This window comes from Halalkalibacter hemicellulosilyticusJCM 9152, assembly GCF_000513115.1.
Taxonomy (GTDB): domain Bacteria; phylum Bacillota; class Bacilli; order Bacillales; family Bacillaceae_D; genus Halalkalibacter; species Halalkalibacter hemicellulosilyticus.
The window spans coordinates 56136-97606 of record NZ_BAUU01000020.1; the positions used below are offsets into that span (position 1 = coordinate 56136).

Here is a 41471-nt window from a genome sequence, read left to right on the forward strand (position 1 = left end):
TACGTACCGAGATGGTGCTGTGATCGTAGGGGATGGAATTTATACGATTACGGAGGAAGGACTTACTCAAGGTGCAATGATTGCGATAAGGCTGCTCGCCCTCATATTAGTGACGTCCTTGCTTACATTAACGACAAAGCCGATTGTGTTAACAGATGGATTAGAGTACTTGTTACGCCCGTTCGAACGGGTGAAGCTACCATCTCATGAGTTAGCCCTTATGATTACGATTGCAATTCGTTTTGTTCCGACATTACTCCAAGAAACAGAGAGACTATTGAAGGCGCAATTCGCCAGAGGAGTGAGCTATCGTTATGGCCCTTGGAAAAAAAGAATGACAGCCCTTGTTGCTTTGCTTGTCCCCTTGTTCGTGCACTCCTTTAAGCGTGCTGAGGATTTAGCGACAGCGATGGAAGCACGAGCATACCGTGGTGGAGAAGGGCGAACGAAATACCGTGCGTTACAATGGTGTGTACGAGATACGGTCGCGTTAGTCGTTGTGATAATTATTTCTGGCGTTATTGTCTATTTACGATATGAATAAAGGGTGTGAAAGGATGCAGCGTGTAGCATGTCTTGTTTCATATGATGGTACGAACTTCTCTGGTTATCAAGTCCAACCTCGTAAGCGAACGGTGCAACTTGAACTTGAACGTGCTCTGACGAAGCTACATAAAGGTCAAGAAATAAAGGTGACCTCCTCTGGGCGAACAGATGCAGGTGTACATGCGATTGGACAAGTGATTCATTTTGATACATCCTTACAGATTCCTCTGGAGCGTTGGCCAAACGCCTTCAATGCTTGTTTGCCTAATGATATTCACATTCATGAGGTAAGGTCAGTTGAACCGCAATTTCATGCGCGGTTTGATACAGTGGGAAAGGAATATCGCTATCGCATGCTGCTTAAGAAGCAAGGTGATGTATTTCGTCGTCATTATACACATACGATCGAGCGTGATATTAATATGGAGAGGATGAAGTGTGCGGCTCAATATTTAGTGGGAACGCATGATTTCTCTTCCTTTTGTGCAGCCAATACAGATGTCACAGATAAAGTGCGCGAAGTAACGGCAATCGAGCTTTGGAAGGACAGGGACGAGGTTATTTTCAGCTTCAAGGGCAGTGGCTTCTTGTATAATATGGTGCGAATTATGGTCGGAACACTACTAGAGGTTGGCTATGGAAATTTGTCGTCTGAGGGTGTCGCTCAAATATTGGCAGCACAAGATCGAACGAAAGCAAGCAAAACCGCGCCAGCTCAAGGTTTATATCTTTGGAAGGTAGATTATCCGAATCTCGTCTTTCATCATAATAAAAACAACGAATCCTAGTGTAACATTGTATTGACATTGGATATTGAATATTATATGATGGTAGATGGTAATTCCAAAAACCCACTAGCCCCGGGTTCCGGAACGATACTATAGACATGGATATGTAAAGCTTTTTTTAGTTTGTACAGGTAAATTGAAAGTGATTGTTTATTAGGAGGGTAAATTATGCGTACAACATATATGGCAAAGCCAAACGAAGTTGAGCGTAAATGGTATGTCGTCGACGCAGAAGGTCAAACACTTGGTCGTCTTGCTTCTGAAGTAGCATCCATTCTTCGCGGTAAGCACAAGCCAACATTCACACCACACGTTGATACAGGTGATCACGTGATCGTGATAAATGCTGAGAAGATTGAATTAACAGGAAATAAATTAAATGACAAGATTTATTACCGTCATTCACTTCACCCAGGTGGTTTGAAGAAGACGACAGCTGGAGATATGCGCGCGAACAAGCCTGTGCGTATGCTTGAGCTAGCAATCAAAGGCATGCTTCCAAAGAATACACTTGGACGCGCTCAAGGAATGAAGCTACACGTATATGCAGGTAGCGAACACAAACATCAAGCTCAAAAACCAGAAGCATATGAACTTCGTGGTTAATCGATAGGAGGGTATTATTTTGGCACAAGTACAATATTATGGTACAGGTCGTCGTAAGCATTCAGTTGCTCGTGTACGCTTACTGCCAGGCGATGGACGTATCGTGATTAACGGTCGTGAACTAGATGAATACTTTGGTCTTGAAACACTTAAGCTTATTGTTAAGCAACCACTAGTAGAACTTGGCGTAGAAGGTCAATATGACGTTCTTGTTAATGTTGATGGTGGAGGTTACACAGGTCAAGCTGGCGCAATCCGTCACGGTGTAGCACGTGCGCTACTTCAAGTAGACCCTGATAACCGTCCAGCTCTTAAATCAGCTGGATTCTTAACTCGTGATGCACGTATGAAAGAGCGTAAGAAATACGGTCTTAAAGCAGCACGTCGTGCACCTCAGTTCTCAAAACGTTAATATCCTTGTTATATCAACGTTCAGCCCTCTTTGCTCGTATGGAGCAGGGAGGGCTTTTTCATGACCCGATGTGGAATTGAATACCCTTTGAATACCTCGAGTTAAAATGTCATGTACTTATGGAACATCTCAGCCGTTTTCTCCTTCGCTTCATCGGTCACATGAGTGTAAATATCCATCGTGGTTTGAATATCCTTATGACCTAGTCGTGCTTGTACATCTTTGATAGAAGCTCCAGCTGCAAACAACAAACTGGCATGTGTATGCCTAAAAGCGTGAACATTTACTTGTGGTAGCTTTGGGTTCTTTTGAAAGATCCGCTCCAACTTTTCATTCAAGTAAGCAAGTCGACAATAATCCATTTCATGTTTTAACTGATTATAGACTGTAAAGATGGGTTGCTGATCATCAGATTGAAATGAAGAGGAAAGCTCTAACGTCAGATAGCGCTGTATTTGCTTGCTACGCCATTTCTTTAAGATCGCCAGAGTTTCATCGTCTACGCTAACCTTACGCCGGGAGGACTTTGTTTTTGATGTCTGGAGTTGCTTTTTGCCACTAGTGTGAATCAACGTCTTTTTCAAGCTGATCGTCTTATGATGGAAGTCCACGTCCGACCAATGCAGGGCGTATAGTTCCCCCTTACGTGCTCCTGTGAAGGCAAGTAGACGAAACATGGTATAAGACATGTCTTCCCCTTGAATCGTCTCCAGGAAGTTCCTAAGCTCGTCTCGCGTGTAGTAATACTTTTTCTCTTCCAGTTCTGCAGGATATTCCATCTCATGTTTAAGTTTCGGGAGCGTAACATAATCCATCGGATTACGCTTAATAATGTACATTTTCATGGCATATCGGAAGACCGGTTTGCTTGTACCTTATAATCCTTGAAGGTTTTAAGCTCTTGGGCCCAAACGTTGATAGCTTTTTGACAATGAGAACGGGTTATGCTTTTCATTTTGTAAGGACCGAAGAATGGGAGAATCCTATGGAATTTACTCTCCAGCGCATAAACCGTAGTTGGTTTTAATTCTCTACGATGCTGTTTAAACCATTCCTCAAAAACTTACTGGAAGGTCATCTGTTCATTTTGGCGGAGACCGAGTTCGTCGACTTCCACTAATAGTTTAGATAGAGCAACCTTTGCTTCCTTTTTTGTTTTGAATCCTTGACGTGTGGTCCGCTTTTTCTTTCCGGTGAGAGGATCTTTACTGAGATACGCAATAAAAGACGTTACCTTGGATAGGTTATCCGTTCTTTTATAGAAAAGGCGTAACGATTGAATATTACTACTTGTTACGCCTTTTTCACTTAGTCTTGGTATTAAACAAATACAACCACAACCACTTAATTAGTAGTTACATTATTTTAAAAAATTATATCTGTATCTAAACGAGCTTTTACGCGTTCTCTTTTTTAATACATGATTTTCTTTCAATGAGCTCCGTATCGATAAAAATCTTCATTTTATCATCTTCTTTATTATCGATTTCTCTAATAAGCTTTTCGACAGCAAGTGCTGCGATTTTGTCTTTTTTTACATGAATTGTAGTCAATTCAGGACTTACAATTTGAGACTCAACGATATTATCGAAACCAATTACAGATAGATCAACTGGAACGTTTATGTTTAATTCGTTAAGAGATTTTATAACACTAATAGCCATATAGTCAGACTCACAAAATATTGCAGTAGGTAAGTTACCTTTTAATTCTAAAATAGATTCTTTAAACTCTTCGTGTACAGAGATATCGGTAGGTGACATTTGGAATGTATGTTCAGGTTTGATAGTTAGGTTATTTTCTAGTATCGCTTTTTGAAAGCCTTTTTTCCTCATATCGAAATTGTACATACTGTAACTAGATTCAACGTAGCCAATTTCTTTATGTCCTAATTTTATTAGGTATTCTCCTGCCTGGTATGCCCCAAAGACATTATTCATAAGGATAAAGTTAATATCTAAAGTTTCGTAGCAAGTATCTAGAACAATTAGATTAGGTTGTGTATCTGCAACTGTCTTGATTTGTTCTTCCGTTAAGTTAGTTCCAAGAAGTATAATACCAGAAGAACGTTGCTGCTTCTCCAGATTTACGATTTCCTGTTCCAGTGAATTAACATTAATGGAGGAAATGATTAACGAATATCCTTTCGATTTCATTGACTGATCTATATTGTTAATTAATTCCATGAAAAAGGACTGGGAATGATATTGTTCTGTAATAATTCCAGTATGAGTGCATGCAACAAAACGGAAAATCTTTGACTTGTTATTGTTCTGTCCCTTTGAAAATGGCTTTAGAGTATACCCGTTCTCCTCTGCAATTCTTAAAATTCTTTCCCTTGTTTCTTGACTAACCCCGGGCTTTCCATTTAATGCCAATGAAACTGCAGATTTGGAAACAGAGGCAATCTTCGCAATATCATCTATTTTCATTTATACCAACCGCCTTCATAAATGTTTATTTTAAAAAAAGGATCTATGTAATATTAGTTTAGTTATTAAGTTTAGTTGTGTCAATCTAATCGAAAATTAAGATTCACAAAGAGTTTATTTAGAAGTTTATATGAATTAAATAATTTAGTTTAGTAAAATTCAATAAACAAAAACTAAAAGAAAGCACTTACATTTATATTTTTCGATGTTTTTTTATATAAAAATGTTGACTTCTTTTTATTTAAGGTGTTAAAGTCTTCTTAAGAGGTACTTGACTTTTAAAAAAAAAGAAAATCAATTTCTGTTTGTTTAGTTTTAGTTTATGATATTGTTTAGTATAGGTTAGTAGGGGGAGTGAAATGAATAGGTTAAAATTAGGCTTTGCACCAACGAGGAGATTTGTATTTAGTAAAGAGGACGCGTATAAGCATAAAGAGTTAATCATAGAGAAAATAAAAAGCTTTGGGTTAAATATAGAAATTGTTGATTTAGAAGGAATTAATGAGGAAGGGCTCCTATATGACCGTTCTGATGAGGTGGCGATAGTAAATCGGTTTAGAGAGGGAGGGGTAGACGCTGTTTTTTTTCCGCATTGTAATTTTGGTACAGAAGATCTAGTTGCTAAGATAGCAAAAGCGATTGATAAACCTGTATTGATTTGGGGACCGAGAGATGAAGCTCCTCTTGAAAATGGAATGCGACTAAGGGACACACAGTGTGGAATATTTGCTACTGGAAAGGTACTTCGTAGGTTTAATGTACCGTTTACTTACATCACGAACAGTGCAGTAGATTCTGAAGTTTTCCAAAGAGGATTTAAAAACTTTATTGGAGCAGCAAATGTTGTAAAGCAATTTAAGCAACTGAGAATTCTCCAAATTTCAACTAGGCCATCTGATTTCTGGTCTGTTATTTGTAACGAAGGGGAGTTGTTAGAGAAGTTTGGAATTCAAATTTATCCGATAACTCTAGACCAAATAAAACAGAAAACGTTGGAAGTTGAAAATGAGAGAAGTGCAGAATTTGAGAAAGCGGTGAATCATATTAAAGAAACACTAGACTGGAGCTCTGTTGATGAAGAGCATGTTTATCGTATTGCAGCACTAAAAGTGGCGATGAAGCAATATGCGAAAGAAACGGGCTGTTCGGCTATTGCGATCCAGTGCTGGTCAACATTACAAGATATTATTGGAATTATGCCGTGTCTGGCCAATGCGATCTTAACTGATGAACAAATCCCAGTAACCTGCGAAACGGATATCCATGGTGCGATAACATCGATTATGGTGCAAGCAGCGACCTTAAATACTGTACCGACATTCTTCGCAGATATTACCATTCGACATCCGGAAAATCCGAATGGAGAGTTATTATTCCACTGTGGGAATTTTCCTGTTTCGTTGAGTGTAGAAGAAAAACCAAGACTAGAAAAGCATTTCTTGTTTGAAGATCACTCTCCAGGTACACATGAAGGGGAAGTGAAAGGTGGAGAAATGACCATTGCTCGCTTCGATGGGGATCATGGAGAGTACTCTATTTTTCTAGGAAAAGCTAAGGGAATTGAAGGTCCGTATTCTAGGGGATCTTATGTATGGGTTGAAGTAAATGATTGGCCGTTATGGGAAGAGAAATTGGTTAAAGGACCATATATTCATCATTCTACTGGAATTCATGCCAATGTCATTCCTGTGATATATGAGGCATGTCAATATATTCCTGGGTTAACTCCAGATCCTGTGGATCCTGCAGAAGAAGAAATTCGTGCATGGTTACGTGGTAGTGACATTAATTATTAATTCTATGGAGGGACTTATATGACAGAGTTAAACCGTTTAAACCGTAAAGCAGTTGAAATAAGAAAATCTTTGCTTGAAATGATTTATGAAGCAGGCACTGGTCACACGGGATCGTCATTATCGAATACTGATATTTTAGTAGCTTTATATTATGGGGTGATGAAAATAGACCCGAACAACCCGAATTGGGAAGAGCGCGACCGTTATATTCAAAGTAAAGGTCACGCAGTTGAATCCTATTGGGCAGTATTAGCAGATAAAGGGTTCTTTCCTAAGGAGGAGTTGAAAACGTTCTCCAAATATAATTCTAGATTAATAGGGCATCCAAATAATAAGGTTCCAGGTGTCGAAATGAACACAGGGGCATTAGGACATGGTTTATCTGTATCTGTAGGTATGGCATTATCTGCCAAGATGGATAAAAAAACTATTAGAGTTTTCACTTTAATGGGGGATGGAGAATTAGCTGAAGGTTCAGTATGGGAAGCAGCGATGTCAGCGGCGCAGTATAAGCTTGATAACCTAATTGGAATCATCGATAGAAATCGATTACAGATTTCAGGTACTACAGATGATGTAATGAGCAATGAACCACTTGATAAAAAATGGGAAAGTTTTGGATGGCATGTTATTCAGGTAGACGGTAATGATGTAGGAGAATTAGTGAGAGTCTTTAATGAAGCACTACAAATCACTGGCAAGCTACAATCATTCTGGCTAATACGGTTAAAGGAAAGGGAATTTCAATAGCAGAAAATGTTGAAAGTTGGCACCATCATGTTCCAACGAAGGAAGAGTATAAAATAGCTATGCAAGAACTTTCTGAGCGATTGGAGGAATTAGCGTGAATAACGTAGCACTAAAGAAAAATGCTGAAAAGAATCAAATTGCAAATCGGAAAGTAATCAGTGATACATTATTAGATTTGGCGATGGAAAAGAAGGAAATACTTGTGTTAACTAGTGATTCCAGAGGGTCTGCTTCTATGGTTCCTTTCGGAGAAACACTACCTGAACAGTTAGTAGAAGTAGGGATTGCAGAACAAAACTTAGTCGGGGTATCTGCTGGGTTAGCTGCTTCTGGTAAGAAACCTTTTGTGGCTTCACCCGCTTGCTTTCTAAGCATGCGTAGTATTGAACAAATTAAAGTTGATATTGCTTATTCTGGAACGAATGTGAAATTGATTGGAATTAGTGGTGGTGTTAGTTACGGGGCGCTGGGTATGTCCCATCATTCCCTACAAGATTTAGCTGTTACGAGAGCGATACCTGGTTTACATGTAATGATGCCGGCTGATCGTCATGAAGCAAAGAAAATGATTGAAGCTTTAGTGGATTATCCTACTCCTGTTTATTTGAGGATTGGAAGAAACCCTGTGGAAGACTGTTATGTAAATGAGGATTATCGTTTTGTGATTGGGAAGGCGGTTACGATGCATGAGGGGGACGATCTAACCATTATTGCTATTGGTGAGACGGTGAGAGTTGCTCTTGATACGGCTTGTGTACTTAAAGCAGAGGGCTTTGAATGTAGAGTCCTTAATATGCATACGATTAAACCTTTAGATGAGGAAGCTATTATTAAAGCAGCTAGAGAAACGGATCGTATCATCACGATTGAAGAACATAGTATTTATGGTGGGCTTGGTTCAGCTGTGGCAGAGGTCGTCTCACAAAACCATCCTGTTCCAGTCCAGGTTATAGGTATTCCTGATGAACCAGCAGTAACGGGGAATACAAAAGAAGTGTTTGAACATTATGGTCTGAGTGCAGAGAATGTTTCAAGCATTGCAAAAAAGATGATAAGTAACTAGGAGGTTGCTGTTATGAATGATAGTTATATTCTAGCTATAGACCAAAGCACCTCTGGGACAAAGGCTCTTCTTGTAAATCGACAGGGTTCAATAATTGCAAAAGAGACAGCAATGCACAAACAAATATATCCTCAATCGGGTTGGGTAGAACATGACCCGATTGAGATATATGAAAATGTAAAGAAAGTAATCAATAAAATAGCTCGGTCCAATCATGAAATTATAGACAAAATGAAGACCCTTACAATAACGAATCAACGGGAGACAGTAGTTGTTTGGGATAAACAAACCGGCAAACCAGTTTACAATGCTATCGTCTGGCAATGTCGTAGAACGACCGCGGTATGTGAACGCTTAAAACAAGAGGGACATGAAGAGACGGTTCGTACGAAAACAGGATTAACAATCAATCCTTATTTCTCTGCATCAAAAGTAAAGTGGATTTTAGATAATGTTTCAGGAATAAGATCGCGTGCACAGAAAGGTGAACTTTTTCTTGGGACAATTGATAGTTGGTTAATTTGGAAACTTACACAAGGTAAGGTTCATGCCACAGATGTTACAAATGCGAGTAGAACACTGTTATTTAATATTAGGTCAATGAATTGGGATGAACAGTTACTTGAAATCTTTCAAATTCCGCAGTCAATGCTACCTGAAGTACAATCATCTGATACTTATTTTGGGTTAGTAGAAGATAGTGTTTTAAAAGTACCTCCAGTTTCCATATCAGGAGTAATAGGAGACTCGCAAGCGGCTTTATTTGCTCAGCGCTGTTTTGAAAAAGGGATGGCGAAAGCAACTTTTGGTACTGGAACTTCCGTAATGGTTTTTACAGATCAATTGGAAGATGTGAATGAAGGTTTAGTTACTTCTGTAGCTTGGGGATATTCCGGAAAGATTCATTATGCGTTAGAAGGAATCATCAATACAACAGGTGACATTATCCGTTGGATGAAAGATGATCTTACCTTATTTCATAGTTTTGAAGAAGCGGAGCGATTAGTGGGAAAGCTTGAGAATAATGGAGGAGTTTATTTAGTTCCTGCCTTTGTTGGATTAGGAGCACCTTACTGGAGTCCGAGTACACGAGCTGGAATTATAGGGATGAGTAGAAATACTAGTAAAGCTCACATTGTAAGAGCGGGACTTGAGAGCATTGTTTATCAGGTAAAAGATATTTTACAACTAATATATGAAGAAACAAATGTTGAGGTCAAAGAATTAAGAGTAGATGGTGGTGCAACAACAAATGTGTTTTTAATGCAATATCTTGCTGATGTACTTGGAATTAAAGTGATTGTTTCATCTGTTTCGGAGTTATCTGCTTTAGGGTCAGTCTATCTTGGGGGGTTAGGTACGGGTATATGGAATTCCGGGGGGGAAATCAGCAAACTCAATAGAGAAAAGCGGGTCTTTAAGCCGAAAATGAGTCAAAAAACTAGAGAAAAATACTATTCGGAATGGAAAAATGCTATTCAATCGTTATTAATATGAATCATTATTTTCTTGATTAAAATCTTATATTTAGATAATCTATCGGCTATAAATGATTTCGTATTAATTTTGTAAGCGCATTATTTCGATCTAGGTTTAAGTAAAAACCTACGTGTAATGATAGGGAATTTTCTATTTGGCTAATAATGATTCTTTAAAATCTAATCCATTATCAAAAATTGTTTCATTTATTTAAGGAATAATTGTTTGATATAAATTTAGAATATTCACAGAGATTATTCCGTTTTAGAACGAAGTATCACATTACTCTAGTATAAAAATAAGATTGGAGGACTGAAACATGAGTTACGAAAAACTTGCCAAGCAAATTGTTCAAGAGGTTGGAGGGAAAGAAAATATTCATAGTGTAATTCACTGTGTTACACGGTTAAGGTTCAAGCTTAAAGATGAATCTCTTGCGAATACAGAGGTTATAAAGGGCTTAGATGGGATCATGACTGTTATACAAAAAGGTGGGCAATACCAGGTAGTTATTGGTGATCATGTTCCGATTGTTTTTGCGGAAGTAACAAAATTAATTGGAAAAGATGTTTCTGAGGAAAGTGAATCTACTGATACATCTTCTGAAGAGAGAGGTAGTTTATTTAGTAAGTTTGTCTCACTCTTGTCAGGTATATTTATGCCTATAATGGGAGTATTGGCTGCCGCAGGTATCTTAAAAGGGTTTTTAGTTGCTTTAACCGTCCTTGGGTGGATGTCTGAAGATATGGGTGTCTATACAATCCTATTTACTGCTTCAGATGCTCTCTTTTACTTTTTACCGATTTTACTAGGTTTTACGGTAGGTAAGACATTTAACACAAATCCATTTATCACAGCTACTGTTGGGGCTTCCCTTGTTTATCCTACGATGATAGATATATATAATGCAGGTGAATCTTTAACTTTTCTTCAAATACCGGTTGTACTAATGAATTATACGCAGTCTGTTATTCCAATTATTCTTGCTGGATTTTTAGTAGCAAAATTTGAGAAAGTACTTCTTAAGGTTATTCCAAAAGCGTTGCAATTAATTTTTGTACCTTTATTTATTATAGTGACGATTGTTCCTATATCATTTATTGTAATTGGACCACTGTCTGTAAATGCAAGTCAATTATTAGCTGATGGGGCTATGGCTTTGTATAGTTTAAGTCCGGTAATTACAGGTCTGTTGCTTGCTGGAATTTGGCAAGTTGCAGTTATGTTTGGTCTTCACTGGGCGTTTATTCCGATTATGATCAATAATGTCTTTACTATCGGTTTCGACCCAATTAATGGCTTATTATACTGTACAGTTTTTGCCCAAACAGGCGCAGCTTTAGCCATTGTTTTCAGAGCAAAAGAAGCCAAACTAAAGTCCTTGTCAACAACAGCGACAATTTCAGGATTTCTAGGGATTACTGAGCCGGCTATCTATGGTGTAAACTTGCCACTTAAACGTCCATTTCTTTTCGGGTGTATAGGTGGAGGATTGGGTGGCGCAACGGCAGGTTTTTTCAGTGCAAGTATGTTTGGAGGCTTTGCATCTGGCGGTATCTTTGGTATACCGATGTTTATTAACCCTGAAGGTCTTTCATTACAATTTTATGGATTTACCTTATCGTTACTTGTGGCTTTAGTTACTGCATTTGTTTTAACTTACTTTTTTGGTTATAGTAGAGAGCTTGCGGTAAAGCAAATCGAAAAAAAGAGCGCATAAAATCCTTTTTAATAAGCAGAATTTCATAGTACTTTAACTATAAAGTGTAAATAGAAAGAGGGGATAGTTTAAAAAACTATCTTCTCTTGCTATTAAATAGGAGGGTGATTTCATTTTGATAAAATTAAGAATTTCAGATAATAAAAAGCATTTCGAAACAGACAAAGGGAAAAAATTCTTTTATTTAGCTGATACAGTATGGAGTACTTTTACCAACGCTACGTTAGAAGAATGGAATGATTATCTTGACTATAGAAAAGAGCAAGGCTTTAATGTTTTACAAATAAATATACTTCAACAATGGGACGCTAGTGAGACGGATTTGAATTTCAAGCCGTTTGAATATAAGGAAGATGGTAGTTTCAACTTCTATAATCGAAATAATGCTTACTTTGAACGAGCGGAAGAAATGGTTTCAATGGCAGTTGAAAAGGGGTTCGTACCTGCGCTAGTCCTATTATGGTGTAATTATGTCCCAGATACTTGGGGCTCAGAAATTAATAATATAAATAATATGCCAATAGAGTTAGTGGAGAATTACGTAAAATATGTGGACGATAAATTTTCTAAATATAATCCGATTTATTTAGTTAGTGGGGATACGGATTTCCCGACACAAAGAGCAATAAAGTATTACTCCTTAGCTATGCGGACGATCAAACAATTAAGTCCCCACTGCTTAACTACCTTACATATTAGAGGTAGACTAATGGAATTACCCGATGAGTTAATGAATAGCAATGATTTGGATTTTTATATGTTTCAATCAGGGCATAATATACAATTTCAGAGTATGTCGTATGAGCTTGCAGAAGAATTTAGTAATAAACCAATAAGAAGACCTGCGCTGAATTCAGAGCCGTGTTACGAACAAATGGGTTATAGTAGGAATCAATACGGTCGCTTTAGTCGATTTGATGTTAGAAAATCAGCTTGGCAAAGTTTATTATCAGGTGCTGAAGCAGGCATTACCTATGGAGCACACGGTATATGGAGTTGGCATAAGAAGGGAAAAGGGTTTGGATTAGTAGGAGAGGCATTTGATAGACCTTATGAATGGAGAGATGCAGTTAAGTTTGAAGGTGCTTGGGATTATGCATTTATGAAAAAAGTATTTCAATTATTTAAGATCAAGAACTTGCAGCCTTTAGATATCTTGTTAAAAAATACGGAAGAAATTAGAGTTGCTAGTAGCGATGATGAAATGAAAATCTTGATATATGTGCCAGTTAACACAACTGTTAAACTAAATATGCTTCTTGAAGACTATGATTTTACAATTATAGATTTAGAACAAAGACGCTTTGGTGAAACGAGCGTAACCTTTGAAGATAATAAAACGGTGTTTGATATGCACAGTTTTAAATCTGACGTTTTAATTATTGGTGAAAAAGCGCTCTAGGATACTTGGAGTTGCCTAATTGAGAGAGTAATGATTGTTTCTTGATTATAAAGCTATTGTTCATTAAAGGACAAAAGGGTGGTACGAAAAATGCTAGATAAATTATTTAAAAAGAAACAAAAAATAGAGCAGGAAGAATTTTTTTCTCCTCTTGCTGGAGAATTAATATCACTCGATCAGGTTTCAGATACTGTATTCTCAGAAAAAATGATGGGGGATGGTGTTGCTATTATACCTGCAGAAGGTGTGCTTGTATCTCCTGTTGAAGGAGAAGTGATTCAAGTTTTTCATACAAAGCACGCTATTGGAATTAGATCTCTTACCGGTTTAGAAATCCTTTTCCACGTCGGGTTAGAAACAGTAGAACTCAATGGGGAGGGGTTTAATATTTTAGTTGAAGAAGGACAAATTGTTAATGTTGGAGATTCTTTATTACATTTTGATATTCCGTTTTTAAAAAGTAAAAACAAGGAAATTGTTACACCAATAATCATTACTAATTCTTCTCAAAAGGTAGAGGAGATTGTACAGGTTGAAAAGCAAAGAGTTTCAAGATGCGATAGACTATTTGTTTGTAAGTTGAAATAATTCAGGAGGTAATATTAAATGAATCAAACAAATAATAGATTTCCAGAAATGTTTATGTGGGGCGGTGCCACTGCTGCTAATCAATTAGAAGGTGCTTATCTAGAAGGTGGAAAAGGTCTCAATTTAGCAGATGTTCTACCTGGTGGAAGTAGCCGTATAAAATTGTTAAATAAACCAGGGTTTAACTTTGAAATTGACCAATCAAAATATGTCTATCCTAACCATGATGGCATTGATTTTTATCATAGATATAAAGAAGATATTGCCTTATTATCAGAAATGGGATTTAAAGTCTTCCGTTTAAGCATAGCATGGTCACGAATTTTTCCGAATGGAGATGAGTTGAAACCCAACGAAGAAGGATTAGCATTTTATGAACGAGTTTTTGATGAACTTTTAAAATATGATATTGAACCAATAGTAACAATTGCTCACTATGAAACACCACTTCATCTTATCAAAGAGTATGGTGGATGGAGAAATAGAAAATTGGTTGATTTTTTTGAAAGGTATGCAACTGTACTTTTCAATCGTTACAAAGATAAAGTAAAATATTGGTTAACATTTAATGAAATCAATAGTGCAACTCACATGCCTCTTTTAGGACTGGGATTTTCACCGGATAGTGAAGAAACTCGGTTACAAGATAGCTTCCAAGGACTCCACCATCAATTTGTAGCTAGTGCTAAAGCAGTAAAATTAGGGCATGAAATTATCCCAAATGCTCAAATTGGTTGTATGCTTCTTTATGCAACTACTTATTCGTATGATTCAAATCCGGAAAATGTAATGCACGCACTAGAAGAAGCTCGTATTTTTAATAATTTCTGTGGCGATGTTCAAGTTAGAGGTAAATATCCTTCATTTATTAAACGCTACTTTAATGAAAATAATATTAGCATCGAAATGGAAGATGGGGATTTAGAGTTAATAAAGGAAGGAACAGTAGACTTTATTTCATTAAGCTATTACATGTCTAGAACGGAAAAAAAATCTAAGACACTTGAAGAAGGTGGGGAAGGTAATCTCATTGGAGGAGTTAAAAACCCGTTTTTAAAATCAAGTGACTGGGGTTGGGAGATCGACCCGATTGGACTTAGGATTGCTCTAAATGAACTTTATGATCGCTATCAAGTACCACTATTCGTTGTTGAAAATGGTTTAGGTGCATATGACAAGGTAGAAGATGACGGGACCATTAATGATGATTATCGCATTGATTATTTACGCGAGCATATTAAAGCGATGGGGGAAGCTATTAAAGATGGGGTAGATCTTATAGGATATACTTCTTGGGGGTGTATTGATTTAGTAAGTGCATCAACCGGTCAAATGTCTAAGCGTTATGGATTTATTTATGTCGACAAGAATGATGACGGTAGTGGAACGTTGGAGCGTAGTAAGAAAAAATCATTCAATTGGTACAAAGATGTTATTGAAAGTAATGGAACGGTAATTTAAATATATTTGAGAGTTGATAAATTATTGCTCCATCGAGTATCAGTTTAGGCTGGGGCATACGGGAATGGGCGATACCCTTGATTTTTACAAAGAAATTAAGATTACGCCAATGCCGTACGGTCAATCATTATTGGTGCGTACACTTACGGAGTATTTGAGAGAGTTTATATAGGACGAAACACCATCCATTTCATTACTAATGTAGCTTTGATTGGATGGTGTTTTGTTTTAAACATTTATTTATCAATTAAATGGTGATTTTCACGATAAAACTTTGGAGTAACTCCGATAAACTTCTTAAAAACTTTTGTGAAATAACTTTGATCTGTATAATTTAGTAAAGAGCATATGTCTGAAATAGGGGTATTGCTATAAGCGAGTAGTTTTTTAGCTTCTTCTATTTTTATTTGCTGTATATACTCACTAATAGTGATGCCCACTTCCTTTTTAAATAAAACAGATAAGTATTTAGGGCTTAATTCAACTCTCTTAGCGATTTGCTCATGTGTCAAGTCTTCATAAATATATTTAAAAATATAATCTTTACAGATCGTTATTGTTCTCGAATGACGGTCATTCTTTACTTGTTTCACTTTCCTTGCAAACGTATAAAGTACATCTCTCGCAAGCATTCTGATATCATCTAAACGATTTAATTCCTCTAACTGTTGGATGAAGCTATCGTGTAACGAAAAAGCAACCTCTTCATGTAAACCTCCATCAATTGACGCTCTAGAAACTAACGTAATCATTGTAATAATATGATTTTTGTTAGAACGGAGATAGCTTGATTTAGAAAGAACACTAGCTTCTTCTTCCTCTTTTGTATATGGGAACTCTTTTAAGTCTTCCACTCTTCCTTCTCTAATAATGGATAGAATATTTTTCTCGAATAGTCGATCATGATGAAAATTGTTTGCTTGTAGATTATGTGAAACAGTTAAATTGACGCTTTGGATAGATTTACTGTCTTGTGGGAGGCTAGAGTCTTCAAACGAAACCGATGGAGAAGAAACGAGTATATTATTAAACAATTTAAAGGCTATTATGCTTATATTGACGAGCTTATCTGGTTTAATAATCGGTAATGATTGATAATACTGCAAAACACTTCCTCGATAGAAGAACGCTCGAAAGTCATTAATTATACCAGATATTCGGTCTTCTGAGAATGGATAGGATAAGCTTGGACCAATAATGACGGTTCCATAAAATGTTGTCTTTTTTACAATACTTAGTAATATAAATTTTTCTGAAAACGCAGATTTTCTAATAACAGGAGTTTTGAATTGAACTTCAGGTTTGAAGTTTAATGGATTAAATAGTTTTTCTTTTTGATTTTCATATAAAGGATTTAAAATTTGACCGCTATAGTTTTCATAAGTAACTTCGCCATTTGTATTTATGAAAAGAACTGGCATTTCAAATGCCTCTGCTATGATCGTACATTTCTCTTTAATTTTATCGGTGGAATTCTTCATTTTAGGTACTCCCTTGTAAAAGTAATAATGGAATTTTTAATCGTAGATGTTTATTTTATTTACTATTAATATTCAGAAAATGATAAAAAGTCGACTTACTTCAGTATAATAATCTTTAAAATTTAACCTTATAGTACCAGAAAAAGAACTCAATTACCATAAGAGAAAAAAGGATGGTGTTACTTTAAAATTAATGGACATGTGCGCTAGCTTTTTTGCTGGTTCTTATTTTTTGAAGATAATTTACGTGGAGGTGTTGATTACAAATGATATATAAAAATCCAGTTATTAGTGGGTTTCATCCAGATCCTAGTGTATGCAAAGTTGGAGAAGAGTATTATTTGGTGACTAGTTCTTTTGAGTATTTTCCAGGTGTACCAATCTATCATAGCGTCAACTTAGTGAATTGGAAGCAAATAGGTTATGTATTAACACAGGAAAGTCAATTACCTCTAACTAGAATACATTCATACACAACTTCACAAGGCATTTATGCACCTACCATTCGTTATCATAATGCTAGATTTTATGTAATTACAACGAACGTAACTGTAGGCAAAACATTTTATGTATGGGCTGAGGATCCTAAAGGGCCTTGGTCGGAGCCAGTAGTTATTGAGAATTTGAGAGGGTTTGATCCATCTTTATTTTTTGATGATGATGGGAAGGTGTATTTAACGTATGCTCATTTTCCTGGCTTCGGTAATGATGGAATCTTCCAAGCAGAATTGGACATAGATACAGGGAGGTTATTAAATGAGCCAGTTTTGATTTGGCATGGTACTGGAGGTCATTCTCCTGAAGGTCCTCATTTATATAAAATAAATGGCTGGTATTACTTACTCATTGCAGAAGGAGGTACAGAATATGGTCATATGGTTACGGTTGCTAGAAGTAGAAAACCTTTCGGAGAATATGAGAGTTGCCCTAATAATCCAATAGTTTCTAATAGAAGTAGCGATAAACCGATACAAGGCACTGGTCATGCTGATTTAGTACAAGATCATAATGGGGAATGGTGGTCGGTTATGCTGGGATTTAGACCTGTAAAGACTTCCAAACTTCATCATCTAGGCCGTGAGACGAACCTTGCACCGGTTGCATGGGATGAGGATGGTTGGCCTAGTATAGGTTTAAATGGGCAAGTAGACGTTGAATATGATGCAAAGTCTCTTAAAGTAGTAAACAAAGAGAAAGGTGAGGACAGAGAAGACTTTAGTAATCATAACCTTTCTCTAGAATGGAATTTTTATCGAAATCCACTAGCTGAGTCATGGTCGTTAACAGAGAAGCCAGACCATTTAACACTGTATGGTCAAGCGGCGGCTTTAAATGATCCGTTAGCGCGATCGTTTATAGGAAGAAGGTTGCAACATTTCAATTGTGAAATTTCTACATTCATGGAGTTTCAGCCTATTGAGGATGGGGAAGAAGCTGGTTTAACAGTATTTATGAATGACCAGTTTCATTACGAAATAGCTAAAAAGAGAAAAAATAGGAAATGCTATCTTATTTTTAGGCGTTGTGTAGGAAGCATAAATAAAATAGAAGAAGTGGAATTTAATGAACCTAGTGTAAATTTACGTGTAGAAGCAAATGATACGATGTTTACCTTCTCTTTTTTAACTGTTAATGGGAATGAAACAGTTATAGGGAGTGGTGAAACGGCATTTCTTTCTACCCAAATAGCTGGTGGTTTTACAGGAGTTTATGTAGGAATGTATGCAACTGGGAATGGAAGGGTCTCCAATTCGCCTGCTTGTTTTGATTATTTTATCTATAAACCAAGTAATGAAAAATAGAAGGACAAGACGGTAAAAACAGTTCAGATAAAAGGAGGAGCTTGTATGACGGATTTTAGTAGTGTGAAAGGTAAGGTTGCTGTTGTTACGGGAGCAGCTGAAGGATTAGGAAAGGCTATTTCGAAATGCTATGCAGAAAATGGGATGAAGGTCGTTGTGGCAGATATCAATACAACAAAAGGATTGGAGCTTGTAAAGGAAATAAAATCTCAAGGAGGAGAAGCTTCGTTTATTAAAGCGGATATGAGCAAAGAAGAAGATGTAAAGGAAATGGTTGATTTTGCAATAAAAGCCTATGGGAAATTAGATGGTATTGTTAATAATGCAGGGTTAGGAGCACCTAATAGACCAATACATGAGTATTCAACAGATGAATTTGATTATTTAACATCCATTAATTTAAAAGGTGTATTCATGGGGGTGAAATATGGTGTTGAAGCAATTCTCAAATCTAAGTCATCGGGTGGTTTTGTCATTAATAATGCCTCTTTAGCAGGTATAATGGGGAATAGCTCTATGTCTTTGTATACGGCCACAAAACATGGTGTTATTGGCATAACAAAAAGTGCCTCTTTAGATTATGCACAACATAATATTACAATTAACTCCATTTGTCCTGGGACATTTCGAACAGCTATATGGGGCGATGCACCTGAAGAGTTAATTCAACAGTATGCAAAAAATTTATCACCGAATGGTAGATTAGGTGATCCGAAGGAAGTTGCTCATTTAGCATTATTTTTAGCATCTGATTTAGCAAGATATATTAGTGGAGCGGCTATATCTATTGATGCTGCTAGTTCAGCAGGTAAGATAACACCTGCCGAATGGTCGAATCCAGAAATTTTAAACTAACTAGATAAGACGGATAACCTACTTATTCATTTCAGGTTATCGTCTTATATTCCAAAGATCAAGTTATAATTAGTCTTATAGAGAAGCATACAAAAAAATGGTTAAGGTATCGTTTTAAATCGATCAATTGAAAACGGTTACATGACAAGTGCCAATTTTATTTTCTATATACGATTACTAGGACAGAAACAGGTGTCTATTTAAAGTATTAATTATAATCTTTGTTTTAATCAGGGGGAAACTATGTTAAATAATGAGGCAAGAAAATTATCAAAAAAGAAAAAGTCACTTAGAAAAGCTGCAAGAGAAGAAAAATATCGTCGTGCTAAAGTGTGGCAAATGGCACTGTATCCGATAGGGGGATTTGCTCATAATGGCTTTATGGCCTTAATGGCCATAGTGGCTTATTATGCCACAGGATTTGTAGGTCTAAGTACGGTTGTTGCTTCATTTATTATTACAGGGTCTAGGGTTTTGGATGGGTTTACAGATCCGATTATAGGATTAATTATTGATAAAACCAAAGGAAGGTATGGGAAAGTCCGACCGACTTTGCTCGTTGCATTTGCACTCATGACATTTTCTACATTATTAATGTTTTTCACTAATCATCTTGTCCCAGACGGCTTTAAAGTGGTTTACTTTATTATATTGTATGCTATTTTTATCTTTGGATATACATGTTCTCAAGTGGGGTTAAGTATTGGGAATAATATTATTACTAATGATCCTGAACAAAGACCAGTTTTTGGTGGATTGACAATGATTTATACAATGGTTTTCTATACAATCTCTGCAGTATATTTGTCGATGTATTTAACACCTAAATACGGAGGCTTTAATCATGTAGGGCTATTTCAAGAGATGGTCATTTTCACCATTGTATTAGCTGTTGTTGCATATCTTGTTGCTATTATTTCGATTGCCTCAAAAGATCGAATTGAAAATTTTGGTGCAGGAAAAAATACAGTACCGATTAGATTGAAAGATCTATGGCCGTTATTGAAAGGAAATCGACCCTTACAAATGTATATAGTAGCTGCGACTACAGATAAATTGAGTCTTCAAATCTCTGGGAATGCCATTGTAAATGTCATGCTTTTCGGCATTGTAATCGGGAACTTTGCAATGTCAGGAATTACACAAGCAGTTGCAATGATCCCAAATATTTTAATTCTTATTTTTGGTATGCGTTATGCGATGAAATTTGGATCAAAAAAAGGGTATGTCATTTCAACATGGGCTTGCCTCGTAAGCTATGGATTATTGTTTTTACTGTTATGGTTAGGAGATCCCACTCAAATAGGATTTGATAATGTCGGATTTATGACGATTTCATTTCTGTTTTTATGGTTAATTGGTGGTGCTGTTCGCTATGTTGCTTCAGGATTATCGATGCCGATGTTAATGGATGTTATTGACTATAATACGTACAAAACAGAACGCTATGCACCTGGTGTGATCACGGCTGTATATTCGTTTATTGATAAAGCGGTTTCATCATTGCAGCAAACGTTTATTGGTTTATTGCTTGCATCTATTGGATTTAGAGCTGTGTTTCCAGACATAGATACGCCATATACTGAGAGTATATTTTGGATGACTATGTTTTTATCAATAGGTGTTATGATGTTCGCATGGACAGCATCTTTAATTGCAATGAAATTCTACCCATTAACGAAAGAAAGAATGGAACAGGTTCAAGTAGAGATTGAGGCAAAGCGACAAGCAGATACGAAAGTGGTATAACGTTGTCTATTAAATGATATGTGAAAACGTGTAAATAATAGGTTGCAACAAAACTCTTACAATTTAAGTGAGAGTTTTTTGCAGTGTAAAATAAGCTACATTAAAATCATTATTTATTACCAAAAAAAAGCCTATTTTACCTTATATGATTCAGCTTAAGTTTTATTATAAGGTTAAGTTCATGATTTCAATCAGATGGATCCATGAAAAGTGATGAATTGAATGGAGGAGGGAAAGTAAGTGATTCAAAGAAATGACAATATAGGCCCGCCATATGGCACAATGGCGATTTTATTAGTTGGGGCATTTATCGCTTTATTGAATAACACATTATTAGGAATTGCACTTCCAGCAATTATGCTTGATCTAGAGGTTCAAGCAGCAACGGCCCAGTGGCTTTCCAATGGTTATATGTTAATAATGGGTGTTCTAATACCAACAACTGCTTTTTTAATGAGAAAGTTTTCAGTTAGACATTTATTTTTGGCTGGGATGGGGTTATTTACAATCGGTTCGACATTAGCAGGGGTGGCACCTAATTTTTCAATTTTGCTAGTAGGGAGAATGACTCAAGCGGCAGGTGCGGCTGTCATGTCACCGTTGCTTATGAATATGATACTTGTTAGTTTTCCAGTTAATAAACGGGGTACCGCAATGGGGATTATGGGTATGGTTATGATGGGTGCCTGCACTAGGTCCATTATTATCTGGTTTTATCTTGCAATATTTTGAATGGAGAGTGCTGTTCTATATTGTTGCTCCGATTGCATGTCTAACTATGGTAATAGCATCTTTCGTTATAAGGGATAAAAAAGAACAGACCAATATTAAATTAGATATTACATCGGTCATATTTTCCAGTTTAGGATTTGGTGGAATATTGTATGGTTTTAGCACGGCAGGAGATGATGGTTGGAATCACTCAGAGGTATATATCACCATTTTGGTAGGGCTTATTGCATTGATTATATTTATTATGAGACAAACGAAACAAGAAAATCCAATGTTGAATTTTAACGTTTTCAAGTTTCCGATGTATTCGTTATCTATTATCATTTCGATGATTATATCAATGACTCTGTTTTCTTCGATGATTCTTATTCCAATTTATTTTATAACACTCCGTGGAATATCAACTATGGATGCGGGGTTAATGATGTTACCTGGTGTATTAATTCTATCCATTATGTCTCCGATTGTTGGGAAGCTATTTGATAAAATGGGAGCAAGGATTTTAGCAGTAACGGGCTTATTTATAATAACTGTCACAAGCTACTACTTTAGTCAACTCACGTTGGAAACGACTTATTTTCAGTTGATTTTCTTAAATACGGTGCGGTCTTTGGGGATAGCATTAGTTATGATGCCGGTGGCAACAAATGGTTTAAATCAATTGCCAGAACGGTTTTATCCACATGGAACTGCAATGAACAACACGATGCAGCAAATATCTGGGGCTATAGGTACTGCTTTATTAATAACGATTATGTCTATTCGAACCGAAGTACACGCTAGTGCATTTGAGGAAAGTTTGTTACCGGTCGTGGATGATCAAATTATAATTTTGTCTATGTTAGAAGGAATAAATGATGCTTTCTTTGTTACGATTTTCTTTTCGGTGATAGCATTAATATTGGCAGCTTTTTTTAAACGATCAAAACCAGAAGAAGAAATAAAGAAAATAAACAAAGTTGAAAATCGTGGAGAATCAGGCTTAGTAAGTAGCAAATAAATTAAAGTAGTAGTAAGCGTTTTCGAAATAGGTGGATATATGACTAAAAAGAGAACTTAAATACCATAATGGTTTATTTGGAAGTGATAGTATTAATTCTAATAGAGAAACGTTCTTTAACTACAACAAAAAAAGGAAAGGAAGGTTTTAAAAAATGAAACCATTTTCAAATGAATTTATGATGGGCGCAGCTACTGCGGCTCATCAAGTAGAGGGTAACAATGTTAATAGTGATTTTTGGGCAATGGAGAATGTTCCGAATTCAATGTATAAGGAACCATCATTGGATGCAGTGGATCATTACAATAGATTTAAAGAAGACATTCAATTATTAGTAGATGCTGGCTTAAACACATATAGGTTTTCAATTGAATGGGCACGAATTGAACCTACCAAGGGGAGTTTTGACCACAATGAGATTGATCATTACAGAGCTGTTTTAGAATATTGTCATGAGAAAAGTGTAACCCCTATAGTTACATTACATCATTTTTCATCTCCTAAATGGGTCATTACGGAGGGAGGCTGGGAAAGTGAGTCCACAATTGGTTACTTTGAAAAATATAGTCGCTATGTAGTTACGGAATTAGGTGATTTAATCCCTTATATTTGTACGATTAATGAAGCAAATATGGGGAAGCAGATAGCGAAGATAATGAAAAGAATGAGTGGCTCACATACTAACAGTTCCGAAAAGAAAGAGAGCAATGGAGACATTCAAGTGGGCCTTAATGTTGAAGTGAAAGAGAAAATGGAAAAGTATTATCGTGCTTTAGGTGCTGAGTTCGGTATGGATCCTAGAAACATTCAAACATTTCATAATCCTCGAACTGAAAATGGGGAGCGAATTATCATGAATTGCCATGAAGCAGCGAGGAAAGCCATTAAAGAAGTCAATCCAACTATTAAAGTAGGTATTACATTTTCTCTTTACGATCATCAAGCATTACCAGGTGGAGAGAAATTTGTATTACAAGAGCAGCACGAGGATTTCCTTGATTATCTTCCATACATTCAAGATGATGATTTTCTAGGAGTGCAAAATTATTCTCGAAAAATTCATGGAGCCAATGGTTATATAAAACCAGATGAAAATACTCGACTTACTAAAATGGGGTATGAGTACTATCCAGAAGCTTTGGGGAATGTAATAAGGTTTGTTTCAAAACATTGGAATAAGCCAATCATTGTTACAGAAAATGGATTGTCAACAGATAACGATGAGGAAAGAGTAGAATTTATTGAACGAGCATTAGCTGGAGTTCAGGATTGTATGGACGAAGGTATTCAAATACTTGGCTATACGTATTGGTCATTATTAGATAATTTTGAATGGCAATTGGGTTATGATCAAACGTTTGGATTAATTGCAGTTGATCGCACGACACAAACAAGATATCCAAAAGAAAGCCTATCTTTCCTAGGGGAAATAAAAAAAACTGGCATCATAAAATAATTTGAAATTTGTTTAAATGAGATGATACGGAAGTGGGGGTGAGCAATCGATGAAGGTTCGAGATAAAGTCATTGTTGTGACTGGAGCTGGGGGAGGAATTGGGCGAGAACTGGTTTTTAACCTTCTTTACAAAGGTGCGAAAGTAGCTGCGATTGATATTAATAGTGATGCATTAGAGGAAACATTGAAGCAAGCAGGTGGGGATGGTGATAAAGTATCTACTCATATAGTAAATTTAACAGATAGAGAAGCTGTAGAGAAACTGCCTGAACAGGTCATTTCTTGTCATGGAACAGTAGATGGGATCGTTAATAATGCAGGTATTATTCATTCCTTTGTAAATATCAATGACCTTGATTACGATAAAATTAAACTCGTTATGGATATTAATTTTTACGGTACATTGTATATGGTAAAATCATTCATTCCATATTTACTTGACAGACCAGTTGGACACGTCACAAATGTTTCAAGCATGGGGGGATTCTTACCTGTTCCGGGTCAATCTATTTATGGAGCATCAAAAGCAGCTGTAAAACTGATGACTGAAGGTCTGTATGCTGAGCTAAAGGATACAAGCGTTAATGTTACGGTTGTATTCCCAGGTGGGGTGAGAACTGATATTATGAAAAATTCTAAAGTGGAGGGAGTGCCATCCACGAATGATACTGATAAAGCACATGACCATTTATTAACTCCTAAAGAAGCGGCTGAAATCATTATAAATGGGATGGAAAAGGATCAGTATAGAGTTCTTGCTGGAAAAGACGCAAAAATGATGGATAAACTATATCGCTTAAGTCCTCAAAGAGCTGTCAGTATTATTACAAAACAAATGAAAAAAATCATAAATAAATAAAAAAATTTTCGAAATTAACAATGTGTATATCTAAAAATGAGGTGGGGAAATGTCAAATAGATTATTAGATGTGTTGAGAGGAGAAGAAGAAAATTATATTCTCCCTTTCTTCTGGCAACATGGGGAAGAAGAAGAGGTTCTTCGAGAAGAAATGGCGCGTATACATGAATCGAAAATAAGAGCAGTTTGTGTTGAAGCACGTCCTCATCCAGATTTCCTTGGACCAAAATGGTGGAGAGATATGGATATAATTATGGAGGAAGCAAGAAAACGTGATATGCGTGTATGGATTTTAGATGATGATCATTTCCCAACGGGTCATGCAGCGGGTAAGTTGAAGGGTGCTCCAAAAGAACTCCGACGACTTTTTTTATCCACTAATTACATTGATGCATTAGGACCAAGACTACACTCCTCTTTTATAGTTGAGCCATCTCCTTATATACCAGGGTATTTCGAAACTGGTGGAGGAAAGATTATTGCTGTTATTGCAATTAAGCGTGATGAAGTAACAGGAGAATTAACGAACATTTCAAAGGATTTAACTTCAAAGGTGGAGAATGGAAAATTATATTGGGATGTTCCAAAAGGTTATTGGCGAATTTTTACGATCATTGAAAATGAAAGAGGAGGGGATTTAAAGAAGAATGATTATTTAAATCCTCTTGTTAGAAAATCAGTGAAAGTTCTCCTTGATACAGTCCATGAAGCATTCTATGATCGTTATCGTAATGATTTTGGTAAAACAATTGCAGGCTTTTTTTCTGATGAACCAGGTTTTTATAACGAAGATAGTAAGAGTATGGATACAAAGCTAGGTAAGTCAGATGTTTCACTACCGTGGAGTAATGAAATGTATCAATTAATGGAAGAAGAGTATGGATCTAATTATAAGTTGTTTTTACCTCTTCTTTGGCATGATGGAACAGAAATGACCCACCGAATTCGTTATTGTTATATGAACCTTGTATCAAAGCTATATGCTGAAAATTTCACACAGCAGGTGGGAGATTGGTGTCGAGAGCATGGGGTCGAGTACATTGGTCATATTTTAGAAGATAACAATGTCCATGCACGTCTTGGTTGTGGAGCAGGTCATTTCTTCCGAGCATTAGGTGGACAAGATATGTCAGGACTTGATGTGGTACTTTGGCAGCTAAATCCAGGGTTTGATGACATTCCTTCTAAAGCGTTCCATGGAGAGGCAGATAATGAATTTTACCATTATGGAATAGCTAAAATGGCGTCGTCTCTTGCCCATTTGGATCCAAAAAAGCAAAGACGTACAATGGCTGAAATATTTGGAGCGTATGGATGGGTAGAAGGTTTGAAGCTCATGAAATGGATGACTGATCACATGCTTGTTCGTGGCGTCAACTATTTTGTTCCACACGCTTTTTCACCTAAAGAATATCCAGATCATGATTGCCCCCCTCATATGTATGCTAGAGGAAAAAATCCGCAGTTTCGCTATTATCGATATTTAAATGAGTACACGAACCGTGTGAGTCACTTACTGTCTAGTGGTAGACATGTTGCCTCGGCGGCGGTACTGTATCATGGAGAAGCAGAATGGTCTGGGGAGTGTATGTTCTTCCAAAAACCAGTGAAGGAATTAATGAGGAATCAGATCGACTGCGATATTCTTCCTTGTGATGCAATCATAGCAGGTGTTGAAGTTGAAAACACCAAACTTATATCTCATGATGAGACATTTGATTGCTTAATCATTCCGTATAGTGAAGCGCTACCTATGGATGCCTTAAAAAGCTTTGTGGATCTTGCAAAACAAGATTTACCGATTTACTTTATCGATGGTCTTCCAAAACGTTCGAGCGAGGGCGAGCGAATTGATGATATTGTTATGTTTTTAGACGATAGAGAAAATGTTAAAGTTATTGGACTCGATGTTCTTGCTCAAACAATGAAAGCAGCTGGTTACTATGACATAAGAGTAAGTGGTGAGGCCCCTCATTTGCGTTGCTATCATTCGAAGCAAAAAGAAGTAGACGTGTATATGTTTTTTAATGAACATCCCATTGAAAGTATTGATACAGAAGTAGAGTTACCAGTTCATGGAACTATTTTATTCTATGATGCCTATGAGAATATTGTGTGGGATGCACAACAAATAGAGAAGGAATCCATTTCATTAGTATCTCTAAAGTTAGTACCATTTGAAACAATCTTTATAGTGGTGGATAACAGTTCAGAGTTACAAGAGTTAGAGTTGAGCTCTACTGTGAAACAATTACAAACGTCGTTAACGATAGAAGGGTCTTGGTCGCTTTCAACAGCAACTTCGATGCAATACCCTACTTTTACAACTAGGGGTGAGTTAAAGTCTTTACTAGATTTAAGTCGTGTGGAAGGGTTACAATCGTTCTCTGGAACAATGCGTTATAAAAAAGAAATTAATTGGGTACATGAAGATGCACGTATTTGGATAGATCTAGGAGATGTTTTTGAAATAGCGGAAGTCTTTGTTAATGGGGAATCTGTAGGTGTACGTCTTCAAGCTCCATACCAATTTGAAATGAGCAATTATCTCAGAGAAGGTATCAATACTATCCAGGTAGAAGTGACAAACACTCTAGTGAAAGAAAACAATGATATGCTTTCTCGTATTGGTCATCATGAGCCAAGCGGATTAATTGGACCAGTTCGTATATTGAAGGAAAAATAATAAAGTAGATAAAACAGGGATTACATTTGTAATTCTTGTTTTATTTTGCTTTTAAAGAGTTATTTATTTCTCTGTTAAAAAGGAGTCGTATTATTATAAGAAAAATACTTAAATACCATAACGGTAAATATTAAGGTGGTATCATCTTTGGTGTAAGCGCTTTGAATATTGTTGGGGATTTTTAGTTGTAATAAAAACAATAGGAGGTTAAAAATGAGAAAACTGATAAATATAAATGAATCCTGGCAGTTTTCTAAGGAAGAAATGGCCGAAGGGAAGGACATTTCTTATCACGATCAAGACTGGGTTACATTGTCTTTGCCACACACGTGGAATGCGATTGATGGAGCAAATGGTAATGATTTCTATAGAGGGGCATGTTGGTATCGAAAAGTGCTTTCATTACCTATTGAAGAACAAAATAACCGTATTTATATTGAATTTCAAGGAGCGAATAGTGTTACAGACGTATATTTGAATGGTCAACATCTCGGTCAACATCGTGGCGGTTATTCTACATTTCGATTTGATTTAACAGAGCATTTTGCTTTTGGTAAAGCAAATGTATTAGCTGTTAAAGTAGATAATTCACACTTTGATAATGTGTATCCATTAAGAGCTGATTTTACCTTCTTTGGAGGAATTTATCGAGATGTCAATTTACTTGTTGTGAATCCCATTCATGTAGATCTGTTAGATTATGGTTCGCAAGGTGTGTATATAGTACAAGAAAAAGTAAATAAGGAGCAAGCTGATTTACATTTACATGTACGAATTACTAATGAATTACAAGTAGAAAGTAAAGTTAGGTTATGTGTAGATCTATTTGATCAAAATGGCGACCATGTTTGCTATCGTGCAGCGGATGTAAAGGTTGATAGTAGAGAAATGAAACGAGTAGATGTAGGCCTGACGATTTATAATCCGAAGTTATGGAATGGACTGAAAGGAGCACACATGTATGAAGCGCGTGTGTCTTTACAGCAATACAACGATACATTAGACGAGGTCATTGTACCATTTGGTGTTCGTTATTTTAAAGTAGACCCAAATGAAGGACTATTCTTAAACGGAAAAAAAATTCGATTAAATGGTGTTGCTCGTCATCAAGATCGTAAAGATATGGGTTGGGCCATCACTCATAAAGAACATGATGAAGATATGGAATTGATAAAGGAAGTAGGTGCAACATCTATTCGTTTAGCTCATTATCAACATGATCAATATTTCTATGATTTGTGCGATCGTGAAGGTATGGTTGTATGGGCAGAAATACCATTTATTACTGAGATGTCGGAAACAGATTTAACAGGAGAAAACGCTATATCACAACTGGTGGAATTAATTCGTCAGAACTTCAATCACCCTTCAATCTTGTTTTGGGGTCTGCAAAATGAAATTCAAATCGGCAGCAAACATGAACATGAGGTTCGGAAAGTAGTCTGTGAATTAAATGAAGTAGCGAAGAGGGAAGATCCAACGCGTCTAACGACAATGGCTAATGTCTTTATGGTCGATGAAAAAGACGAATATAACTACATGACAGATATTATAGGTTATAACAAGTATTATGGTTGGTACAATGGAAAGGCTGAGGATTTTGTACCTTGGTTGGATAACTTTCATGAAACGAATCCTCATACAAGTCTTTGCGTTTCTGAATATGGTGCTGAAGGCATAATTGAATATCATAATGAAGATCCAAAGGTTAAAGATTATACAGAAGAATATCATGCACTCTATCATGAAAAAGTCTGGAGGATCTTTGAAGAGAGACCTTACTTATGGGCGACATATGTATGGAATATGTTTGATTTTGGTGCGAATATTCGAGATGAAGGTGGAGTAAAGGGGAGAAATAATAAGGGGCTTGTTACGTATGATCGAAAAGTGAAAAAGGATGCCTTCTATATGTATAAAGCTCATTGGACTGATGAACCCTCTGTATACATTGCAGGAAAACGTTATATTGAACGAATTAATGACGAAATAGATATTAAAATATACACGAACTGTGAGCAAGTCACTTTGTACGTGAATAATCAAAAAGTTGAAACTGTAGTAGGTGATAAGAAAATTGTTGTATTTCAAGATATAAAATTGGAGGAAGGAACTAATCATATCATGGTTAAGGCAGTTTCTGAAGGTGAAATTGTTGGAGATCAAGCATGGTTTGAAAAAGTGTTAGAGCCAAATCAAAGCTATACAGCTCCAGTCGATGATACAAATGAACAGGTTGCTAATTGGTTCGACATACCGGAATATGATGACGATGAATTAATTGAAGAAATTGAGATACCAGAAGGGGTTTATTCCACAGGAGATACTTTACAAGAGCTGATGGAAAATGAAGAAACAAAGGCAATTGTTATTAAGATATTGGGAGATATTACGAAAGTTCCAATGTACGGTATGATGAAAGGATTTAAAGTAGATATACTTGCATCAATGGCAGCTGAAAATGAAGAGCAAGATAGTCAATCATTATTTAGTGAACAGAGATTAAAGCGATTAAATCGGGACTTAATTAACATTGAAAAGTAACTTAGCTTTGTAAAATGTTTGGCAACCCTAGCATTAAGATAAGGATTTCTTCTGTCACTGTGATAGAAGAAATCACTTTACTAATAGTGTATTCATTCATATAAATATCTCATGTTAAAGATAACTATTTGCAACATTTCAGTAGATGAAAAAATAATCATTCTCGTCAATGTTGTAAGCGTTTTCTTTTTTGTGCCATTATTCGACAGGTATTAAAAAATAAATCGAGAGGTGATAGGAATGGATAAGAAGGGAGCAAGAAGGCTAGCAAAAGAGAGCAGGGCATTAGAATTAGCTGAAAGGGAAAAGAATTTTAACAGAGCTAAATTATGGCAATTGATTTTTTTTCCGGCAGGTGGTTTTTCGCAAGGTGTGTTTATGGGGTTGATGATGCTTGTTTCCTACTATGCAGCTGGTATTGTTGGGCTAGGTACAGTAGTGGCTTCATTCGTTATAACAGGGACGCGGGTATTTGATAGTATTACAGATCCATTAGTTGGTTTGGTTCTGGATAAGACAAAAGGAAAGTATGGTAAAGTTAGGCCGTTTTTACTAGCTGGATTTGTACTTATGTCTATTTCAACGTTACTAATGTTTTTTACAGCTCATCTTGCTCCTGAAGGGATAAAGCTTGTTTACTTTATTGTTTTGTATTTAATCTATATTGTTGGCTATACATGCACAGGAGTTGCCAATCTTTCAGGGCAAGCAGTTCTTACAAATGATCCTCAACAGCGTCCGATTTTAGGTGGCTTTCAAACGACTTACACAACTGTTTATTTTGCTTTCTTTGGAATGTACCTCTCGCTGTATTTAGTACCCAAACACCAAGGCTTTAATAATGTTTCTTTGTTCCATGAATTTGTTATTACAACAGTATTACTTGCAGGTATACTTGTTATTCTTGGTATTATTGCTGTTTGGTCGAAGGACCGAGCAGAGAATTTTGGTACTGGTGAAGTGAATCGAACGAAGTTTAAGGATATGTGGAAGATTTTGAAAGGGAATCGTCCGTTACAATTATTTGTTTTAGCAGCAGCATCAGATAAACTTGCTTTGCAAACGCAATCTAATCAGATTATTCCCGTATTGCTATATGGGATTATTATTGGTAATTATGCGATGCATGGTCAAATGGCAATGCCTAGTCTAGTAATCAATTTGATTATGATATTTTTTGGTATTAGATATGCAATGAAGTTTGGTACAAGAAAAGGATATATATCTGCAGTGTGGGGATGTATTATTACGTATTCGTTATTATTTTTCCTACTATGGTTAGGGGATCCATCACAGATCGGTTTTGATAATTTAGGGTTTATGACCATTGCTTTTGTTATCTTAATATTAGCAGGGCCAGCCTTTATATTACTTTCTTCTGGATTAACATTCCCAATGATCCCAGATATTGTAGATTATGAAACAAATAGAACAGGGCGTTTTGTGCCAGGAGTGATATCGGCAACCTATACATTTATTGATAAGTTGGTTTCCTCATTGTCACAAACAATTGTTGGTTTAGTTTTAGCTGCTATTGGGTTCAGGGTAGCATTCCCTGATGTGGATACACCTTATTCAGACAGTCTATTTTGGGCGGCGATGTTCTTAAATATTGGGATTGTAATTATTGGTTGGGTTATTTCATTACTTGTCATGAAGTTCTATCCATTAACGAAAGACAAGATGGTAGAAATTCAAGCAGAATTAACAAAAAAACGTGAGGATAATAAAGTAAGTTAATGATGATTTCGGTGGAAATGGCTTACTACTTTTCTATGAGTAGGCCATTATTATTTTGAAGGCGTATGGAAATAACGATTTATAAACCATTAAGGGAGTTACTAAGGGAAATGAATATAACGGGAAAGTTGTTTATAGGATTTATTTCTATACTTATCTCATTATCCATCGTTACAGGCGTAACATTTTCAGCTTTTTCATATTTTAATCAATTTATAGCGACTAACGATGATACAATCGAAAAAGTAGAGCTGCTAAACAGCATGGAAAAAGAGATGTATAGAGGATATTTGAGATTTACACATTATTTAAATGATCGTGCAATCGGATCGATAGAATATACAGAAAATCAAAATGATTTATTTTTTGATCACACAGAAGCATTGTTATCTATTGATGGTAATAGTAAGGGGATAGAAAAATTAATTGGGTTAACCGAACGATTGCAAAACCAAGTTCAAGAAATCATAAATAGTAAAGAATTAGAAGGTATGGATTCCTATACTACTTTGTTGAATCAAAATGAGATTGTATTGAGTCAAATCTCGGAAGTGTATGATGAAGTACGTATGAATTATCAAAATGAAATAAAAGATGCAAACGGTGCATTATTATACATGAGTCAATTCAGTAATAAAGCTATCTTAACCATCAGTATAGTAGCTATTATTTTAGGTTTAACAATAGCAATTTATCTTAGCAGAATGATTTCTAGGCCGTTAAAGATCATGGCAACTTTCTCTAATCAAATTAGTCAAGGAAACCTGTCAGTAGATAAAGTAAAAGTGAAAAGTCAAGACGAAGTAGGACAATTAGCTCATGCTTTTAATAAAATGGTAGAAAATACTAGGAATTTAATCACTAATGTTCGAAGTAATTCTGAACAAGTCGCTGCTTCTTCAGAAGAATTAATGGTAAGTTCAACTGAAACTAGTACATCTGCTAATCAAATAGTAAATGCAATTCAAGAAGTTGCTAGTGGTTCAGAAAATCAGGTGAAAGCAATTGAAGAAAGCACAGATGCAATAAATGATTTAGAAAAAGGGGTAAAAAAAGTTACTAATACTATTTATTGTATAAAAGATTCTACTTCTCATACAACTAAGCAAGCGAATGATGGACATCGATTATTATCTAAAGTTATTTTACAAATGGACTCAATTTATCACTCAGCTAATAATACGATCAAATTGGTCAATGTATTAGATGATAATTCAAAAAGAATCAGTTATATTATGGATTCTATAGCTGATATTTCTGATAAAACAAGTCTATTAGCTTTAAATGCTACCATTGAGGCCTCTAGGGCTGGGGGGCACGGTAAGGGGTTTGCCGTTGTGGCAAATGAAATTAGGAAATTAGCAGAACAATCTAGAAGTTCTGCAAGTGATATTTCAAAATTAGTGACAAGTATTCAGAAAGATATCGCAATGGTAGTAGAGATAACTAATAATAGTTCAGAACAAGTTAAAGAAGGGTATCATTTAGTTGAGCATACAGAGAAAAGTTTTACAAATATTTTGAATGCTATCACTCAAGTTGCGGAGGAAACGGAAGCTCTTTTTTCACTATCTGATACGATGTCTACAAATATGGAAGTTGTTAATTCATCAATGAAAGAGGTAGCGTCAATTTCCAATAAATCAATGACGAATACAGAAGAAATAGCAGCTTCATCTGAGGAACAATTAGCTATTACGAATGAAGTCGATTCTTTAGCGACAGATTTAGCAAGTATTGCTAATGAATTGAAAGAACAAATAAATCGGTTTAGAACTTAAAGTTTAAATGAACGTTTGTTAAGTGAATCTTCTCACTAGGTATTAGATCAATGAGGAAGGCGCTGTCCGAAAAGTAACAGTCGGAACGGGAATAGGCGATACCCTTGCTTTTTACAAAGAAATTAAGAATGCCAATGCCGTACGGTCAATCATTATCGGTGCTTGCGGAGTATTTGCGGGAATTTGAATAGAGTGTTTTAAAGGCTCACAGAGAGTGAGTCTTTTTCTATACTTGATTTTCCACTGATTCTAGAAGGCTTATTTCAATAAATTTGAGTTCAAGTGGGTCAAATATAGTATAGTAAAGTATGCTTATAATGAAAGAATAGTCGATATGAGGTTGTGAAAACGTACAATTCAACGCTTTCTGGGAAACGCTTGTGCTTCAAGAAATAGACGTCTGAACTCCTATTGCAGATAGAGGATCTTATCATTTAAAAGATGTATCACAAACCGTACTGTAATGGATATGTATTAAAAAACCATTCTCTCGCGGACATACATTTAATAAAATGACTCACTTATTGATGAAATAGAAACCTTGATACACTAGGTTATATGCCTTTATGTAAGCCAATCCACTGATACTGACATGCTGGAAAAAAATCGTTCTCTCACGGACACGAATCTCACTCAAATCATCCATATCTCTAATAACGAAAATTATAAATGTCCTGAACCGACATTACTAATAATCGGTAGGGAATTATAGTATCTATGTGTTTCCGAATGGGGAAACGTTCGTTCATTTGAAAATGAATAATTTTACAGAATTAATTTGAAGGAGTGTCTACAAAGGTGATAAAAACAAATAAATGGTTACAACAATTCTTATAAAAAATTGAGCAGAAATCTGAACAACAAAAAAACAAAAAGGTTTCCTGTATGTAGCCTGCCAGCGTATTTACTTTGATTAGTTTTTGAATACCCCTTGAATACCCTTTACGATAAATCGCTTAGAATCCCACGAAACACTAAAAGGGGAAAACGTTGATTTAAAGCGGGTTAAACAATTCCATATAATGGTAAATAAACCCACCTCTGAAAGAGCGTAAGAAATACGGTCTTAAAGCAACACGTCGTGCACCTCAGTTCTCAAAACGTTAATATCCTTGTTATATCAACGTTCAGCCCTCTTTGCTCTTATGGAGCAGGGAGGGTTTTTTCATGCCTCGATGTGGAATTGAATACCCCGAGCTAAAATGTCATGTTCTTCTGGAACATCTCGGCTGTTTTTTCCTTCGCTTCTTCGGTCACATGAGTGTAAATATCCATCGTGCCTCTTACTTGAATCAATGGTTCGTTTGCTATCTGCGCGTTGTAAATTTTGCTTAGGTCGTGTACTTTGGAGAAATTGTGGTAAGATGGTATTAACAAAGCATATACTAAAAAGTGATCACAGTTCCCGCTGTGGCCACTAGATATCCATTCTCTTAATAGGGGATTGGTGTTATCTGTTCTATGAAGAAAAAATAGCCCTCGCCCATGCGAATAGGGGGGCTATTTTTTACGTTCAAAATAGCAATAACAACGGCAATCAGTGCTATCATCATGGTCGAGAAAGAAATCATGAGTGTTAGAGCCTGAAATGTCGTCATGGCCTCACCCCCTTTCGGGGACAACACCAACCACCCTATCCGTTATTTAAAAACGCTAAATCGAATGAATATCTATCATCTATTATACCATAAATATCCACAGAACACCTTTGTTTTCATAAAGAAAACCCTGTAATATCAAGGTGTTTTGCGGTTTTTATATCGACGTTCTGGGCGGTTAATGTGTGGGAACCAAGTATTTGGATAATTACCTTTACTGGTTCAATTTCCGTCAACAAAGAAAAAAGTGCACCATGGAGCGAATACACTAAGAGGTCACCAAAAAAGTTAAAAATCAAACCTTTTCAGTGGCCAAGTAAACCAATGCTTTTAAGTGCTTGCTAAAAATCGAATTTAATTACGGTCCAATATTTACGTAAAGTGAATTAACAGCTACTCCTAGAAAGAAGCGTTTTTACTCGTATTGATCTCCTTTAAATTCCTCTCTTTTCATAGAATGATTACCCTTTTTTCTGATTCTCAAGCCCTGATTAAAATGACCTGTTTTAAACGAATATAAGAAAAAGTGTTAAATAGTTCCTTCTCGTACGTTACACTAGAATTTGTCAAAAGAAATGTAAGGTATTGAAAAGCTCGTAAGGAGGATGGATCACGATGAGACGTCTTTGTTTAGCTATGTGTATGGCAGTAAGTGTGATGAGTTTAGGGGGTTGTTTATCGATGTTTGGAGAGATTTCAGAGGAAGAGCATGCAGAACGTACGTTGATGAGCGTCAATGAATATACAGGAGAAGAATACAGACTTCGCGGTGGTCAAGCAACGAATGACTTAGCACAGGAATTGTTCCCCGACATCGAGGAAGCGGTACAAGCCTTTTTTCGGGAGGAATACAAAACCGATGTGATCGTTCACAACGCAGTAGGCGCATCAGGAGGGGCAACGGTGTTTGTTGAATCGGTTGGTGAACCCCATTTTCATACGTTTGCCATTATCCCGATTGATACAGAAAACAAGCGAGTTCGGGCAGAGGACGTTTGGACTGAGGAAGGGCAAGTCGAGCAAAGCCTTTTTGGTGGTCTGCTGGCGATGATCATGGAGGATGAATTTAAAGCGTTAGAGGAGTATTTAGTCGGATTAACGAAGGAGTATCCGGTAGTAGGATTTCGACAAGAGGCGGTAAATAATGTCATAGCATCGGGTTATACGACCCCATACTTTTTTATTCAACCTTTGTCGATGGATGAATTAGAAGGAATCAACCAGTTGTATCTCGATAATCCAGATATCAGGAAAGAAGAATTGAGAGAGCATTTTGATGTGGAGAGTTATGAAGCGAATGATTTATCGATTACCGTTGAATTGTTTATGAGTGAACCAAAGATGGACCCGGATGAGGAGATTTTTAATATGGTTGTCCACGATTTAGAAACAATGGAAGGAATCCCACGTGGGGCCTATGCTTTTCTATTGCGAGATAATAATGTAATTAAACGAACTGGTACGGGGAATGATCGGGATTATCTTAGACGCAATACTCCAAATAAAATTATTCGAGATTAAAGTTTAGAGGTGAAGAAGTTGACCAAAGTGACAAAGGATCGAACAACAGATGCTGAACTAGTTCAAATGGGTGGATTGCATGCCTATTTGGAATATAGGGAGAACTCACGTTTTACAATTGAAGAAAAAGAATTCGAAGTCATCCACACCGAATACGACCACCCCACCGGCCTCGATGCCCTAACCGTTCAAAACCTCGAAACCGGCGAATACACCGTCGTATTCGTCGGCACGGACGTCGAAAGCAAGTACGGCATGCAGGATGTGAAGACGAATGTGCAGCTTTTGACGGGGCCAACGCCTGCACAGCTTGAGGCGGGAGTGGCGTATGTGGAGTCGGTTCAGGAAGAGCTAGGGATTGAAGTTGAATCGCTTGCGGGTAATTCGCTTGGTGGTAGTTTGGCGAATGCGGCTGCTGTTGCCTTTCCTCATATGCGGGCTGTGACGTTAAATCCGGCTCCTCTTCCGCAAGGCTTGCTCGACCCTGATACAAAGTACGAGAATATGACCAATTATTTGACGGAGAATGATATTCTGACGACGGCGCTTCGAGCGGGGAGGATTGCTCATCAAGTCCCTGGAAAGCATGTTGAGATTTATCAAGGGGTTCCGGGCTTAGCACAGCTTGTCCCGAATCATACGGGGTATATAAAGGACGGCAATCGCCATGTGCCAACGTTAACGATTGGAGAGTACGGACAGCCAGGGTACGGCCATATATACATGGATGCTGATCGACACATTGTGACGAGTATCTGGACAGGGCAGCCGTTATATGGACAACGCTCTGAGCGCATTCAGATTGACTATGAACAGCTGTCTCTATTAGGTGCAGGGTTAGAGCCTGCTGTGATTGACCGGTTGACGTTAGCTCAAACGTATCTGACTCATGCAATGGATATTGTTGAGCATCAGAGAACGCAAAAGCATAGACGGGTGAATGAATTGCGCGAGGCCTTTCTCGACATGTTTGAGCAGCTTGCGGATCGTCAATTGCTTTTCAATATCCATTTACCTCATAATGAATTAAAAAAGATCATTCAGCGTTTACATACCTTACTTGATCAAGCAGAAGCACAATGTGCGTCCCTTGACATCCTTTTAAATTCCCCACCGATGGAATTAGTCGAATCCCTTTTTAACACGAGCGTTGATGTGGCTAGTTTGTTCGCTCCTGTTCGAAATTATTTATATGAATTAGAAGAGAAAGTCGATGAATTGTCTTCTTATGTCAATGAACTGGTCATGGGCAAAGTAGAGGACTTATTAAAAGGAGGCCAGAAGGTCTTTTTGGATGTGGTTGTCGATGAGTTAGCGGCTCACCACGAATTGGTCGGTCGGAATCAGGAGCAAGTCTTAACGCAAGTGAAGGAGTTTCGAAGTCAAGTATCGCAAACGGCTTCAGAATTTGAATATGTCGACCATCAAATAACAGACGCGGTTCGCCAGGGGGGGACAGTAGGGCTATCGGGTCCTGTTCAGAGCACGAACATCGTGACATTGGAGGAGTCGCCTTACATGCTTTATTTTATGAAGTTCAAAGAATTGCATCGTAATATGGCGATTGAAGGGTTTAGGTTGAGCACATATCCAATTGTTGTCACGCTAGTTGGGGCGATTGACGTCGTTTTAGGAAGCATCAAGTTAGGAGCAGAGGCGATTCAGCTTGCGATTAGAGAAGATTCTCGGTTAGGGAGAAAAGTTCAATTAGCTGATGCCGCTTTACGAACCTTTTTCAATTATGAGAGCCAGGTTATTGCTGCAGTGAACCGGGCGAGAGAGCAGCTAGATGATTTCATCGATACGGTGCAAGGGCTTCGAAATGGGCTATCTATGTTACAGGACAATTACCCAACACTCGTCAATAAGCTACGTCCCTATGTGGATTCGGCGTTATTCCGTCAAGAAGATTACCAGAATGTCTATTTCTATAACCATGCCGCACGGTCGCTCATACGAGAGTCAGAGATGGTCTTTGACGATGTGTACTATCATTTCCAAACGAATCGAGCGAAGTCGATTAGGATGCTGAGAGAGGTATCAAATAATGTCGTTGGAAATCTACAAGTGCTGGATGAACAAGTGAAACGTTGTTCAACAGGCTAAAACTAACAATCTAACAATGATGAAGGTGAATGTGAGATGGGTCAACGTTCATCTTTTTTTGTCGTTGGTGTGCTACTGATCTATAAGGAATGCGACAAAATCGGGTCATTAGAGATCGACGAGCGCCTATTTCCCTTTCCACGTTACCTCTTTGCTAGGAGCTAGTAACTAACGGTTTGGTTTTGATAACAGTTAATCCTTATCAAAGGATAATTCCTGGCCATTGATGTAAAAGGGCTTGTTCGTATCAATGCCAGCTAACTCTAATCTGTATTTTATGCAGTGCGACAGGAATATATGGGGCTTGCTCGTTTGCGTAACGGATGAGACTGCCGAATGCATTCACTGCTTGATCTAAAGTCTGATATGAATCAGTGCCACCTAAGTTATTTATCGCACTTTGAAACGAATGCTCTATTTCTCTTAGACCGCTAAATCTTCTTACGACAATTTAGAAAGTTCAGGGACTACATCGGGGTTTTGTACATGAAGCATCTTTCGAATTATTCTATTCTTTTCTTCGATATAAGTATGTCCAAGGGAGGTCTTAGAAGTTGATAGAATAGTCTTTATCCCCAACGGTTAAGAATTTATCAATACCCGTATCGGTCTTTAAAGTAATTTTTGATCCAGGCGTTAGAATTAAGGCATTATCCGTCTGAGGGTTGTTTGTTATTTGCTTTTGTAATTCAACTTCGGTTAAAAAAGGTAGATTTTATAAGCGTTGTTATTGTTATGACTTCCTTAATTAATTCTTCCTGAGAAATTTCAAAACCCGTGTTGATCCAATTGGTTAACAGACCATAAAAGCCATATGCGGTGTAGCGTTTAAATGCAGCAAAAGCTGGTGTCGTGAACGTGACTCGTTCCCTTGCTTTAGAATTTGCAGAACGTAATATTCGTATCAATGCATGATGTCCAGGATTTATTGAAACACCCATTTTAGGTGATACAGATAGAGAATTCCTAACAAATGCAACACCAATGAAACGTCTAGGTAAACCAGAAGAAATGGCAAAAGCGGTATTATTCATGGCCAGCGATGACACTACTTTCATGACTGATCATTCCCTAGTCGTTGATGGTGGATACACGGCACAATAATAGTAGAATGTGAATGTAACCAAATGGGTAGCTTTCTCCTAAGTTGTGATGAAATCGATAAAGTTGGGCAGTTTAATGTTAACGAGGTGTCCTGCAATGTTGTTCACGTAATAATAAGAAGAGAAGGTGACTGTCATGGAAAGATTTGAAGGAAAAGTTGTACTAATTACTGGAGCAGGATCTGGCCTAGGTCGTGCTGTTGCATTACAGGTAGCAAAAGAAGGAGCGAAGCTATCTTTAGTTGATTTAAATGAAAAAGGATTAGAAGAAACAAAAAGCGAGGTTCAAAAAGTAGCTCTAAATGCCGAGGTGCTTTTAGTAACGGCTAATGTCGCTAACGAAGATGACGTTAGAAATTATGTGGATAAAACAGTAGAAGCATTTGGTACAATTGATGGTTTCTTTAATAATGCTGGAATTGAAGGGAAACAAAACGTGACTGAAGATTTCGGTTCTGAGGAGTTTCGTAAAGTTGTGGATGTCAACCTAAATGGTGTATTTTATGGTATGACATATGTTCTTAAAGTGATGAAAGAAAAAGGTAGCGGCCATATCGTAAATACGTCTTCTGTTGGTGGTATTCGTGGAGTTGGTAACCAATCAGGCTATGCGGCTAGTAAGCATGGAGTCGTTGGTTTAACACGTAATTCAGCAATTGAGTACGGTCAATTTGGTATTACGATTAATGCGATTGCACCAGGAGCCATTATGACACCAATGGTTGAAGGATCATTAAAACAAATTGGTGGTGAAGATGGATGGGAAGAAGTAGGGAAAGCGTTTGTTGAGCCTAACCCAATGAAACGTTTTGGCAAACCAGAGGAAGTAGGCTACCTTACTGCCTTCCTTCTATCTGATCAAGCAGGATTTGTCAATGCAGCGGTTGTGCCAATTGATGGTGGACAATCTTATAAGTATTAAGATATGGCTGCCCCTTTTATTTGCAATTCGGTTATCCAAAAAGGTATATCAAAACAATATCGATTACTAAAAGAAGCAAGGGGAGGGTCTCTTGCTTCTTTTACTGCATAATCAGACTTATAAAATTCGAGGAAGGAAATGTGGGGAAAGAATAGAGGGTATTGGCAAACTCAAAGAAGAGCCACGGCTTCGCGCGTTACACGTTTTTCTGAAAGAACTCCAATTTCAGAAAAACTGAAAGCCTCTGTAACGGCTTCACACGTCGCTTACAGAAAAGATGCTGTCGTGTTTTTCTTACATAATCAGAATTTATAAGCGTTTAGCGTTGCAGAAGCGGAGGGCGTAGGTCGCGTGCTCTTCGGTTCCTCATTACGCTATTTCGGTTTTTTGGTCTCATTTAGCTTTAATAGCGGAATGAGGATTCCCTTTGTTCTTTGTGAGATCCTTTTTTCTCTCTGATGGAATGCGATAAACAGCTATTGACTTTTTATAT

General features: G+C 37.0%; 31 protein-coding genes and 4 pseudogenes (1 of these 35 only partly in view). 28 read left to right on the forward strand and 7 right to left on the reverse strand.

The window, feature by feature from the left end:
* The 4 genes from JCM9152_RS13555 to rpsI (JCM9152_RS13570) form a co-directional block, all read left to right on the forward strand.
* Positions 1-544, forward strand: partial view of an energy-coupling factor transporter transmembrane component T family protein gene (locus JCM9152_RS13555; RefSeq protein WP_035345287.1) — the 3' portion only. It extends 257 nt beyond the left edge of the window; only the last 544 of its 801 coding nucleotides appear in the window; its start codon lies off the left edge, out of view; it ends in the stop codon at positions 542-544.
* A 13-nt stretch (positions 545-557) separates the two neighbouring features.
* Positions 558-1334, forward strand: coding sequence for a tRNA pseudouridine(38-40) synthase TruA (gene truA, locus JCM9152_RS13560; RefSeq protein ID WP_035345290.1), 777 nt, complete (start codon positions 558-560; stop codon positions 1332-1334).
* A 168-nt stretch (positions 1335-1502) separates the two neighbouring features.
* Positions 1503-1940, forward strand: coding sequence for a 50S ribosomal protein L13 (rplM, locus tag JCM9152_RS13565; protein ID WP_035345293.1), 438 nt, complete (start codon positions 1503-1505; stop codon positions 1938-1940).
* 19 nt (positions 1941-1959) lie between these two features.
* Positions 1960-2352, forward strand: a complete 393-nt coding sequence (gene rpsI / locus JCM9152_RS13570) for a 30S ribosomal protein S9 (protein WP_035345296.1) — start codon at positions 1960-1962, stop codon at positions 2350-2352.
* Positions 2353-2453: 101 nt separating this feature from the next.
* On the opposite strand, the gene JCM9152_RS23355 is transcribed toward rpsI (JCM9152_RS13570), so the two are convergent.
* The 4 genes from JCM9152_RS23355 to JCM9152_RS13580 all read right to left on the reverse strand — a co-directional run bounded on the left by JCM9152_RS23355 (position 2454) and on the right by JCM9152_RS13580 (position 4784).
* Positions 2454-3041, reverse strand: a complete 588-nt coding sequence (locus JCM9152_RS23355; protein ID WP_235715717.1) for a site-specific integrase — start codon at positions 3039-3041, stop codon at positions 2454-2456.
* A gap of 152 nt (positions 3042-3193) precedes the next feature.
* Positions 3194-3355, reverse strand: a complete 162-nt coding sequence (locus JCM9152_RS23360) for a tyrosine-type recombinase/integrase (protein ID WP_235715718.1) — start codon at positions 3353-3355, stop codon at positions 3194-3196.
* Between the two features lie 60 nt (positions 3356-3415).
* Positions 3416-3682: an Arm DNA-binding domain-containing protein gene (locus JCM9152_RS24120; protein ID WP_369384565.1), complete on the reverse strand. Its 267-nt coding sequence runs from the start codon at positions 3680-3682 to the stop codon at positions 3416-3418.
* 67 nt (positions 3683-3749) lie between these two features.
* Positions 3750-4784, reverse strand: coding sequence for a LacI family DNA-binding transcriptional regulator (locus JCM9152_RS13580; RefSeq protein WP_035345299.1), 1035 nt, complete (start codon positions 4782-4784; stop codon positions 3750-3752).
* 359 nt (positions 4785-5143) lie between these two features.
* Here JCM9152_RS13580 and JCM9152_RS13585 point away from each other — a divergent pair, with 359 nt between their 5' ends.
* The 8 genes and pseudogenes from JCM9152_RS13585 (at position 5144) to JCM9152_RS13620 (ending at position 15043) form a co-directional block, all read left to right on the forward strand.
* Positions 5144-6580, forward strand: coding sequence for an L-fucose/L-arabinose isomerase family protein (locus tag JCM9152_RS13585; RefSeq protein WP_035345302.1), 1437 nt, complete (start codon positions 5144-5146; stop codon positions 6578-6580).
* Positions 6581-6598: 18 nt separating this feature from the next.
* Positions 6599-7428: pseudogene (locus tag JCM9152_RS13590) on the forward strand (transketolase).
* Positions 7425-8393, forward strand: a complete 969-nt coding sequence (locus tag JCM9152_RS13595; RefSeq protein ID WP_081728049.1) for a transketolase family protein — start codon at positions 7425-7427, stop codon at positions 8391-8393. Before JCM9152_RS13590 ends, JCM9152_RS13595 begins: the two are co-directional and overlap by 4 nt.
* Before the next feature lie 12 nt (positions 8394-8405).
* Positions 8406-9890, forward strand: a complete 1485-nt coding sequence (gene glpK, locus JCM9152_RS13600) for a glycerol kinase GlpK (protein ID WP_035345305.1) — start codon at positions 8406-8408, stop codon at positions 9888-9890.
* Between the two features lie 301 nt (positions 9891-10191).
* On the forward strand, positions 10192-11592 hold the full coding sequence (locus JCM9152_RS13605; protein WP_052015957.1) for a PTS transporter subunit EIIC: 1401 nt from the start codon (positions 10192-10194) through the stop codon (positions 11590-11592).
* A gap of 115 nt (positions 11593-11707) precedes the next feature.
* Positions 11708-12994: a glycoside hydrolase family 140 protein gene (locus JCM9152_RS13610; RefSeq protein ID WP_035345307.1), complete on the forward strand. Its 1287-nt coding sequence runs from the start codon at positions 11708-11710 to the stop codon at positions 12992-12994.
* Between the two features lie 90 nt (positions 12995-13084).
* A complete protein-coding gene (locus JCM9152_RS13615; RefSeq protein WP_035345309.1) occupies positions 13085-13582 on the forward strand; it encodes a PTS sugar transporter subunit IIA in 498 nt (165 codons plus the stop codon).
* Positions 13583-13600: 18 nt separating this feature from the next.
* Entirely contained in the window at positions 13601-15043 is a 1443-nt protein-coding gene (locus tag JCM9152_RS13620) for a glycoside hydrolase family 1 protein (RefSeq protein WP_035345312.1), read from the forward strand.
* A 236-nt stretch (positions 15044-15279) separates the two neighbouring features.
* Here the strand turns inward: JCM9152_RS13620 and JCM9152_RS13625 are convergent, their stop codons facing one another.
* Positions 15280-16524 carry a helix-turn-helix domain-containing protein gene (locus JCM9152_RS13625; RefSeq protein WP_035345315.1) on the reverse strand — a complete coding sequence of 415 codons (1245 nt, stop codon included), beginning with the start codon at positions 16522-16524 and terminating at the stop codon, positions 15280-15282.
* 266 nt (positions 16525-16790) lie between these two features.
* On the opposite strand from JCM9152_RS13625, the gene JCM9152_RS13630 reads away from it, so the two are divergent.
* The 12 genes and pseudogenes from JCM9152_RS13630 to rpsI (JCM9152_RS22395) all read left to right on the forward strand — a co-directional run.
* Positions 16791-18326, forward strand: a complete 1536-nt coding sequence (locus JCM9152_RS13630) for a glycoside hydrolase family 43 protein (RefSeq protein ID WP_035345318.1) — start codon at positions 16791-16793, stop codon at positions 18324-18326.
* Between the two features lie 45 nt (positions 18327-18371).
* On the forward strand, positions 18372-19181 hold the full coding sequence (locus JCM9152_RS13635; RefSeq protein WP_035345321.1) for an SDR family NAD(P)-dependent oxidoreductase: 810 nt from the start codon (positions 18372-18374) through the stop codon (positions 19179-19181).
* A gap of 243 nt (positions 19182-19424) precedes the next feature.
* Positions 19425-20930, forward strand: coding sequence for an MFS transporter (locus JCM9152_RS13640; protein ID WP_052015958.1), 1506 nt, complete (start codon positions 19425-19427; stop codon positions 20928-20930).
* A 240-nt stretch (positions 20931-21170) separates the two neighbouring features.
* Positions 21171-21662, forward strand: a complete 492-nt coding sequence (locus JCM9152_RS24125; RefSeq protein WP_369384563.1) for an MFS transporter — start codon at positions 21171-21173, stop codon at positions 21660-21662.
* On the forward strand, positions 21613-22662 hold the full coding sequence (locus JCM9152_RS13645; RefSeq protein WP_369384564.1) for a DHA2 family efflux MFS transporter permease subunit: 1050 nt from the start codon (positions 21613-21615) through the stop codon (positions 22660-22662). The genes JCM9152_RS24125 and JCM9152_RS13645 overlap by 50 nt, the downstream gene beginning before the upstream one ends.
* Before the next feature lie 154 nt (positions 22663-22816).
* Positions 22817-24118 (forward strand): glycoside hydrolase family 1 protein, encoded by a 1302-nt coding sequence (locus tag JCM9152_RS13650; RefSeq protein WP_035345324.1) that lies wholly within the window; start codon positions 22817-22819, stop codon positions 24116-24118.
* A 49-nt stretch (positions 24119-24167) separates the two neighbouring features.
* A complete protein-coding gene (locus tag JCM9152_RS13655; RefSeq protein ID WP_035345327.1) occupies positions 24168-24977 on the forward strand; it encodes an SDR family NAD(P)-dependent oxidoreductase in 810 nt (269 codons plus the stop codon).
* 49 nt (positions 24978-25026) lie between these two features.
* The gene (locus JCM9152_RS13660; protein WP_035345330.1) at positions 25027-27663 is read left to right on the forward strand and encodes a glycosylhydrolase-like jelly roll fold domain-containing protein; all 2637 of its coding nucleotides are present in this window, start codon (positions 25027-25029) and stop codon (positions 27661-27663) included.
* A gap of 213 nt (positions 27664-27876) precedes the next feature.
* Positions 27877-30207, forward strand: a complete 2331-nt coding sequence (locus JCM9152_RS13665; RefSeq protein WP_035345333.1) for a glycoside hydrolase family 2 protein — start codon at positions 27877-27879, stop codon at positions 30205-30207.
* Between the two features lie 240 nt (positions 30208-30447).
* A complete protein-coding gene (locus tag JCM9152_RS13670; protein WP_035345336.1) occupies positions 30448-31947 on the forward strand; it encodes an MFS transporter in 1500 nt (499 codons plus the stop codon).
* 110 nt (positions 31948-32057) lie between these two features.
* Positions 32058-33728 carry a methyl-accepting chemotaxis protein gene (locus JCM9152_RS13675; protein ID WP_035345339.1) on the forward strand — a complete coding sequence of 557 codons (1671 nt, stop codon included), beginning with the start codon at positions 32058-32060 and terminating at the stop codon, positions 33726-33728.
* Positions 33729-34760: 1032 nt separating this feature from the next.
* Positions 34761-34835 (forward strand): annotated as a pseudogene (rpsI, locus tag JCM9152_RS22395) (30S ribosomal protein S9); the annotation flags it as partial.
* Between the two features lie 326 nt (positions 34836-35161).
* On the opposite strand, the gene JCM9152_RS22675 reads toward rpsI (JCM9152_RS22395), so the two are convergent.
* On the reverse strand, positions 35162-35326 hold the full coding sequence (locus JCM9152_RS22675; protein WP_156314998.1) for a putative holin-like toxin: 165 nt from the start codon (positions 35324-35326) through the stop codon (positions 35162-35164).
* A 615-nt stretch (positions 35327-35941) separates the two neighbouring features.
* Here JCM9152_RS22675 and JCM9152_RS13680 point away from each other — a divergent pair.
* Positions 35942-36847 carry a DUF1672 family protein gene (locus JCM9152_RS13680; RefSeq protein ID WP_052015960.1) on the forward strand — a complete coding sequence of 302 codons (906 nt, stop codon included), beginning with the start codon at positions 35942-35944 and terminating at the stop codon, positions 36845-36847.
* A 27-nt stretch (positions 36848-36874) separates the two neighbouring features.
* A complete protein-coding gene (locus JCM9152_RS13685) occupies positions 36875-38953 on the forward strand; it encodes an SA1320 family protein (protein WP_439644208.1) in 2079 nt (692 codons plus the stop codon).
* A 689-nt stretch (positions 38954-39642) separates the two neighbouring features.
* On the opposite strand, the pseudogene JCM9152_RS22970 reads toward JCM9152_RS13685, so the two are convergent.
* Positions 39643-39786: pseudogene (locus JCM9152_RS22970) on the reverse strand (TetR-like C-terminal domain-containing protein); the annotation flags it as partial.
* Between JCM9152_RS22970 and JCM9152_RS21960 the strand changes: the two are divergent.
* Together JCM9152_RS21960 and JCM9152_RS13695 are read left to right on the forward strand one after the other, a co-directional pair.
* Positions 39785-40057, forward strand: a pseudogene (locus tag JCM9152_RS21960) (SDR family NAD(P)-dependent oxidoreductase); the annotation flags it as partial. The pseudogenes JCM9152_RS22970 and JCM9152_RS21960 overlap by 2 nt on opposite strands.
* 135 nt (positions 40058-40192) lie before the next feature.
* Complete coding sequence (locus JCM9152_RS13695) at positions 40193-40978, forward strand: SDR family oxidoreductase (protein WP_035345348.1); 786 nt, start codon at positions 40193-40195, stop codon at positions 40976-40978.
* Positions 40979-41471 lie beyond the last annotated feature (493 nt).

Excerpts from the sequence above, each read along its gene's own strand:
- truA (WP_035345290.1), top strand. The coding sequence starts at position 558 with ATGCAGCGTGTAGCATGTCTTGTTTCATATGATGGTACGAACTTCTCT.
- rplM (WP_035345293.1), top strand. The coding sequence starts at position 1,503 with ATGCGTACAACATATATGGCAAAGCCAAACGAAGTTGAGCGTAAATGG.
- JCM9152_RS23355 (WP_235715717.1), bottom strand. The coding sequence starts at position 3,041 with ATGTCTTATACCATGTTTCGTCTACTTGCCTTCACAGGAGCACGTAAG.
- JCM9152_RS13580 (WP_035345299.1), bottom strand. The coding sequence starts at position 4,784 with ATGAAAATAGATGATATTGCGAAGATTGCCTCTGTTTCCAAATCTGCA.
- JCM9152_RS13585 (WP_035345302.1), top strand. The coding sequence starts at position 5,144 with ATGAATAGGTTAAAATTAGGCTTTGCACCAACGAGGAGATTTGTATTT.
- glpK (WP_035345305.1), top strand. The coding sequence starts at position 8,406 with ATGAATGATAGTTATATTCTAGCTATAGACCAAAGCACCTCTGGGACA.
- JCM9152_RS13605 (WP_052015957.1), top strand. The coding sequence starts at position 10,192 with ATGAGTTACGAAAAACTTGCCAAGCAAATTGTTCAAGAGGTTGGAGGG.
- JCM9152_RS13615 (WP_035345309.1), top strand. The coding sequence starts at position 13,085 with ATGCTAGATAAATTATTTAAAAAGAAACAAAAAATAGAGCAGGAAGAA.
- JCM9152_RS13620 (WP_035345312.1), top strand. The coding sequence starts at position 13,601 with ATGAATCAAACAAATAATAGATTTCCAGAAATGTTTATGTGGGGCGGT.
- JCM9152_RS13625 (WP_035345315.1), bottom strand. The coding sequence starts at position 16,524 with ATGAAGAATTCCACCGATAAAATTAAAGAGAAATGTACGATCATAGCA.
- JCM9152_RS13630 (WP_035345318.1), top strand. The coding sequence starts at position 16,791 with ATGATATATAAAAATCCAGTTATTAGTGGGTTTCATCCAGATCCTAGT.
- JCM9152_RS13635 (WP_035345321.1), top strand. The coding sequence starts at position 18,372 with ATGACGGATTTTAGTAGTGTGAAAGGTAAGGTTGCTGTTGTTACGGGA.
- JCM9152_RS13640 (WP_052015958.1), top strand. The coding sequence starts at position 19,425 with ATGTTAAATAATGAGGCAAGAAAATTATCAAAAAAGAAAAAGTCACTT.
- JCM9152_RS13650 (WP_035345324.1), top strand. The coding sequence starts at position 22,817 with ATGAAACCATTTTCAAATGAATTTATGATGGGCGCAGCTACTGCGGCT.
- JCM9152_RS13655 (WP_035345327.1), top strand. The coding sequence starts at position 24,168 with ATGAAGGTTCGAGATAAAGTCATTGTTGTGACTGGAGCTGGGGGAGGA.
- JCM9152_RS13660 (WP_035345330.1), top strand. The coding sequence starts at position 25,027 with ATGTCAAATAGATTATTAGATGTGTTGAGAGGAGAAGAAGAAAATTAT.
- JCM9152_RS13665 (WP_035345333.1), top strand. The coding sequence starts at position 27,877 with ATGAGAAAACTGATAAATATAAATGAATCCTGGCAGTTTTCTAAGGAA.
- JCM9152_RS13670 (WP_035345336.1), top strand. The coding sequence starts at position 30,448 with ATGGATAAGAAGGGAGCAAGAAGGCTAGCAAAAGAGAGCAGGGCATTA.
- JCM9152_RS13675 (WP_035345339.1), top strand. The coding sequence starts at position 32,058 with ATGAATATAACGGGAAAGTTGTTTATAGGATTTATTTCTATACTTATC.
- JCM9152_RS22675 (WP_156314998.1), bottom strand. The coding sequence starts at position 35,326 with ATGACGACATTTCAGGCTCTAACACTCATGATTTCTTTCTCGACCATG.
- JCM9152_RS13680 (WP_052015960.1), top strand. The coding sequence starts at position 35,942 with ATGAGACGTCTTTGTTTAGCTATGTGTATGGCAGTAAGTGTGATGAGT.
- JCM9152_RS13695 (WP_035345348.1), top strand. The coding sequence starts at position 40,193 with ATGGAAAGATTTGAAGGAAAAGTTGTACTAATTACTGGAGCAGGATCT.